The organism is Providencia sp. PROV033 (assembly GCF_028484855.1).
Lineage (GTDB): Bacteria > Pseudomonadota > Gammaproteobacteria > Enterobacterales > Enterobacteriaceae > Providencia > Providencia alcalifaciens.
The window spans coordinates 1-40,601 of the sequence record NZ_JAMPSW010000027.1; the positions used below are offsets into that span (position 1 = coordinate 1).

At 42.2% G+C, this 40,601-nt stretch carries 37 protein-coding genes; 12 read left to right on the forward strand and 25 right to left on the reverse strand.

Going from position 1 to position 40,601, the window contains the following annotated elements; all coding sequences use genetic code 11:
* Positions 1-55: 55 nt before the first annotated feature.
* Complete coding sequence (locus tag PSF16_RS06840) at positions 56-1,546, reverse strand: MFS transporter (RefSeq protein WP_154632929.1); 1,491 nt, start codon at positions 1,544-1,546, stop codon at positions 56-58.
* 94 nt (positions 1,547-1,640) lie between these two features.
* Between PSF16_RS06840 and PSF16_RS06845 the strand changes: the two genes are divergently transcribed.
* A complete protein-coding gene (locus PSF16_RS06845; RefSeq protein ID WP_006660634.1) occupies positions 1,641-2,183 on the forward strand; it encodes a TetR/AcrR family transcriptional regulator in 543 nt (180 codons plus the stop codon).
* A 45-nt stretch (positions 2,184-2,228) separates the two neighbouring features.
* On the opposite strand, the gene PSF16_RS06850 is transcribed toward PSF16_RS06845, so the two are convergent.
* Complete coding sequence (locus tag PSF16_RS06850) at positions 2,229-3,305, reverse strand: nitrilase-related carbon-nitrogen hydrolase (protein ID WP_272689013.1); 1,077 nt, start codon at positions 3,303-3,305, stop codon at positions 2,229-2,231.
* 558 nt (positions 3,306-3,863) lie between these two features.
* Between PSF16_RS06850 and PSF16_RS06855 the strand changes: the two genes are divergently transcribed.
* Positions 3,864-5,156: an MFS transporter gene (locus PSF16_RS06855; protein WP_006663261.1), complete on the forward strand. Its 1,293-nt coding sequence runs from the start codon at positions 3,864-3,866 to the stop codon at positions 5,154-5,156.
* A gap of 69 nt (positions 5,157-5,225) precedes the next feature.
* Here the strand turns inward: PSF16_RS06855 and PSF16_RS06860 are convergent, their stop codons facing one another.
* The 3 genes from PSF16_RS06860 to PSF16_RS06870 all read right to left on the reverse strand — a co-directional run bounded on the left by PSF16_RS06860 (position 5,226) and on the right by PSF16_RS06870 (position 8,217).
* Positions 5,226-5,870 (reverse strand): 3-keto-L-gulonate-6-phosphate decarboxylase UlaD, encoded by a 645-nt coding sequence (locus tag PSF16_RS06860; protein ID WP_006660637.1) that lies wholly within the window; start codon positions 5,868-5,870, stop codon positions 5,226-5,228.
* Between the two features lie 49 nt (positions 5,871-5,919).
* Positions 5,920-6,387 (reverse strand): PTS sugar transporter subunit IIA, encoded by a 468-nt coding sequence (locus tag PSF16_RS06865; protein WP_272689014.1) that lies wholly within the window; start codon positions 6,385-6,387, stop codon positions 5,920-5,922.
* Between the two features lie 66 nt (positions 6,388-6,453).
* Positions 6,454-8,217 (reverse strand): PTS ascorbate-specific subunit IIBC, encoded by a 1,764-nt coding sequence (locus PSF16_RS06870; RefSeq protein WP_272689015.1) that lies wholly within the window; start codon positions 8,215-8,217, stop codon positions 6,454-6,456.
* A gap of 416 nt (positions 8,218-8,633) precedes the next feature.
* Here PSF16_RS06870 and ulaR point away from each other — a divergent pair, with 416 nt between their 5' ends.
* Both ulaR and ulaG read left to right on the forward strand, forming a co-directional pair.
* Positions 8,634-9,389: an HTH-type transcriptional regulator UlaR gene (gene ulaR / locus PSF16_RS06875; protein ID WP_006660640.1), complete on the forward strand. Its 756-nt coding sequence runs from the start codon at positions 8,634-8,636 to the stop codon at positions 9,387-9,389.
* 115 nt (positions 9,390-9,504) lie between these two features.
* Positions 9,505-10,572 carry an L-ascorbate 6-phosphate lactonase gene (ulaG, locus tag PSF16_RS06880; RefSeq protein ID WP_006660641.1) on the forward strand — a complete coding sequence of 356 codons (1,068 nt, stop codon included), beginning with the start codon at positions 9,505-9,507 and terminating at the stop codon, positions 10,570-10,572.
* A 105-nt stretch (positions 10,573-10,677) separates the two neighbouring features.
* Here the strand turns inward: ulaG and PSF16_RS06885 are convergent, their stop codons facing one another.
* Positions 10,678-11,973, reverse strand: a complete 1,296-nt coding sequence (locus tag PSF16_RS06885) for an SLC13 family permease (RefSeq protein WP_036962464.1) — start codon at positions 11,971-11,973, stop codon at positions 10,678-10,680.
* Positions 11,974-12,172: 199 nt separating this feature from the next.
* On the opposite strand from PSF16_RS06885, the gene PSF16_RS06890 reads away from it, so the two are divergent.
* Positions 12,173-12,862, forward strand: coding sequence for a hypothetical protein (locus PSF16_RS06890; RefSeq protein ID WP_272689016.1), 690 nt, complete (start codon positions 12,173-12,175; stop codon positions 12,860-12,862).
* Between the two features lie 64 nt (positions 12,863-12,926).
* On the opposite strand, the gene glmS is transcribed toward PSF16_RS06890, so the two are convergent.
* From glmS to asnC, 15 genes are all read right to left on the reverse strand, one after another.
* A complete protein-coding gene (glmS, locus tag PSF16_RS06895) occupies positions 12,927-14,759 on the reverse strand; it encodes a glutamine--fructose-6-phosphate transaminase (isomerizing) (RefSeq protein ID WP_154635899.1) in 1,833 nt (610 codons plus the stop codon).
* Positions 14,760-15,020: 261 nt separating this feature from the next.
* Entirely contained in the window at positions 15,021-16,391 is a 1,371-nt protein-coding gene (gene glmU, locus PSF16_RS06900) for a bifunctional UDP-N-acetylglucosamine diphosphorylase/glucosamine-1-phosphate N-acetyltransferase GlmU (RefSeq protein WP_006660645.1), read from the reverse strand.
* Positions 16,392-16,514: 123 nt separating this feature from the next.
* Positions 16,515-16,940, reverse strand: coding sequence for a F0F1 ATP synthase subunit epsilon (locus PSF16_RS06905; RefSeq protein WP_006660646.1), 426 nt, complete (start codon positions 16,938-16,940; stop codon positions 16,515-16,517).
* 21 nt (positions 16,941-16,961) lie between these two features.
* Complete coding sequence (atpD, locus tag PSF16_RS06910; RefSeq protein WP_006660647.1) at positions 16,962-18,344, reverse strand: F0F1 ATP synthase subunit beta; 1,383 nt, start codon at positions 18,342-18,344, stop codon at positions 16,962-16,964.
* A 34-nt stretch (positions 18,345-18,378) separates the two neighbouring features.
* Positions 18,379-19,242: a F0F1 ATP synthase subunit gamma gene (gene atpG / locus PSF16_RS06915; protein WP_006660648.1), complete on the reverse strand. Its 864-nt coding sequence runs from the start codon at positions 19,240-19,242 to the stop codon at positions 18,379-18,381.
* 55 nt (positions 19,243-19,297) lie between these two features.
* Complete coding sequence (gene atpA / locus PSF16_RS06920; protein WP_006660649.1) at positions 19,298-20,839, reverse strand: F0F1 ATP synthase subunit alpha; 1,542 nt, start codon at positions 20,837-20,839, stop codon at positions 19,298-19,300.
* Positions 20,840-20,853: 14 nt separating this feature from the next.
* The gene (gene atpH, locus PSF16_RS06925) at positions 20,854-21,387 is read right to left on the reverse strand and encodes a F0F1 ATP synthase subunit delta (protein WP_006660650.1); all 534 of its coding nucleotides are present in this window, start codon (positions 21,385-21,387) and stop codon (positions 20,854-20,856) included.
* 12 nt (positions 21,388-21,399) lie between these two features.
* Entirely contained in the window at positions 21,400-21,870 is a 471-nt protein-coding gene (atpF, locus tag PSF16_RS06930; protein WP_006660651.1) for a F0F1 ATP synthase subunit B, read from the reverse strand.
* A gap of 58 nt (positions 21,871-21,928) precedes the next feature.
* Positions 21,929-22,168 carry a F0F1 ATP synthase subunit C gene (gene atpE / locus PSF16_RS06935; protein WP_004246596.1) on the reverse strand — a complete coding sequence of 80 codons (240 nt, stop codon included), beginning with the start codon at positions 22,166-22,168 and terminating at the stop codon, positions 21,929-21,931.
* Positions 22,169-22,214: 46 nt separating this feature from the next.
* Positions 22,215-23,033: a F0F1 ATP synthase subunit A gene (gene atpB, locus PSF16_RS06940; RefSeq protein WP_006660652.1), complete on the reverse strand. Its 819-nt coding sequence runs from the start codon at positions 23,031-23,033 to the stop codon at positions 22,215-22,217.
* A 33-nt stretch (positions 23,034-23,066) separates the two neighbouring features.
* A complete protein-coding gene (gene atpI, locus PSF16_RS06945; protein WP_272689017.1) occupies positions 23,067-23,441 on the reverse strand; it encodes a F0F1 ATP synthase subunit I in 375 nt (124 codons plus the stop codon).
* 589 nt (positions 23,442-24,030) lie between these two features.
* A complete protein-coding gene (gene rsmG, locus PSF16_RS06950) occupies positions 24,031-24,654 on the reverse strand; it encodes a 16S rRNA (guanine(527)-N(7))-methyltransferase RsmG (protein ID WP_006660654.1) in 624 nt (207 codons plus the stop codon).
* Between the two features lies 1 nt (position 24,655).
* Positions 24,656-26,545, reverse strand: a complete 1,890-nt coding sequence (gene mnmG, locus PSF16_RS06955) for a tRNA uridine-5-carboxymethylaminomethyl(34) synthesis enzyme MnmG (protein ID WP_006660655.1) — start codon at positions 26,543-26,545, stop codon at positions 24,656-24,658.
* 376 nt (positions 26,546-26,921) lie between these two features.
* A complete protein-coding gene (gene mioC, locus PSF16_RS06960; RefSeq protein WP_006663267.1) occupies positions 26,922-27,368 on the reverse strand; it encodes an FMN-binding protein MioC in 447 nt (148 codons plus the stop codon).
* A 92-nt stretch (positions 27,369-27,460) separates the two neighbouring features.
* A complete protein-coding gene (asnC, locus tag PSF16_RS06965) occupies positions 27,461-27,922 on the reverse strand; it encodes a transcriptional regulator AsnC (RefSeq protein ID WP_006660657.1) in 462 nt (153 codons plus the stop codon).
* Positions 27,923-28,083: 161 nt separating this feature from the next.
* Here asnC and asnA point away from each other — a divergent pair, with 161 nt between their 5' ends.
* A complete protein-coding gene (gene asnA / locus PSF16_RS06970) occupies positions 28,084-29,076 on the forward strand; it encodes an aspartate--ammonia ligase (RefSeq protein ID WP_272689018.1) in 993 nt (330 codons plus the stop codon).
* On the opposite strand, the gene viaA is transcribed toward asnA, so the two are convergent.
* The gene (gene viaA / locus PSF16_RS06975) at positions 29,077-30,534 is read right to left on the reverse strand and encodes an ATPase RavA stimulator ViaA (protein WP_006663269.1); all 1,458 of its coding nucleotides are present in this window, start codon (positions 30,532-30,534) and stop codon (positions 29,077-29,079) included.
* Between the two features lie 2 nt (positions 30,535-30,536).
* Complete coding sequence (gene ravA, locus PSF16_RS06980) at positions 30,537-32,054, reverse strand: ATPase RavA (RefSeq protein ID WP_006663270.1); 1,518 nt, start codon at positions 32,052-32,054, stop codon at positions 30,537-30,539.
* A gap of 391 nt (positions 32,055-32,445) precedes the next feature.
* On the opposite strand from ravA, the gene rbsD reads away from it, so the two are divergent.
* The 6 genes from rbsD to rbsR all read left to right on the forward strand — a co-directional run bounded on the left by rbsD (position 32,446) and on the right by rbsR (position 38,314).
* The gene (gene rbsD, locus PSF16_RS06985; RefSeq protein ID WP_006663271.1) at positions 32,446-32,865 is read left to right on the forward strand and encodes a D-ribose pyranase; all 420 of its coding nucleotides are present in this window, start codon (positions 32,446-32,448) and stop codon (positions 32,863-32,865) included.
* A gap of 7 nt (positions 32,866-32,872) precedes the next feature.
* Complete coding sequence (rbsA, locus tag PSF16_RS06990; protein WP_006660662.1) at positions 32,873-34,387, forward strand: ribose ABC transporter ATP-binding protein RbsA; 1,515 nt, start codon at positions 32,873-32,875, stop codon at positions 34,385-34,387.
* Positions 34,384-35,346 (forward strand): ribose ABC transporter permease, encoded by a 963-nt coding sequence (gene rbsC / locus PSF16_RS06995; RefSeq protein ID WP_006660663.1) that lies wholly within the window; start codon positions 34,384-34,386, stop codon positions 35,344-35,346. Before rbsA ends, rbsC begins: the two co-directional genes overlap by 4 nt.
* 39 nt (positions 35,347-35,385) lie before the next feature.
* Positions 35,386-36,276 (forward strand): ribose ABC transporter substrate-binding protein RbsB, encoded by an 891-nt coding sequence (gene rbsB / locus PSF16_RS07000; protein ID WP_006660664.1) that lies wholly within the window; start codon positions 35,386-35,388, stop codon positions 36,274-36,276.
* A 103-nt stretch (positions 36,277-36,379) separates the two neighbouring features.
* Positions 36,380-37,303 carry a ribokinase gene (gene rbsK / locus PSF16_RS07005; protein WP_006663273.1) on the forward strand — a complete coding sequence of 308 codons (924 nt, stop codon included), beginning with the start codon at positions 36,380-36,382 and terminating at the stop codon, positions 37,301-37,303.
* A 9-nt stretch (positions 37,304-37,312) separates the two neighbouring features.
* Positions 37,313-38,314, forward strand: a complete 1,002-nt coding sequence (gene rbsR / locus PSF16_RS07010) for a ribose operon transcriptional repressor RbsR (protein ID WP_432652914.1) — start codon at positions 37,313-37,315, stop codon at positions 38,312-38,314.
* Here the strand turns inward: rbsR and mdtD are convergent.
* On the reverse strand, positions 38,311-39,717 hold the full coding sequence (gene mdtD, locus PSF16_RS07015) for a multidrug transporter subunit MdtD (protein ID WP_006660667.1): 1,407 nt from the start codon (positions 39,715-39,717) through the stop codon (positions 38,311-38,313). The two genes, rbsR and mdtD, sit on opposite strands and share 4 nt — an antisense overlap.
* 44 nt (positions 39,718-39,761) lie before the next feature.
* Entirely contained in the window at positions 39,762-40,454 is a 693-nt protein-coding gene (locus PSF16_RS07020) for a FadR/GntR family transcriptional regulator (protein ID WP_006663275.1), read from the reverse strand.
* Between the last annotated feature and the right edge of the window lie 147 nt (positions 40,455-40,601).

Here is a 40,601-nt window from a genome sequence, read left to right on the forward strand (position 1 = left end):
TGAAAAGTGCGCTTTTATTCAGCGCACTTTGTTCTCAATTTTTAGACAGTATTATTTAGGCAATATGCTTTTGGCGAAAGAAAAACGGCAACACCACAATACTCACCACCAGCACGATTATCGTGGCAATCATGACAGACATAAATGCGCTATCAAATGCCATATTCGCCTGATTTACTAAGAGATTTGCACTATCTTGCGGTAACCCCTCTGCCACAATTAACGCTTCATCGAGGCTATCGTAAGCTTTATCCGCGACAGATAGACTTTCGGGTAATGTTAACTTCGACGTATAAATTGCGGTCATCAACCCCCCCATAAACGTGACGCCCAGTACACTACCTAACTCATAAGCGACTTCCTCAATGGAGGCGGCCATCCCTGCTTTTTCATCTGGCGCATTCAGCATAATAGTGGTGGAAGCCGTGGTAAAAATGGCACCGAGCCCAAAGCCAACGCAAAATAAAAATGACAGTAACACAATGCCTGTAGAGGATTTAAACACCCACGTTAACCCTGCAACACCAATTAGCGTACAAGTGAATCCCAAAATCATCATCAATTTGGCACCGACTTTATGCAAATACATACCCGCTAAAGGCGCAGCGAGTACCGATGCGATAGGGATCGGAATAATGTACAACGCAGCCTCAAATGGGGTATACCCAAGAACCAACTGCAAGCGCTGGCTCAACAGCAATTCAACCCCCACAATAATAACCACAGACAAAATTGCCATCATAATCCCTGCAAAAAATTGCGGGTCACTGAGCAACTTGAAATCCAGCATGGGTTTTTCGGCGGTTAACTGTCGACGGCTAAAAATGACCAAAAATACAATGCCTACCACAGCCGCTATCAGCAACGTAAACCAATCAATATTCGGTTTACCCAGCTCTTTTAAGGCATAAATTGAACCAATCAAGCCCACCAAAATAAATAAAGAGCCTAAATAATCAATAGGTTGATTAGAACTCTTACTACTTTTCGGAATTAAATAGAGTGCAAAAGGGATCACCAACAGAACCACCGGTACGTTGATCAAAAATACAGAGCCCCACCAAAAATGATTAAGCAATATACCACCAACTAGGGGTCCTATAGCCGCACCACCGGATGCCACAGCAGACCAAATACCAATCGCCAGCGCTCGCTCTTTAGGATCTAAAAATACTTGGCGAACAATTGCTAACGTCGCTGGCATACTAATCGCAGCACCGACCGCTAAAAAACCACGAGATAAAATTAAGCTGAATGCTGTTGGTGAAAATGCTGCACACAAAGAGGCAAGTGCAAATAGAGGCAATCCAAGTAGAAACATAAATTTATGCCCTACTTTATCACTTAACATTCCCGCAGCAGGTAAGAGACCTGCCACGACTAACGGATAAGCATTCATAATCCATAATTTTTCAGATGCTGTTGCACCTAAATCATGGGTTAACTTAGGTAACGCGGTATATAGTACGGTGACATCAATGACGATGAGAAATAACACACTCGATACTAATAGGAGGATAATCCAACGTTTATAATCTGTTATCATAAAATCTTCTCAACTTGTTTAATTGATCACCTTGATGGATGATCGTGTTACAATATAATTCCATACGTACGTATTGAAAAGAGGTTTTTTTTAAATGGGACGTCAACGAACGATTGATCGTGAGAAAGTGCTGGAAGCAGCAGAAGAGATTGTTATCAAACAAGGTGCTACTGCACTCACGATTGATGCAGTCGCCAAATCAATGGGGATTTCCAAAGGTGGAGTCCAATACTGCTTTGGTAATAAAGAAGCGTTAATTGATGCGATGTTTGAACGTTGGGGTCACTCTTATGATGAAATTTTTAACCAAAAAATCGCAGAGGATAATTCCCCTGAGGGTCGCGTAATTGCCCACATGAAAGCCACTGCCGATCACGATAAAACCAGTATAGCCAAAGGTGCTGCGTTAATGGCATCACTGCTTCAGACGCCTGAATATTTAGAAAGTACTCGTAAGTGGTATCGAGAACGTATTGCAAACTTAGATTTATCGACTGAAAGGGGTAAACGTGCCCGACTGTTATTTTTAGCCACTGAAGGCGCCTTCACGTTACGCTATTTTGGTTTAATGGATATCGATGACGAAGAATGGCAGGGGATTTTTACCGATATGATCAGCGAATTTAATAAGCCTTAATCGCAAGGCATATATTGCTATATGCCTCTACTTGATTGTTATTTCTTATTTTTTATCGTAAACACTCGGTACAAATACATTTCGTTCGATCATTTTTTCAATTTGCTTGTTCAAAATGGTTTCGCGATAGTGTTTATGATTACCCTGTGGCTCATTCAGATACGTATTTTTTGGGTAGATTGGATTTTCATAAATGAGCTGGGCGCATTCAGTTCGAATATCTTTCAGCCAGTTACTGACCGAAGCATTCGCGCGATGATAGCGCATCGCTTCAATGTCAATCACCCCGTAAACATAGGTTGACCCGTTAGTATCTTCTTGTTTACCAACAATTTTACCTTTATAGTCGACTATCAGTGAACGGCCGCCACCACAGTCAATAGGCGCTTGCGTGGTTGGAAACATATACATTGAGCCAATATTAGGCGCGACAACATAGAAGTTATTTTCCAATGCTCGGGCACGGTTGGATATCTCAAACAAATCATTTTCAGTAAATGGTGTCGGTAATGATGCTCGATACACCACTTCAGCTCCATTTAATGCCAGACCTCGACCATTTTCAGGAAAATTTCCTTCCATCGCCATCATGATCCCTAAACGACCAATTTCGGTATCAACAACAGGCCAAAAAGACTGTAATGAGCGTCCATATTTTTTAATCCACTCATCATACAGATCATGAGGAGATGCCGACCGCTCACAGGGCAGTAAAGAGGACATTTTATGGTGTTTCAGAATAATGTTACCTTTCGGGTCAATAATAAACCCGACGTTAAACATAATTCCCGGCCAATCAGGATCACGTGTTTTCGCCTGCGCCATGATGTAAACATTTTGAGATTTCGCTAACTCACCTAACCTATCGGTTTCTGGACCTGGGATATCAATAGCCCCATCTTTTAAGAATTCCGCAATAGGCAAATCCAGCGCTTCATCATTGAAGCCTTGTAAAGCTCCCTCAGGAAGAACGAGTAACCTCACGGGAAGATCTAATGAAGATAGCCACAGCGCACCATAGGATAGCTCTTCAAGATGGTCGATATTTTTCATAATATCGCTACGCGTTTTTATTCCCCACGTTGTTGGCACTAAACCCACTACACCATATGGCTTTATCATAATAATTCTCCGATTTTATTTTCGAGTTACCTGCATTTTGCATTGTTCAAAAATCAAACTCATCGAATATTATTCATGTGTTAATTTTATGTCAAATGTATATTAATTTTCATTTTATGGATATTTACGCTTAGTTTTATCACTATTCATAACTAATATGTCAATTGAAAATTTAAGCTATAAACATATTAATAACCTGCTATAAACCCTATTTATTACAAATATAACCTAACGTTATTTTTGTTTTATACAGTTGTAAATCAACTTATTACGTAATTTTAAATCTTTTTAATTTCTGCATAAAAGTAATATAGGAATACATTTTCATTTATAAAATAAAAGGAGAAATAAATATAAATCTTAAGATTTATTAATATTTAATACAAAAACAAAAAATGCATGAAATATCCGCTTACTGCATTTATTGTACATTTCATTAATATTTCTATTGTGATTTAACTTAAAAAAGTAAAGTGTATTGTCGGCTTTTCAGATTTAAAAAATATACGTACTTGCCATTAAAAAAATATCGATCGAATAACGATTAGAGAGTGATTTATGACAATACAAACATCTGAAATTACATCTGTATCCTCAAAACGCACGACCTTTAAAGTCATGCTGGTTTGCTGGCTAAGCATTTTATTTGAAGGTTATGACGTCGGGGTTATGGGTGCAGTTTTACCCACACTCTCTGAATATAAAGAGTGGAATTTAACCCCAATTGAATTAGGCGCCTTGAGCAGTTATACCCTCGTGGGAATGTTCTTTGGTGCTTTTATTATCGGAACGTTAAGCGAGTTATATGGTCGACGACGCATGCTATTAATCTGCGTTACGCTGTTTTCGTCCACCATGTTAGCCACCGCTTTAGCGCCAACACCTTGGTTTTTTGGATTAATGCGATTTATCGGTGGTATCGGTCTTGGGGGGGTTATTCCTGTCGCTGCCGCCCTCACAATAGAATATTCCCCAACCGAAAAAAGATCGTTCAATTATGCCATCATGTACTCGGGCTATTCACTCGGTATTTTATGTGCTGCACTCGTTGCTATCGCTATTCTTAGCCAATTTGGTTGGCGTGGCGTGATGATAGTCGGTGCTTTACCCTTGCTGTTAATCTGGCCGATGTCTCGCCTGTTACCTGAATCTATTGAATACCTCAACAATCGAGGGTTACACGATAAAGCGAAAAAATTGGCTGAAAAGCTTGAAGTTACCTATCACGAACCTGTGAAACACGAAAAACAAGCTTCCCGCAGTTTAAAAGAAGTGGTTGCGATTATCTTTTCCAAAGACTACCTACGAGCAACTTGCTGTTTCTGGGTTGCGCTGTTTTGTGGTGGTTTCATTGTTTACGGGCTCAATACTTGGCTACCCTCCATTATGCGTAAAGAAGGTTACGATCTGGGCTCCAGCTTAACCTTCTTAGTGGTGTTCAGTTTGTCTTCAGCACTAGGTGGGTTATTCCTCGGGAAAGTTGCCGATAAATGCGGCGCTAGAGGAACTGTTGCGTTCTTCTTTATGCTTGGCGCTATGGGTATTGGTTTGATGGTATTTAAACAAAATATCTATATGAACTATTTACTTGTCGGTCTTGCTGGGATTGGCTGCATTTCTGCACCACTCATCCTAACGGGCTATGTTGCGCATTTCTATCCATCAAGCGTACGGGCTTCTGCAACCGGTTGGACAATGAGTATTTCCCGTGTAGGTGCCATGTCTGGACCGATGTTTGGAGCGTATATTGCCAGCTTGGGTGTCGCAAGTAGTTGGAACTTTGCAGCATTCTCAGCCGTAACCGTCATTGGCGGTATTGCTGTCATGCTACTTCCTAGTAAGCGTCTATAGATAATAGATAAAAAATCCCCTCTACCATTGAGAGGGGATTTTTTCTTCAGTGTTATCTATTCAGGATTATCACCAAAAACGGTTAATTTGCTCACGCAATGCTTCAGCCGTCGCTTTTCCTTTTTCCCCGACCAACGCTCGACCGGCAATAAAGGCTTTCGCTTTGATGCCTTCAAAAAGGTGAATATCTTCTGGCACAATACCGCCTGTTATCGACAATTCGAGACCTAAATCAGAAAGTTGGCGCATTTTGGTAAGATCTTCAGGCCCCCAACCGACTCCGGCTAATTCAGCATCACGGGAACGGTGGTAAATCGCCTGTTTGATCCCTAAATCCACCCAGCGCTGCGCATCGTCTAATGTCCAATTACCATACAGCTCAATTTGAATTTCACGCTTAAATTCATCCGCCACTTTTTTACACGCAGTGATGGTGGCAATATGCGCGGCCGCAGAAACCGTGATCCAATCGGCTCCGGCTTCGAATGCCATTTTGGATAAAATAGCGCCACCATCTGTCGTTTTCATGTCACACACAATAATGTGGGATGGATGATTACGACGCAGCGTCGATACCGCGTTCATTCCTTCGGCAAAAGCTAAAATGGTACCAATTTCAATTACATCAACAAAAGACTCAACGTTATTAGCGACTACCAGCGCATCTTTCAGATTCGTTTGGTCTAATGCAATTTGAATTAAAGGTTTAGTCATTTGATTATCCTAGTGTTTAGATTAATTCGGAGATTTCATACATAGCGGCTTAAGCTAATGCAACATCAATCACCTGATAAACATCTTCAGCGCTGGTACAGCGGCGAATTTTATCGAGGTCAATCCCCGTTTCGCTCTCCTCATCATCCAACACTTGAGTCACTTCCATTAAACCTTCCATATGCTCATCAGAAGAGCTACCCGCTAAAGTGATCAAGACATCTACAGGTTCACTTTCCCCATCAAATACAATGGGTTCTTTAAGAGTGACTAAAGCAAAAGCTGTTTTTAAGACACCATTTTCAGGGCGAGCATGAGGCAAGGCTAAATTAGGAGCAATACAGATATAAGGACCTAACTCTTTGACGCTGCTAATAATTGCTTCATGGTAGTCCGGTAAAATCGCACCTGATGCAATGAGCATATCGGTGCCAATCTTAATCGCATCCTGCCAATTATCCGCCGAGGCGTGTAACTGAATGGAATTGTTCTCCATTAGAGATTGTTTAAAACCCATGGCATTGCTCTCCTATGGTCATGGACACTCATCACTGAATACCCATGACAAATTTAGTTATTGGATTTATTTCGATTCACTAAAGTTATTATGAATAATTGACAGTAATTCATCGCCGAATGAGTTCGGGTTTAACATGTTCTGAACGCCCAGAATGAATTTGCCTTCCCCTGCATCCATTTCGGATGAGAGATGCTTGGATGAAACAATGATATCGGTGTTCGCCAATTTTGATTTGTAATCCGAGGCCGCGCAGGAATCCATAACATGAGGAATGCCCTTACTTTCAAGATATTTGGCAATTTTCATTTTCATCATCATTGATGAACCCTGCCCATTACCACACACGGCGAGGATACTGACAGGTCTAGCACTGCTTGAAATAGGTTGCTGGGTTTGCTCGTTCTCAATATTCTGCGCTACCTGTGGCTCTACCGCCGCAGCCGCTTGAGCATCTTCTTCTGCACGCAATCTTTTCGATGCAAAGTACATATAAACAAATGACAGTCCAATCAACACAAAGAAAAAATATTTTGAGAAAGAGAGACCTTGCATCACAGGAGGGAAAACTAATGCCCAGTCAGCCATTCCCATCCAGCCGCTAAAATCTGTTCCTTGTTGGCTAAATAACGATATCGCCCATGCCGATCCAAAGACCTCAATAATCCCCATCACAAAACAGATTTTCATAACGGCTTTCCAGCCACCAAAATGGTTAGCAAACACCCCTATCGTGGCATTAGAGAAGAACATCGGAATAAAGCCTGGAATAATCATGATCGGAGAGCTTAATCCCAACATGATTAACACCGCAGTAAACTGACCTAATGCCCCCCACATGAAACCAAACACCATTGCATTTGGCGAGAATGCGTAAATTGCGGCGCAGTCAATGGCAAGGACAGCATTAGGAATAACACGCTCAGAAATTCCTTTAAATGCTTCAGACAGCTCGGCGACAAACATCCGCACCCCAGTCACGATGATCTGAATGGCGACTGCGAATTTCAAACCGGTTTCTAAAATATAGATACTCCAATGGGTTTTCCCTGCCATTTCTTGCAGGTTAGTTAATCCAAAGGAAAGGAGGATGATACCGAAGAAAACCGTCATAACAATGGCAGTGGCAGCAATGCTATCATGGAAAATATGCAGCCATTTCGGCAACTTAAGATTATCGACGCTATCATTTTTATCACCGAGCTTATGCGCTATTTTGGTAGCAATCCATGATGCGACTTGTTGCTGGTGACCAATTGAAAACCCAGCTCCACCAGTGACAGATTCCGTTGGCTTAAACATAATATTGGACGAAATGCCCCAATATAACGCCATCAGAATTGCAGAATAGATAATGGTTTCCCACATACTGGTTCCCAGCACAAAATAGAATACTGCAATCAATCCTGCTTGCTGGAACATGATATGCCCCGTCAGCATAATGGTGCGTATTCCCGTAATACGACGGAACAGAACCAACAGTATGTTAATACCCAATGCAATCAGCACCGTATAACCCACCCATGAATAGTTATCTCCCATGGTTTCCATGGTCGCCATCATTGAGGTATAAGGGTCAATAACTGAGCCGGTAAGGTGATGATACTCTGACATTTTGGCAATGACAGGTTTGAAACTGGAGACTAATGTGTCGGCACCCACTTGCACTAACATAAAGCCGACGATGGTTTTAATGGTTCCTTTTAGGATGGTCGTACCATCTCTCTTTAGAAGCCAGTAGCCAATCAACGTGACTAATCCCAGTAATAACGGGGCTTTTGTCATCACTTGGCTGTAAAAAATATAGAATGAGTCGTACAGAAAATCCATATTTTTACCCCTAAATCAAATTTAGTGTGAATTATTATCTTATTTAAAAGTACATTACCCTGATCACAGACAAGCATTCTCACGCTATAATCAAACAGTTTATCAATTCAATCACTCAAATACATTTTGCAATCATAAGTAATCATTAAGTGCTCATTTATGATTGTTTAAAGTGATACTTTTTGACCAGCAAAAAACCCTACATTTGCTGTGTTGATCACAACAAATATAGTAAAAATTATATTTTACAGTTAGTTATATGTTTTATTTAACATGGGTAATTTTTGAAATTAGTAAGTTGACAATTTTCATTGTGATCATATAGAATCAAATCTAATCATTTTGAATCAAAAGTTGTCATACTGACTATCACCACTCACGACGAAAAATGATTATACAGAAATAAGGCGCGACACATGAATGAGACACAAAGACATCATGAAATTTTGTCTTTATTGAAAGAAAATCAAATCATTAACGTATCTTTCATTACAGAGCATTTTAATATCTCGCCTGCAACCGCCCGTCGAGATATCGCCAAACTGGATGAGCAAGGTAAGCTCAAAAAAATACGTAATGGTGCGGAGCGCATTGAAGAGAAAAAACGCAAATGGTCACCACTGAATATCAACAGTACCGATCATTACGAAGAGAAATCACAGATTGCGGTAAAAGCAGCGGAGCTTTGCCAACCCGGAGATAGCGTTGTTATCAACTGTGGTTCCACCGCATTTTTGCTAGGACAGCAGCTTTGTGGAAAAGGCGTGCAAATTGTGACCAACTATTTCCCGCTAGCCAGCTACTTGATTGAAGAAGAACACGAGGACGTGATTCTGATTGGCGGGCAATATAACCGAACACAAGGTATTTTTCTTAACCCAGCCCTCAGCACATTGATGGGCTATGCCGGAAACTGGATGTTTACCTCAGGGAAAGGGTTAACGGAAGCAGGGCTGTATAAAACAGATATGCTGACTGCCGTTGCTGAGCAACAGATGCTTGATCGCATAGATAAACTGGTTGTCGTTGTGGATAGTTCAAAAGTGGGAAGTCAAACTGGCATGCTTTTTTGCCCCACAAATAAAATTGACTATCTGATCACAGGTAAAAGCGCCGACCCGAAAATTCTCCAAGCCATCAAAGCCCAAGGCACGCAAGTCATCCTTGTATAATTAGACTAACAATCTAATTCAACGAATTAACAAATTTATTCTGTATTTCGCCTTATTTTCATTAATAAGGCGCTAATCCCCTACATTTGAAATTCTGGATAGGAAAGGTGTTGCTATGAGTAAAGTAAATGAAATTACCCGTGAATCTTGGATTTTAAGCACATTCCCTGAATGGGGAACATGGTTGAATGAAGAGATTGAAAAAACCGTTGTAGAGCCAAACACCTTCTCTATGTGGTGGCTAGGCTGTACAGGTATTTGGTTGAAAAGCGCAGGCAACACCAATATTTCCATCGATTTTTGGTGTGGAACTGGCAAAAAGACACAGAAAAATCCGCTGATGAACCAGCAACATCAAATGATGCGAATGGGGGGTGTTGAAGCATTACAGCCTAACCTACGTACCTCAATCTTCCCTCTTGATCCCTTTGCAATTAAAGATGTTGATGCCATTTTGGCATCCCATGATCATGCCGATCATATTGATGTTAACGTCGCTGCGGCGGTACTGCAAAACTGTGGCGATCATGTGAAATTTATCGGCCCACAAGCCTGTGTCAATCTGTGGACTGGCTGGGGTGTACCAGAAGATCGCTGTATTGTGGCAAAAGTCGGTGATGTGATTGAAGTGGGCGACATGAAAATTCGCGTACTGGATTCATTCGACCGAACAGCGCTAGTGACCTTACCAAAAGGTGTTTCGTCCTATGACAAAGCAATTTTAGATGGTATGGATGACCGTGCAGTGAACTATTTAATTGAAACCACAGGCGGTTCGCTCTATCACTCTGGTGACTCTCACTATTCCAACTATTACGCCGCACATGGTAACCGCTACAATATCGATGTTGCACTGCTTTCTTTCGGTGAAAACCCGCGTGGTGTCACTGATAAAATGACCTCATCCGATATTTTACGTGCCGCAGAGTCTTTAGATTGCACCACCGTCATTCCATTCCACCACGATATTTGGGCAAACTTCCAAAATGATCCACGTGAAATTGAAGTGCTGTGGAATATGAAAAAAGAGCGCTTACAATATAAATTTGCACCATTCTTCTGGCAAGTCGGAGGAAAATATACCTACCCTACGGATAAGGGGCGTATGCATTATCAGCATTTCAGAGGCTTCCAAGATATCTTTAAAAACGAACCTGAATTGCCGTATAAAGCCTTCTTGTAAGGTTGATATCGATTAAAAAAACAAAATCCGGTAAGGCGCATTCCTTACCGGATTTTTATTATCTTAATAAAACCGCTAACTTTATGTTAATCACAAAAATAGTGATTAAGGGATCACGCCCAGCAATTTAAACCAAAAATAATCCAGCGGCACCAAGAGGAAAAAGGTCAAAATAAACAAGATAAGGCACAATCTAATCCCATCCATTAACGGGACTTTTCCCATCCCCATCGCTACGACGATCGGAGACGCTTGGTAAGGCAACAATGGTGTTGAATAACCAATCACTTGAACCATAAGAACCGCAATCAGTGGGAAACCGGTAGCATTAGAGAGTGACTCTGCTAATGGGGTATAAAGCGCAGGAACACCATTGGCTGTCACTACAAAATTTAAACCGCTGGTCAGACCCACCAAACTACCAAAATCTATAAATGGGTTATTTGGATCAAGTGGTAGCATCTTCTGTAAGTAAGTACCAACCACCATGCCTACATTGGAATAACTCACTAATGTGGCAAGGCTCAAAATCCCTGCTACATAAATACAAGTGCGGATATTCACGGCTTTCACAAACTCGTCATTGGTGACAAACCCGACTTTCGGCAGTAAACAAAAACACGCGGCCACCAGCCCAACCCACGCAGGAGAAATACCATGAGCGGTATCCGTGATCCAAAATAACAACGTTATCGCTAATACGATGCCGAGCTTTTTCTCATCACGGCTCATCGGCGGTAAGGTTTTCTGCTCAGCTACTGGCTGCAATTTAGCGGGAAATAGGAAATAAATGCACAGAACAACCAACGAACCTTTGATAAGCCCTAAGATCGGCATATGCAGGAACAGATAATTTAAATAGGAAAGTTTAAGGTGATACGTGGTTTCTATTGCCCCCGCCATCACTAAATTAGGCACGTTGGCAGGCAATATTGTTGCCGACAGTTGGAAAGTACCAAAACCCACAGCCAGCGCTAATCCAATGCGTCCTCGGCTACCACTTTGTAACCCAACTTTGTCCGCAATCGCCATGACAATTGGCATTAATAATGCGATTCGCCCCATATTCGACGGCATAATAAATGCCAGTCCATAAGCGAGGATTACCACACCAATAATCAGCTTTAGCCATGAACTCGTGAAACGCCCTGAAATATGTTGAGCGATACGCTCCGCCAGCCCCACTTTATTGATGGCAAACCCGAGAATGAATCCACTCAGTACCAACCAAAATGCTTCTGAGGTAAACCCAGAAAAAATGACATTGGTCGGTGCTAAATGTAAACATGCCGCTGCGGCTAAAAACAGTAATGCAACCAGATATTCTGGTAACTTCCCTGTCGCCCAAAACCCTATTGTGATTGCGATGACAACCGCACTCAACCATTCTATGTCTGCCATCCACGTCGCCTTTATCTTGGTTTTATTATTTTCAATTATTGCTCGAAACTGCATCAAGAAAATTAAGTATACGTGAAATTAATACTCTATAGATGTATATATAACAAACTAAATACCATCGGTTTGTTATAGTTTATAAAGGTGATTTTATATACATTTAACTTTATTTTTTAACACTATAATAAATAAAGTAAACAATATGATTATACCGATTCCTTACTCAAAATATGTAGACCACCTCATCACCCAAAATAAAATAATCCCCAATGAATTAACTAAATCACAGCTCCATATCTTGGCTGTTAACAATATTCAATCTCAATTAATAAAGAGCAAATCTATTGAAATGATTGATAAATTTTCAGCTCAGATCCAATGCGGTAATATTTCGGTTAAAAATCTAAGAAAAATTGGCGAGGGTAGCTACGGAAATGCATATCGTTTTGAAAATTACGTTATAAAAGTGCCAAAAAAACCAGACCAGTTCGCACCAGAGTACGCTACCTGCAAAAGAACTTCGCGTATATTAAATGAAATCAATGGTCATCATTTTTCCAGAACCTCCACCTTACCCGATACAGGCCAACGTATTTTAATCACTAAATTTGTCGATGGTGAAGATGCCCAACCATTAGAAGCCTTTGATTTTATAAAATCTCACCAACGTATCCTTCATGATTTTTATGTACAGGGAAATGTGAAGAAAGATAAACAGGGTAAATTATATTTAATCGATGCTGATCAAGTCACTCTATCTTATCAAGGTCGACGAAATTCAATAGCAAGTGAAGAGTTTTATGAAGATTTTGAATGTTTTCGTGGAGAGGAGCTGGTGGTTCCCAAAAGAATGAAATCGCCGGAAAAATACAGTTTAGACAGAATATCTTGATGGTAATAAAAAGCCAGTATAACTAAGTCCGTCATACTGGCTGTATTTTTAAAGCAGTGGATGATTACTCAACCGTCACCGATTTAGCGAGGTTACGCGGTTGGTCTACGTCAGTCCCTTTGATTAAGGCGACATGATAAGACAGGAGTTGTAGAGGAACAGTATAGAAAATTGGTGCAATTAACTCTTCAACATGAGGTAGAGAAACAATTTTCATATTTTCGCTCGCTTCAAAACCTGCATCTTGGTCAGCAAACACATACAGTAAACCGCCACGCGCACGCACTTCTTCAATGTTAGATTTCAGCTTTTCTAGCAATTCGTTATTTGGTGCAACGATGATGACTGGCATATCCGCATCAATGAGTGCCAATGGACCATGTTTCAATTCGCCCGCAGCGTAAGCTTCTGCGTGAATGTAAGAGATCTCTTTCAGCTTCAGTGCGCCTTCAACGGCAATAGGGAACTGGTCACCACGACCTAAAAACAGTGCATGGCTCTTATCAGAGAAATCTTCAGCTAATGCTTCAATCACTTTATCCTGAGATAACATGCTTTCAATGCGCGCTGGCAATGCATGCAGAGCCGTCGCGATACGCTCTTCTAACTCTGGTTTTGCCCCTTTGAGGCGGCCCATGTAAGCCACCAGCATTAACAATACGGTTAGCTGAGTTGTGAATGCTTTCGTCGACGCAACACCAATTTCCGCACCGGCTTTGGTCATCAGGGAAAATTCAGATTCGCGAACTAATGAAGACGCACCCACGTTACAAATTGCCAGCGATGTTAAGTAACCTAGCTCTTTCGATAAACGTAGAGCCGCTAATGTATCCGCCGTTTCCCCTGATTGGGAAATGGTGATCATTAAGCTACCTTTACGGTGAGCGGGTTTACGGTAACGGTACTCTGACGCAATTTCAACATCACATGGAATACCAGCGAGTGATTCAAACCAGTAACGCGCAACCATACCTGCGTTATAGGAGGTTCCGCACGCTACGATTTGGATATGATCAACTTGAGATAGAATTTCGCTGGCTTTCGAACCTAATTCGCTCAGGTCGATGCCATTATTTTGGCTAAAACGCCCTTCAAGAGTGTTCTTAATTGCCATCGGCTGTTCATAAATCTCTTTTTGCATGTAATGACGGTAAGCGCCTTTATCACCTGCATCGTATTGAACATTCGATTCAATCTGTTCACGCTCAACTGGTGCGCCTTGCTTATCAAAAATACGCACAGTGCGGCGAGTCACTTCAGCAATATCCCCTTCTTCAAGGTAGATAAAGCGACGGGTGACAGGCAATAACGCCAATTGGTCGGAAGCTAAGAAGTTTTCGCCAACACCAAGGCCGATAACCAGTGGGCTACCAGAACGCGCAGCAACGAGTAAATCAGGATTACGGCTATCCATAATCACAGTGCCATAAGCGCCACGTAATTGTGGGATCACTCGCTGAACCACTTCCAGTAATGTACCGCCTTGCTGCTGTTCATGATGAACAAGGTGCGCAATAACTTCGGTGTCAGTATCTGAACTGAAGATATAACCGAGTTTTTTCAGCGCTTCTTTCAGTTCTAAATAGTTTTCGATAATTCCGTTGTGAACAACGGCGATATAACCTGAGGTATGAGGGTGAGCATTACGCTCACTTGGAATACCATGAGTCGCCCAACGAGTATGCGCGATACCCGTTCCACCAGAAACAGGATTTTTTTCTGCTTCTTCCGCCAGCATTTGTACTTTACCGACTTCACGTAAGCGTTGCAGATGACCTTCATGATCAACCACCGCCATACCCGCAGAGTCATAACCACGGTATTCTAAACGGCGAAGACCTTCTAACAGAATTTCCGCGATATCACGTTGTGCGACAGCACCAACAATTCCACACATATTAAGTTATTCCTAAATAAAGGGGTTATTCCCCTCTTATTGTCGCAACCTGATTATTGTTCAGCTTTCGCTGTTCCCCAGCCTTGTAGAAACGGGGAATTTTATTGTTTTATTTGTTTGCTACTTTTGTAGCGATTTTTATATTAAAAAAACTGACCGACATTGCTTAGACTGCTAATTCTTAGATAACTAATTCGTTCATAGCTAATCATAGGAGAGACTTGAATATCTCTCCTCAATATTTACTTATGTTTTATTTACTTATTTTTTCTTTACTGGGCGCTGCCAGTTTTTAATGTGCGTCTGTTTCACGCGGCTCACCACCAGCTCACCTTCGTTAATATCACGAGTGACTGTAGTACCCGCTCCAATTGTAGCGCCATTAGCCACACTGACTGGGGCAACCAACTGAGTGTCTGATCCAACAAACACATCATCACCAATAACCGTTTTAAACTTATTCACACCATCATAGTTACAGGTAATCGTACCCGCACCGATATTCACGTTACTACCAATTTGTGCGTCACCTAGGTAACTTAAATGCCCTGCTTTAGAGCCTAAGCCCAGAGACGCATTTTTCATTTCAACAAAGTTACCCACATGGGATTTCGCTGCTAATTTAGCACCTGGGCGTAAGCGAGCGAAAGGACCAACGGTACATTCCGTGGATAATTCAGAATTTTCAATCACAGAGTATGGGCTGATAATTGAGTTATCGCCAATCACACAGTTTTTAAGGACACAGCCAGTTTGGATCTGAACGTTATTACCCAGTGTTACGTTACCTTCGATGATCACGTTGGTGTCGATCACCACATCACGCCCATGAGTTAAGGTTCCGCGAATATCAAAACGGGCAGGGTCAATCAGCATCACGCCCGCTAACAGTAATTTTTCAGCTTGTTCTTTCTGGTAGATGCGCTCTAATGCAGCTAATTGCAGACGGTTATTCACCCCTTCCATTTCACTGAGATGGCTCGGATGCACAGTCGCAATTTTGTTACCTTCTTTATGAGCAAGCGCAATAATATCGGTAATGTAATACTCACCTTGGGCATTATTATTGTTCAGTTGGCTTAACCAGCGCTTAAAGTCTTTCCCGCTTGCCACCATAATACCCGTGTTGATTTCTTGGATTTTACGCTGCTCTTCGTTGGCATCTTTTTGCTCAATGATACCAACCACTTCACCATTTTCACGAATAATACGGCCATAACCCGCAGGGTTATCGAGAATAACAGTGAGTAAACCAATACCGCCTTCCGGCTTAGCTTCAACGAGTCGCTGTAATGTGTCTTTAGCGATCAGCGGTACATCGCCATACAGCATAACAATGTCTTCATCATCTTGGAAATGCGGTGCAGCTTGCTGCATAGCATGACCCGTACCCAATTGTTCTGCTTGTAGAACCCAATTGAGGTTTTGTTCACCCAGTTTTTCTTTCAGTAAATCACCGCCATGTCCGTATACCAGATGAATATCCGACGCACCGATTGATTTCGCAGTATCAATCACATGCTGAACCATTGGTTTACCTGCCAGCAAATGCAGAACTTTAGGTAAGTCTGAATACATCCGTGTGCCTTTACCGGCAGCTAAAATCACGACACTTTTTCTTTGCACAGTCATATTTTCCTGAAACTCCAACTTTGGGGTGAAAGTAAACCTATTTCCTGCATAAATTACTACATATTTCGCACAAATAAAAAAGCCAGTTAGTCAAACTAACTGGCTTTTTCTATATTGCTATCATTACATAAGCTTTTTAGTTAACTCGATAACTCGAAGTTTCGCTATTGCTTTTGCAAGTTCTGCTGATGCCTGAGCATAATCAACATCGCCGTGTGCTTTGCGGACATGTTCTTCCGCTTTGCGTTTAGCTTCCACTGCACGAGCTTCGTCTAAATCTTTACCACGGATCGCTGTATCAGCGAGTACGATAACGCCAGTTGGTTGAACTTCTAAAATACCGCCGGAGAGGTAAATTAGTTCTTCTTCACCAAACTGCTTCGTAATGCGCACCATGCCCGGTTTTATGGCAGTCAGCAGCGGGGTATGCTGCGGATAAATCCCCAACTCACCTTCACTACCTGTCACCTGAATTTTTTGTACTAAGCCTTCAAACATCTGTTTTTCCGCGCTTACTACTTTCAGGTAGTATGTCATTGCAGCTACCATATCAACCTCTCGTCAGATGGATTAAAGCTTTTTCGCTTTTTCCACAGCTTCTTCAATGGTACCAACCATGTAGAACGCTTGTTCTGGCAGGTGGTCGTAATCACCGTTCAGGATGCCGCTGAAGCCACGGATAGTGTCTTTCAGAGAAACGAACTTACCTGGTGAACCAGTAAAGACTTCTGCAACGAAGAATGGTTGAGACAGGAAGCGCTGGATCTTACGAGCACGAGCAACAACCAGTTTGTCTTCTTCAGACAGTTCGTCCATACCTAGGATTGCAATGATGTCTTTCAGTTCTTGGTAACGTTGCAGAATAGACTGAACGCCACGCGCAACATCATAGTGCTCTTGACCAACGACCAGTGGGTCTAATTGACGGCTAGTAGAATCCAGAGGGTCAACCGCAGGGTAGATACCCAGAGACGCGATTTGACGGCTCAGAACTACCGTTGCATCTAAGTGAGCAAAGGTTGTTGCTGGTGATGGGTCAGTCAAGTCATCCGCAGGAACGTAAACCGCTTGAACGGAAGTGATAGAACCAGTTTGAGTTGAGGTAATACGTTCTTGAAGAACACCCATCTCTTCCGCCAGCGTTGGTTGGTAACCTACCGCTGATGGCATACGACCTAACAGTGCTGATACTTCAGTACCTGCCAGTGTATAACGATAAATGTTGTCAACGAACAGCAGTACGTCACGACCTTCGTCACGGAATTTTTCAGCCATAGTCAGACCAGTCAGCGCAACACGCAGACGGTTTCCTGGTGGCTCGTTCATCTGGCCATAAACCAGTGATACTTTATCCAGAACGTTTGAGTCTGTCATTTCATGATAGAAGTCGTTACCTTCACGGGTACGCTCACCAACACCAGCGAACACTGAGTAACCTGAGTGCTCAATCGCGATGTTACGGATCAGTTCCATCATGTTTACGGTTTTACCAACACCCGCACCACCGAACAGACCTACTTTACCACCTTTCGCGAATGGACAGATTAAGTCCATTACTTTGATACCGGTTTCCAGCAGTTCAGTTGAGTTAGCTAATTCTTCGTAGCTTGGTGCAGCACGGTGAATAGACCAGCGCTCTTCTTCGCCGATATCACCTTTCATGTCGATTGGTTCACCCAGAACGTTCATGATACGTCCCAGAGTTGCTTTACCGACTGGTACTTCGATTGGGTGCTCTAAGTTTACAACTTCTAAACCACGGCTCAGACCATCTGATGTACCCATTGCGATACAACGGACAACACCACCACCTAACTGTTGTTGAACTTCCAACACCAGTTTTTCTTTACCGTTAATAACCTCAAGAGCATCGTACACTTTTGGTACGTTATCTTGAGGGAACTCGACGTCCACAACGGCGCCGATTACCTGGATAATCTTTCCAGTAGCCATCTTGAATCCTCTACGTAATTCGTAAACCTAGCTGTTAAACCGCGGCAGCACCAGAAACGATCTCGGTCAGTTCCTGAGTAATGCTGGCCTGACGAGCTTTGTTGTAAACCAACTGCAACTCTTTGATCAGGTTTCCACCGTTATCTGTAGCGGCTTTCATCGCTACCATTCGAGCGGCCTGCTCACTAGCTAGGTTTTCAACGACGCCCTGATAAACCTGCGACTCGATATAACGACGCAGCAGGGTATCCAGCAACGCCTTAGGATCGGGTTCATATAAATAATCCCAAGATTTCTTCTTCAGCGTTTCGTCATCGCTTGCAGGCAATGGCAGTAACTGAAGAATCGTTGGCTCTTGAGACATTGTATTGACGAACTTGTTGTTCACCACATACAGTTTATCTAAACGCCCTTCATCATAGGCTTGTAGCATAGAGTTAACTGGGCCAATCAAGTCAGAAAGGGTTGGGTTATCACCCATTCCGGTTACTTGCGAAACGACATTGCCGCCTACAGAACCGAAGAATGCTACCGCTTTAGAACCGATTAAAGCCAAATCAACCTGAACGTTTTTCTCAGACCACGTTTTCATGTCTGCCAGCAGTTTTTTGAACAGGTTAACGTTCAAACCACCACACAGACCACGGTCTGTTGAAACAACCAAATACCCGACGCGCTTAACTTCACGCTCTTCGAGATATGGATGTTTATATTCCAGATTACCTAATGCAAGGTGACCAATCACACTGCGCATGGTTTCTGCATAAGGACGGCTGGCCGCCATGCGTTCCTGCGTTTTACGCATTTTGGACGCCGCGACCATTTCCATCGCTTTAGTGATTTTCTGCGTGTTTTGCACGCTTCCAATCTTGGAACGTATCTCTTTTGCGCCGGCCATTTCTGCTTCTCCTTATTAACCAGACGGCCCATAAAAATTCACGGGCCGAATAGTATTACCAGGACTGGGTGGCTTTGAATGACTCGAGCAGTTTATTCAACTTAGCTTCGATATCATCGTTATATTTGCCCGCCAGACCAATTTCGTTCATAAGGTCAGCATGCTCGCGCTGTGCAAATGAAACTAATGCAGCTTCGAATGCACCAATTTTTGCTAACTCAACATCGTCCAGATATCCACGCTCTGCAGCGAACAGAGACAGTGCCTGCTCTGCTACTGACATTGGTGCATACTGTTTCTGTTTCAGCAGTTCAGTTACTTTCTGACCATGGCTCAACTGTTTACGAGTTGCGTCATCGAGGTCGGAAGCAAACTGAGCAAACGCTGCCAGTTCACGGTATTGAGCCAGTGCTGTACGGATACCACCAGACAGTTTCTTAATGATTTTAGTCTGAGCAGCACCACCAACACGAGATACTGAAATACCTGGGTTAACCGCTGGACGAATACCAGAGTTAAACAGGTTAGATTCCAGGAAGATCTGACCATCTGTAATCGAAATTACGTTTGTTGGTACGAATGCAGAAACGTCACCCGCTTGAGTTTCAATGATTGGCAGAGCAGTCAATGAACCTGTTTTACCTTTCACTTCACCTTTCGTGAATGCTTCTACGTAATCAGCGTTAACGCGAGCAGCACGCTCAAGTAAACGTGAGTGCAGATAGAAAACATCACCAGGGTATGCTTCACGTCCAGGTGGACGACGCAGTAACAGTGAAATTTGACGGTATGCGACAGCCTGTTTAGACAGGTCATCATAAACGATCAGCGCATCTTCACCGCGGTCACGGAAATATTCACCCATCGCGCAGCCAGAGTATGGTGCTAAGTATTGCAGTGCAGCTGATTCAGATGCAGTTGCAACAACAACAATGGTATTTTCCAGAGCGCCGTGCTCTTCCAGTTTACGTACTACGTTAGAAATAGTTGATGCTTTCTGTCCGATAGCAACGTAAACACATTTGATGCCAGAATCACGTTGGTTGATGATTGCATCGATCGCCAGAGCTGTTTTACCAGTTTGACGGTCACCGATGACAAGCTCACGCTGACCACGGCCGATTGGAATCATCGCATCGACTGATTTATAACCAGTCTGTACTGGTTGATCAACTGATTGACGGTCGATAACACCCGGAGCAATAACTTCTACAGGAGAGAAGCCATCGTGCTCAACAGGACCTTTACCATCAATTGGTTGACCCAGAGTATTCACTACACGTCCTAACAGGCCACGGCCTACTGGAACTTCAAGAATACGACCAGTACATTTAACTTTCATGCCTTCTGCTAAATCAGCATAAGGACCCATCACAACAGCACCAACAGAGTCACGCTCTAAGTTCAGTGCGATTGCGTAACGGTTGCCAGGCAGTGCGATCATTTCACCCTGCATGACTTCGGCTAAACCGTGAATACGAATGATACCGTCGTTAACGGAAACAATCGTACCTTCATTGTGAGCTTCACTCACAACATCGAACTGAGCAATACGCTGTTTGATCAGTTCGCTGATTTCGGTGGAATTCAGTTGCATATGCTCCAGTCCCCTTAAGACTGCAAGACGTCAGTTAAACGCTCTAAGCGACCGCGGACACTTCCGTCAATGACGAGGTCTCCAGCACGAATGATCACTCCAGCAATAACAGACTTATCAATTTTGCAATTCAGCTTAACTTTGCGTGACAGACGTTTTTCCATCGCTGCAGAAATTTTAGCTGACTGCTGTTCACTCAGTTCGTTCGCAGAAAGAACATCAACTTCAACAGTTGATTCCAGCGTATCGCGCAATTGAATAAATTGAGCTAATACTTCTGGCATCGTTGTTAAACGACCGTTTTCCGCCATAACACGAATCAGATTTTGAACATGCTCGTCAATTTCATCTCCACAAACAGAGATAAACGTTTTAGCTAATGTTTCTGGTGCAATAGAACCAGAAAGCAGCTCACCAACCTGTGCATTGCGCGTCACCTCAGAGGTGAAGGCCAGCATTTCTTGCCATTTAGCAACAGCTTGGTTTTCCACAGCAAAGTCAAAAGCTGCTTTGGCGTAGGGGCGAGCTACAGTAGCGATTTCAGACATGCCCCTCCCTCCTTACAGTTCAGCGACTAGTTTATCAACGATGTCGCTGTTAGCAGCTTCATCCACGGAACGTTCGATGATCTTCTCGGCACCTGCGATAGCAAGCATCGCAACCTGTTTACGTAACTCTTCACGTGCACGTTTACGCTCAGCATCAATTTCAGCTTGCGCTTGTGCTACGATTTTTGCACGTTCTGCTTCTGCTTCCGCTTTAGCTTCATCAATCATTTGAGTGCGTTGTTTATTCGCTTGCTCGATGATGACTTGTGCTTCAGCTTTCGCTTTTTTCAGTCGGTCGGTTGCGTCGGTTTGCGCCAGTTCCAGGTTCTTTTTAGCACGTTCTGCGGAAGATAAACCGTCAGCAATTTCTTTTTGACGTTTTTCTATGGCCGCCATAATTGGTGGCCATACATACTTCATACAGAACAAAACAAACAGGACAAACGCGATAGCCTGGCCGAGGATTGTTGCATTTAGATTCACAGACAATACCTCTTATTTATTAGTTAGTTAATGTTCTTAATATGTGCCGTAACGTTAATTAGGCAACAGCGAACATTACATATAAGCCCAGACCAACAGCAATCATCGGAATAGCATCGACCAGACCCATTACGATAAAGAACTGTGTACGCAGCAGAGGAATTAAATCTGGCTGACGAGCAGCGCCTTCTAAAAATTTACCACCTAGGATGCCGATACCGATCGCAGCACCGATCGCCGCTAAACCCATCATAATAGCGGCAGCCATGTACAGCAGATCCATACTCAGGTTTTCCATGACAGTCTCCAGTTTGTTTCAGTTAATACAATTATTGATAATAAAATTAGTGCTCTTCAGATGCCATCGACAGATAGACAACAGTCAGAACCATAAAAATAAAGGCTTGTAGCGTAATAATCAGTATGTGGAAGATAGCCCAAGGCAGGCTTAACAACCACTGTGACCACCACGGAAGCAGAGCCGCGATAAGAATAAAGATCAATTCACCTGCATACATGTTACCAAACAGTCGCAGACCGAGTGATACAGGTTTTGACAGCAGGCTAACCCCTTCAAGAATCAAGTTTACAGGGATAAATACCGGATGGTTGAAAGGCTGCATAGTGAGCTCTTTCGTGAATCCGCCAATTCCTTTCATCTTGATGCTGTAAAAGATTATTAGGATAAACACACCAATTGCCATCGACATCGTGATACTTACATCTGCGGTTGGAACAATACGCAGAGCAGGTAAACCTAAATAGTGCTCACCGATGTATGGGATGAAATCAATTGGAAGTAGATCCAGAAGGTTCATTAAAAATACCCAGACGAACACTGTTAATGCCAGAGGGGCAATAACTTTGCTCTTCCCGTGATACATATCACGGACTGAGTTATCAACGAAACCAATGATCAGTTCTATTGCAGTCTGTAACTTACCGGGTACGCCACTAGTCGCATTGGCTGCAACTTTTCTAAATAGCCACAGGAATAAAGCCCCGAGAACTACTGAGAAAAAAAGCGAGTCAATGTTTAACGCCCAAAACGTTGGACTAGCGTGGGGATCGACCAACTCAAAGGTACGTAGATCCAGCTGAAGGTTTCTCAGATGGTGACCTATGTACTCATTTGTAGTCATCACTTCTCCTGATGCAGACATGATGCCTCTTACCCTTTTGTAGTTTAAAAATACTTACCGTTTTACAACGGCTGGTGCAACAATCTGAACAATCAGCACCGCTAAATAGGTCAAACCCAGTGGTGTTAGTGACGCTTTAAACACACCAAAAGCAACAACTAAGACAGTAATTGTTGTAACAACCTTTAACCCTGCTCCTAATGCAAAGAACCAGGCTATGCGGATAGGTTCATCCTCTTCTTTTGCTTTTTGAAAGCGTGATAGCAGCATAAATACGATATTTGGTAAGCAGCATGCTAACCCACCAGCAAGAGCAGAGGCCCCCCATTCTATACTATTTGCACAGAAAGCCCCACTGAGGATTACAAAAGTTATTAACTGAATAGACAGTTGCTTAGTCGCATTACTGCCATAAAGGGAAACAAACATAACTTGTGTACTCCCAGCTCTCTCAGCCTAAGAAACGCTAAGGGTTGTATAAAACTGCCTTTGCTTAAATGTGTCAAGAGACAAAAACGTGCAAATTATACGGGCAGGCGAAATGAATTCAATCAGTAAGTAGCGAAAAGGTGAATAAATATTTAATTTTTTCGAGATAGCGCAGAATTAAGACAGGTGAGATTAATAATTTATTAACGATTAGTCGCCTAAAAATAACTTTATGTGATTAAGATCACAACAAATAGTAATCTCTTGATTAATAACCACACTCTTTATCTGGTTAGGAACCTATTTTTAAGCCATAAATCAAATAATTAAACTTGTTATTTTTTACACAAAAAATAGCAAATGATAATTTGAATATTTCATTATTAATGCTAAAACGATTTAGTAAAAATATTAGATTGGGAATATTATTACCCTTAACGTGATTATTTTTGATATATATTGGTTAATATCATGTAAATAATAAGTGAAATTAAAATAATTTTATTTTAATTAAATATAAAAATAGCCGTAACATTGTAAATGTACGGCTACCGCTCTAAAAGATAAAATAATTTTGCTCACAATTAAGTTATTTTTTTAATAGCTTAACCAAGTGCCGTTGCTCATCCAATTCAGGAATTTTTAGCTCTGTGATTGACTCAATTTCAAAACCCTCAGGGAGCTGCGCTAACTCTTCATCACGAACCACGCCTTTTAAGGCATAAAAGCGCCCTTCTTTCGCGGGAAGATGATGACACCAGCTCAACATGTCATTAAGTGAAGCAAAAGCTCGGCTGATAACCCCATCAAATCCCTCATTGGCAGGATACTCTTCCACTCTAAATTGCACAGGTTCAATATTCGTCAGACCGAGTTCATGTTGAACCTGCTTAAGAAAGCGTACACGCTTCCCTAAGCTATCAAGCAATACAAAGTGAGCATCTGGACGGACAATGGCCAAAGGAACGCCAGGAAGCCCTGGACCGGTTCCTACGTCGATAAATTTGTTACCCTTGAGATGTCCGTTCACCACGATGCTGTCCATGATGTGGCGAACTAACATTTGTTCAGGCTCACGTACCGACGTCAAATTGTAGGCTTTGTTCCATTTGTGCAGTAAGCCAACATAATCAACTAATTGCTGTTTTTGCTTATCCGTCAGTTGGATATCGGCTTTTGCCAATAGCTTTGTCAGTTTGCTGAGTAAATCCATATTATGCACTCCGACGTAGCATGCCTTGCTTCTTCAGCCAAACAAGCAGAATCGAAATTGCTGCTGGTGTGATCCCTGAAATACGTGAAGCCTGACCGATAGAAGTTGGTTTGTGGTCATTCAGCTTCGCCATAACTTCGTTCGAGAGACCTTTGACTTGTTTGTAATCTAAATCCACAGGAAGCAACGTGTTTTCATTACGTAATTGACGCTCGATCTCTTCTTGTTGACGTGCAATATAGCCTTCATATTTCACTTGAATTTCAACTTGATCTGCGGCTTGAGGATCTTCAACGCCTGGAGCAAACAAATTCAACGAAGTCAGCATTTGATACGTCATTTCAGGACGGCGTAGTAAATCTTCACCATTCGCTTCTTTGGATAATGGCACGGTCAAAATTTGGTCAATTTCTTCATGGTTATCTGATTTAGGGTGAACCCAAATGTCTTTTAAGCGTTGACGTTCTTTTTCGATCAATTCGACTTTTCGGTTGAAGTGTTCCCAACGAACATCGTCAACTAAGCCTAATTCACGACCTTTTTCAGTTAAACGTAAGTCCGCATTATCTTCACGTAACATCAAACGGTATTCCGCACGCGAAGTGAACATGCGGTACGGTTCTTTGGTTCCTAATGTGCACAGATCGTCAACCAGTACGCCCACATAGGCTTGGTCACGACGTGGGAACCAACCATCTAAGCCAAACGCGTGTTGTGCAGCATTCAGACCTGCTAATAAGCCTTGTGCTGCGGCTTCTTCATAACCTGTTGTTCCGTTAATTTGACCAGCAAAGAACAAGCCTTCAATAAATTTGCTTTCCAGCGTTTGTTTCAGATCTCGTGGGTCAAAGAAATCGTACTCAATAGCGTAGCCAGGTCGAACGATCCTTGCATTTTCCATCCCTTTCATAGAATGGACAATTTGCATTTGTACATCAAATGGCAGGCTGGTGGAGATCCCATTAGGGTAAATTTCGTTACTTGTTAAACCTTCTGGTTCTAAAAAGATTTGGTGAGCGTTTTTATCTGCAAAGCGCATCACTTTGTCTTCAATTGAAGGGCAGTAACGAGGACCTATCCCTTCGATGATCCCTGCATACATAGGGCTGCGATCTAAGTTATTACGGATCACATCATGGGTTTGTTCATTGGTATAGGTGATGTAACAAGGCACTTGCTGTGGATGCTGCTCTTGTGAACCTAAAAATGAGAATACAGGCATTGGGTCGTCACCTAGCTGTTGTGCCAGTTGACTGAAATCGATCGTTCTTGCATCAATACGTGGTGGAGTCCCGGTTTTTAAGCGATTTACACGTAATGGTAATTCTCTTAAGCGTTGAGATAACGTAATGGCTGGAGGATCTCCTGCACGACCACCACTGTAGTTTTCTAAACCAATGTGAATTTTTCCATCAAGGAAAGTACCCACAGTTAATACCACAGCTTTGGCTTTAAATTTTAAGCCCATGCGAGTAACAGCTCCGGTTACTCGGTTGTTTTCAACAATCAGATCTTCAACAGGTTGTTGGAAGATCATCAAGTTTGGTTGATTTTCTAATGCCGTTCTAACCGCTTGGCGATATAGCACGCGGTCTGCTTGTGCTCGAGTTGCACGAACAGCAGGACCTTTGCTTGCATTGAGCGTTCTAAATTGAATACCCGCTTTATCTGTTGCGGTTGCCATTAAACCACCAAGGGCATCAATTTCTCTTACCAGATGTCCCTTACCGATCCCACCGATGGCTGGGTTGCAAGACATCTGGCCCAATGTATCAATATTGTGAGTCAGTAATAGGGTTTGACGCCCCATACGTGCAGCTGCCATTGCTGCCTCAGTACCGGCATGACCACCACCAATTACGATGACGTCAAATTGCTCTGGATAAAACATGTGTGAACCTTAACGTTAGAAAATGCGGATTCTGCATTCGAGGAGTGAATTCTACTCAAGTTTGTTGGGGAGACCAAGCCCTGACCTCCCGCCTATATAATATAAAGATCTTTTTTATTTAAAGATCTCTTTATTAGATCTTTTATTAGGATCGACCATTTCTGTGGATAAGTGATTTTTCACTTTAAAGATCATCAAAGTGTAAAGGATCATATACTGTGAATGATCCGTGATCCTATTGCGTATAAGCTGGGATCTAAATAGGGACTTATGCACAGGCCTTGAACGACCTAAAACTTATAATCTGGATAACTACCGGTTAATACCATGATCTTACCGTAGTTATCCACAGTTGATTGCTGCTAATTTGAACAAATTAGAGTTCGTTTGCCCAAATTTTAACCCATTCTCCTGCAGGATCTTCAGGAATTTCGTGTTGCTGAACATCAATTTCAAAGCAATCACCGATCCTTTTCGCGCCATTTTCTTGTAATAAAGTATCTAGCGTGTGGATCGCACCACAAAAGGTATCGTATTCCGAGCTACCAATACCTACGGCACCATACTTGATCTTACTGAGATCAGGTGATTGAGACTGGATAGCTTCAGCAAGAGGTTGAATATTTTCGGGAAGATCCCCTGCGCCATGTGTAGAGCTAACCACCAGCCATAACCCTTCAAGCGGTAAGTCATCTAATTCAGGACCGTGCTGTATATCCGTTTCATAGCCGAGTTCTTCTAAAATCTCTGCCATATGCTCTGAGACATATTCGGCACTGCCCATGGTACTACCGCTAATTAAGGTTACTTTTGTTGCGCTCATGGTTATTCTCTTTCACATTAACAGGGCGCTATTGTACGCTGTGAATGAGCTGGGATCTACCTGTGGATAATGTGGTTATATCATTTTTTTTTCTAAGGGCTGATCGTACGCATGATCGGGTTTTGTAAGGAGATCAGCGTTTCTGTGGACTGTATTTCATCTATGGTCTGGATTTTGTTGATAAGTACGTCTTGTAGAGAATCTATCGATCGGCACATGACTTTAATAAAGATACTGTATTGACCTGTTGTGTAGTAAACCTCAACCACTTCTTCTAAAGCATCCAATTTTTTAAGGGCTGTATGGTAGTCTTTAGCACTTTTTAAAATGATCCCGATAAAACAGCAGACATCAAAGCCGAGTTGTTTTGCACTGATATCAATACGTGTGCCTTTTATGATCCCCGCTTGCTTCATTTTTTCCACTCGCACATGAATGGTCCCTGGGCTTACTGAGAATTTTTTGGCTAATTCAGCATAAGGTGTACGCGCATTGACCATTAATTCGTGAAGTATGTCACGATCGAGATTATCGATTTGATAATTTTCAGGCATTATTTAGTCTCCATTTTGATGATTATTCATTTTTATACCCATTTTTTTAATCAAAATAAACAGTAAAGGCTTTTTTTAATGATGGATATTGAATTTATACCTCATTTTGTTGCTTAATCTACACATCGGCTAATTACAGCAAACAAATTATGGGTAATATTATGGACAAGTCATTCATCGAACATCAGCAACAAATCAGTTTTGTTAAATCTTATTTCTCACGTTTACTTGAAAAAGAGCTTGGTCTCATTGAAGTTCAAGGTCCTATCCTGAGCCGCTTAGGCGATGGTACTCAAGATAACTTATCAGGCTGTGAAAAAGCCGTTCAGGTAAAAGTGAAATCCATTCCTGGTGCAACGTTTGAAGTAGTGCATTCTTTGGCTAAATGGAAACGCAAAACCTTAGGTCGTTTTGGTTTCAGCGAAGGTCAAGGTCTGTATACACATATGAAAGCGTTACGTCCGGACGAGGATCGCTTAACCCCAATCCACTCCGTCTATGTTGACCAGTGGGATTGGGAAAAAGTGATGGCAGATGAGGAGCGTACACTTACTTATCTGAAGCAGACAGTGGGTAAAATCTATAAGGCAATAAAAGAAACAGAAGCTGCCGTAAGTAAAGAATTTGGTTTGGCACCGTTCCTGCCAGACCAAATTCACTTTATCCACAGTGAAGAGCTGCTAAAACGTTACCCAGACTTAGACGCGAAAGGTCGCGAGCGTGCAATTGCTAAAGAATTTGGGGCAGTATTTTTAATCGGTATAGGTGGAAAACTGTCTAGCGGCGAATCCCATGATGTTCGTGCTCCAGACTACGATGATTGGACCACAGAAAACGAAGATGGTTTTAAAGGCTTAAACGGTGACATCATTGTCTGGAACCCTGTACTACAAGATGCGTTTGAAATCTCTTCAATGGGGATCCGCGTAAGCCCAGAGTGCTTAACTCGCCAGCTGGCATTAACTGGTGATGAAAAACGTATGGAGCTGGAATGGCATCAAGCATTAGTGAAAGGTGAAATGCCACAATCTATCGGGGGTGGTATTGGTCAATCCCGTTTAGTGATGTTGCTGCTACAACGCAAACATATTGGTCAAGTTCAGTGTGGTGTTTGGTCACCTGAAATGACTGAAACCGTTGAAGATATGCTGTAATTATCGATTAAAACGGCGCAGTAATCGGTTTTTTAGCCCTGTATCAAAACGCCAGATATGATCGAATATCTTCATGATACCGGGCTTCCCATAATTTGAGACAGATACCGCATGGAAGCGGTATTTACCAACTTTTTGAAGGGATTTTATTTTTTGGATCAGCTCATCAGGTAAACGTTGAGCCACAAAATCCGAAATCACAACCGCATCCGCATCACTCCACTGTTTTGATTCTAATTTTACGGTTGTTTCGCGTAAACATGCCGCTAAGTCAGTACCTCCACGAAATGTTTGGTGTAAGAAGCGCATACACTGTTCTAAACCATCTGCCGAGAGAAGATCATAATGGACTATTTCAGTGGAAAACAGCATGACATGGCAGGCTCGATTATCCGCCAGCGCAATTTTCATTAAAGCCAGACAAAAAGCTTTTGCACAGCGCTCGTTAATGCCTCCCATGGAGCCTGAAGTATCGATACAAACAACAAACGGTCCCCGAGGCTGTTCTTCATGCTGATGATGGGTTACTGGGCGCAAAACCTTGCGTTCCTGCCAACTTTCCCCTTGCAATCGATAGGTAATGAGCTGTTTCTCTAGTAGCTTTCGGTAAAATTCAAATTCGATATCTTCTAGCCCTAACATTGCGAGTTCAGCGGGTAATAACCGCAAAATATCATCACTTTGGTTTAAACCATTCACTTGTTCAGGTACTGTTTCTGGGACTTTTTCCATTACCGTCATCGGTTCAAGGATGACGTTATCATCCAGAAGAGATTTTGCAGATTGGCTGCGTCCTAACAGCTGGGCTATTTTCTCCAGTTCAGGTTGCTGACGTAAAAAATCACTGTAGCGGGCAATCAACTGGTCATTATAAGAAGCAGGGTTACTAAACCCTTTACTAAGATCCCATAAACGTCCTGAAGAGCGTTCATTTTCACCTAAAATATCCTCAAGGTTGCCACTGAGAGCTAAGCGTCGTTGTAGTTCCGCTAACAATTGCTCTTTTTCTTGTTCTAGGAGCTCTTTATGTAAAGTTGTTACTTGTAAAATCAAACTGATGCGCCAGCGTTGAACAATCAAAGATTGCCGTGCACTCCGATTTTCTATTTTCCCTTTTTGTAGTTGTAATGCTTCACGGTAAAACGGCGAATCCAGCTGCTCTAATCTGGCGATGACACTGGGTAATTGAGAGAAAAAAGTATCCGTGGGTATCCCTAATGATTTTTGGTATAGCCCAAATTCTTCAGATAATTGCTGGGGAACTAAAGCATCTTGTAGTTTTTGCTTAAGATCTTTTTTCCAACTGGAGAGATCTTTTAAGAGCGCTTTTTTTAATCGCGGGTGCTTTTCAAAAAAAACGGCCAGCTGTGGGGTAGCAAGAAGAGAAATAATAATCTCCTCAATGAGCTGGCTTTCATTCACGGAAAGCAGTAACTCTAACGACGCTAGGCTCATCATAATTAGTTAGCCACTTTGCCCAGTATTTGCTGACGGAGCTGTGTTAATTTATCGGTAAGCTTCATGAAACTCTCTTCGACACCTGCCAGCCAATGTGCTTCGATAAATAGATTGGGTTGTTGTTTTTCAAATTGATATTTTGCCCCTTGAATCTCATTTTGAATGGTATCCAGTTTATCTAACCACTCTTTATTATTTGTGGCGGGTGTCGCAGCGACGTTTTTATTTTGCAAATATAAGGTTGATGCTTGATGACTGACATCTAATAGCTGGATTTGGTTTAAATTATTCACTTCAGCTGCCAGTTCTTGGGCGAAACCAATACCATTAAGATGGGCAGATAACGTAGTTCCTTTATTTAAGAAATTCACCAACGCCTTTTTCTCAGTTGTGATAAATGTCACTTTCATATTATGCAGCTGCAATGGGCGATGTAAAAAGAGGGTCACACGTCCTTCGCTAATATTTTCAGGTAATACATAAGAGGCTTTGCGTGCAAACATCGCATTATTTTTTAAAACCTTAAACGCATCTTGATTATTTTGATCTTGCGTGGATGACATCCATTGTTGGTAAACTTGCTCAATTTCTCGCGTAAATTTACGTTGTTGCCAGCCATCCTCTTGAACGAGAGATTTGATCAACTGGGGCAGTAAATTCATAGACTGCATATCGTGCCATAAACAATCTTTGAGCAGCACAATATCCAAAGGTGAAACTGAATCCCGACCGTTAAAGAAAGCACTTGCCTGTAATAAATAAACGGCCTTCTTCCAGCGTCTATCAGAGACATATAAATTCTTTTCTGTTGCATCAATCTGTTGGCGTAACTGATAAATCAGTTCAAAACAATGATCGGGCAGCGAAATTTTGGGAATTTCTTTTTGCCATTCCCGGTACTCTTCTTCACTGATTTTTAGGTGATCAGGAACCAAATTCTCTTCTTGTGGATATTTGCCCGTTAATAAAGCACGGAAGTTTTGTTTTTCTTGAACTTTATCCAGCCAAATTCGCAGTAACATCCTATCAAAAAGTGCTTCAAGGCTATTATCAGCATCCGGCAGTTCATTAGATGCCGTCACTAATAAGCGCATCGGGATATTTTTTTCTACGTCCCCATTACGGAATTTACGCTCATTAATGGCGGTCAATAAGGTATTTAAAATCGCTGGACCCGCTTTCCAGATCTCATCCAGAAAGACAACTTCCGCATCCGGTAGATACCCTTTGGTTAACCGTTCATAGCGACCTTCATCTTTTAAGGCTTGAATGGATAGTGGTCCAAATATCTCTTCAGGAGTAGAAAAGCGAGTCATTAAATATTCGAAGGCATTAGCTTGGCGAAATGCATATTTCATACGACGGGCAATTAAGCTTTTCGCTATTCCCGGTGGTCCCAATAAAAATACGCTTTCTCCGCTGAGAGTCGCGAGTAAACACAAACGAATAGCTTGCTGACGTTCATACAAGCCACCTTCAAGGTAGTTGCTCAATTGGGCTATCCGTTCAGCTAATTGCATAAGGGGTTCCTTTTCTCTAAATAACTCGTCTAAGGGTTAGAGGGAGATGGTTATTGACCAAGCTATTGCTAGGTTATCCGTCCTTTTATTCATTGTGCAATCAGTTTCGTGATTTTTCTTTGATATTATTTGGCATAAAGCACACCTAATATCCGTGTGTTGGCGGATTGAATATTTACTGAGCAGGAACGATTCAGCGATAACTTATTCAATAAGTTAGCTTTTTATGCGTAAAAATAGGCAAACGAAACGTTTCGATAGTGATCACAAAACCAAGATAAGAATATTGAGTTGTGACTGTTCTTTACTATTATTGTATGAGCGAAACGTTTCGCTTGCGATGTATCGAAACCCCATAGTAGAAAAAACAGACTAAAAACGGTGGTAAAGAATGAAAAAAGGTATGCTGCTTAACGCTAATATTGCTGCCGTGATTGCGAAATTGGGTCATACCGACCATATCACGCTTGGCGATGCTGGCTTGCCAATTCCTACTGGCACAGAACGTATTGATTTAGCAGTGACACAAGGACTACCGGATTTCATGTCTGTTTTGCGGGTCGTTACCCAAGAAATGCAAGTAGAAAAAGCAATACTTGCCCAAGAAATCAGCAAAATAAATCCACAAATGGAAAAAGCTATTTTAGCCCATCTTCGTGAATTAGAAGCAGCACAGGGAAATCACATTGAAGTCATTTATTGCAGCCATGAGCATTTCAAACAACGAACTCATGATAGTAAAGCCGTGATCAGAACAGGGGAATGTTCACCTTACGCAAATATCATTCTTTGTTCCGGTGTGACTTTCTGAGGTGACTATGCAACCTTTATTAGAACTAATCGGCATTGATAAAGCTTTCCCCGGAGTAAAAGCACTCTCTGGAGCCGCTCTAAAAGTCTACCCAGGTAGAGTGATGGCGCTAGTGGGAGAAAATGGTGCCGGTAAATCCACCATGATGAAAGTGCTCACGGGGATTTACAATAAAGATGCGGGAGCGATCCGTTACCTTGGTAAAGACGTGGCATTTAATGGTCCAAAGAGTTCCCAAGAAGCGGGGATCGGGATCATTCACCAAGAGCTAAACTTAATTCCAGAATTAACCATTGCTGAAAATATCTTTTTAGGTCGCGAGTTTGTAAACAAGTTTGGCAAAATTGACTGGAACAAAATGTTTAGTGAGTCAGATAAACTCCTCCAGCGACTCAATCTTAATTACGATAGTCACCAAACCATTGCTGAATTATCCATTGGTGAACAGCAAATGGTCGAAATTGCTAAAGTTCTCAGTTTCCAATCTCAAGTCATCATTATGGATGAGCCGACAGATGCACTGACTGATACCGAAACCGCCTCACTCTTTCGCGTGATTGAAGATTTAAAATCCCAAGGCTGCGGGATTGTGTATATCTCTCACCGTTTAAAAGAAATTTTCGAAATTTGCGACGATGTGACCGTTTTTCGTGACGGTCAGTTTATTGGTGAAAAGCCCGTCAGTGAATTAGAAGAAGAAAAACTGATTGAGATGATGGTCGGACGTAAGCTGGAAGACCAATATCCGCGAGTCGATGTGCCTGTTGGTGATATTCGTCTTCAAGTTGAAAATGTTTCTGGTCCCGGTGTAACCAATGCTAGTTTCACACTAAGAAGCGGTGAAATTTTAGGTGTTTCAGGTTTGATGGGCGCAGGACGTACAGAGTTGATGAAAATCATCTACGGAGCAGCACCGAAAAAATCCGGCAATATCCAGCTAGAAGGCAAAAACGTCACCTTAAAAACCCCACAAGATGGTTTGAATAACGGCATCGTTTATATTTCCGAAGACCGTAAGCGCGATGGTTTAGTACTGGGGATGTCAGTAAAAGAAAATATGTCCTTAACTGCATTAGGTTACTTCAGCCACTTTGGCGGTACATTAAAGCATGGTGAAGAGCAAATGACCGTAGGGGATTTTATCCGCTTATTTAATATTAAAACCCCATCCATGGATCAGATAATTGGCAATTTATCTGGTGGTAACCAGCAAAAAGTGGCAATTGCCCGTGGATTAATGACCCGCCCAAAAGTTCTGATTCTTGATGAACCAACCCGCGGTGTTGATGTTGGGGCAAAAAAAGAGATCTACCAATTAATTAACCAATTCAAAAAAGAAGGGCTGAGTATCATCCTCGTTTCTTCAGAAATGCCTGAAGTCATTGGGATGAGCGATCGCATTTTGGTTATGCATGAAGGGCATATCAGCGGCGAATTCTCCGCCAAAGAAGCAACGCAGGAAGCCTTAATGGCGGCCGCAGTCGGTAAAAATTACGGCTCAGTTCAGGAGTTAACAGCATGAGTTCAACAACCGCACCATCAAAACGCTACTTCAGCAAAGCATGGCTAATGGAGCAAAAATCCTTAATCGCCCTATTAGTTTTAATTGCGATTGTTTCAACCTTAAGCCCCAACTTTTTTACAGTAAACAACTTGTTTAACATCCTTCAACAGACTTCTGTGAACGCTATCATGGCTGTGGGAATGACATTGGTTATTCTGACTTCAGGTATTGATTTATCAGTCGGCTCACTACTGGCGCTAACCGGTGCTGTTGCGGCATCTATGGTCGGTGCTGATGTTAATGCATTTGTTGCAGTGGCAGGCGCTTTAGCGCTCGGAGCAGCAATTGGGGCATGCACAGGTGTGATTGTTGCTAAAGGTAAAGTACAGGCATTTATTGCAACATTAGTGATGATGTTATTACTGCGCGGTGTGACCCGTGTTTATACCGATGGTAGCCCAATTAATACTGGATTTAGTGATAACGCTGACTTGTTCGGTTGGTTTGGTATTGGTCGCCCATTAGGTATTCCTACCCCTGTATGGTTAATGGTTATCGTCTTTGCTGCAGCGTGGTACATGCTGCACCACACTCGCTTAGGTCGTTATATCTATGCGTTAGGTGGAAATGAATCAGCAACCCGCTTGTCGGGGATTAATGTCGATAAAATTAAAATTATCGTTTACGCCTTATGTGGCTTATTAGCTGCTCTGGCGAGTGTCATCGAAGTTGCACGTTTATCATCAGCTCAGCCAATGGCAGGTAATGGCTATGAATTAGATGCGATTGCCGCGGTTGTCCTCGGTGGTACAAGTCTTGCTGGTGGTAAGGGGCGTATAGTTGGTACGCTGATTGGTGCCTTGATTCTCGGTTTCCTAAATAACGGATTGAACTTATTAGGTATTTCTTCAAATTACCAAATGATTGTTAAAGCCGTTGTGATTTTATTAGCAGTGCTCGTTGATAACAAAAAATAGTGATTATGACCCCTACCCGATAACGACAGGAATTTTCTTATGAAACTGAATAAATTAGCGACTTTATTTACCGCATTTGCACTAACAGCAACCGTCAGTGTGAATGCGATGGCAAAAGAGAGCATCGCGCTGGTTATTTCAACCCTGAACAACCCATTCTTTGTGACCATGAAAGATGCAGCACAAAAAGAAGCGGACAAACTGGGTTATGAACTGATTGTTTTGGATTCTCAAGATAACCCAGCGAAAGAGTTAGCGAACGTACAAGATTTAACGGTGCGCGGCACCAAATTAATGCTGATCAACCCAACTGATTCTGATGCGGTGGGCAACTCAATTCTGATGGCAAACAAAGCAAAAATTCCTGTTATCACCTTAGACCGTGCAGCTAATAAAGGTGAAGTGGTGAGCCATGTTGCTTCCGATAACCGCATGGGCGGAAAAATGGCGGCAGACTTTATCGCCAAGAAAACGGGTAATGACGCTAAAGTGATCCAATTAGAAGGTATTTCTGGAACTTCTGCGGCTCGTGAGCGTGGTGAAGGTTTCAATGCGGGTGCGAAAGAGCATAAATTCAACGTATTAGCGAGCCAGCCTGCGGATTTCGACAGAACTAAAGGCTTGAACGTTATGCAAAACTTACTGACAGCACATCCTGCTGTTCAGGCTGTTTTTGCGCAAAATGATGAAATGGCACTCGGTGCATTAAGAGCGCTGCAAACTGCGGGTCGTGATGATGTGCTAGTGGTTGGATTTGATGGCACAAATGACGGTATTAAGGCAGTTCAAGGCGGAAAATTAGGTGCGACAATTGCTCAGCGCCCAGATCAAATTGGTATTGTTGGGGTACAGATCGCAGATAAAGTATTAAAAGGCGAAAAAGTAGAAGCAACAGTTCCCGTTGAATTAGAACTCGTGGTAAAACAATAATTCCATATAAAGTAACAATCCTTGATAAAACAAGAAGATTGAAGAACCGCCGTGAACTATAGCGGCGGTTTATTTAATTGCGTAGCAAAAGGAAATAAATGTTATGGCAGCAGCTAAACTGGTTGTTTTAGGCAGTATCAACGTTGACCACATTCTGAATGTGCAACAGTTTCCCCAGCCAGGTGAAACTGTAAGAGGCGATCGCTACCAAGTTGCCTTCGGCGGCAAAGGGGCTAACCAAGCTGTGGCGGCAGGACGTAGTGGTGCTGATATAACATTTATTGCTTGTGTTGGTGATGATGATGTTGGCATTAGCATCAAAAAACAGTTACAAAAAGATACCATCAAGATTGACTGCATTGACTCTGTTGTAGGTGAAACAACAGGGGTCGCTCTGATTTATGTTAATGGTCAAGGTGAAAACATCATTGGGATTAATGCGGGGGCAAACGGACACCTTTCTACTGAACGATTAGCGGCTTATCAACAAAAAATCATTGATGCAGATGCCTTATTAATGCAACTAGAATCTCCGATTGAAACGGTACAAATGGCAGCTGAAATTGCTCGCCAACATCAAACTAAAGTGATCTTAAACCCTGCGCCTGCACAAGCGTTGCCTGATTCGCTGTTGTCGCTGGTGGATGTTATTACACCAAATGAAACTGAAGCTGAGCATTTAACGGGGATTGCTGTTAATGATGACGATGGTGCGCAAAAAGCAGCACTAGCGCTTCATCAAAAAGGTATTCATAAAGTGATGATTACATTGGGTGCTAGAGGCGTTTGGTATAGCGAATCAGGTAAGCAAGGTAAAATAATACCGGGCTTTAAAGTGAAAGCAGTAGACACCATTGCAGCAGGTGATACATTCAATGGGGCGTATGTAACTGCGCTACTTGAAGGCCAATCCGATGAAGATGCTATCATCTTTGCTCACGCAGCTGCGGCTATTGCAGTTACGCGCCCGGGGGCACAACCTTCTGTTCCATGGCGTAATGAAATTGACCAGTTTCTTCTTCAATAGGATTAATTTGTGGCAACAATGAAAGATGTTGCTCGCCTTGCGGGCGTATCAACATCCACCGTCTCCCATGTTATCAACCAAAATCGCTATGTCAGTGAAAGTGTGACCTCACGGGTAAAAAGTGCAATTGAACAACTCAATTATGCACCTTCAGCCTTAGCGAGAAGTTTGAAAATGAATCGCACAAATACAATCGGTATGTTACTCACTGCGAGTAATAACCCTTTTTATGCTGAGGTGGTGCGTGGAGTCGAGCGTAGTTGCTACGAACTGGGTTACAGTTTGATCCTATGCAACACGGAAGGGGATCTGAAACGCATGGATCATAGCTTAGAAACTTTGCTGCAAAAGCGCGTTGATGGGCTACTTATTATGTGTACTGAAGTGCAGGGACCATCCAAAACTGTTTTTTCCCGTTATCCATCGGTTCCAACAGTGATGATGGACTGGTCTCCATTTGAATCTGCTGGCGATATTATCCAAGATAACTCGTTCCTTGGTGGTGAAATTGCAACACGTTATTTAATTGATGCTGGTTTTACGCGAATCGCTTGTATTGCCGGTCCTCAAGATAAATCCCCAGCGCAGGCGCGTTATCAAGGCTTCCTTCATGCCATGAAAGCAGCATCGCTGAATATCTACGATGAATACATTATCTTCAGTGATTTTGAGTTTTCGGGTGGATTTGACTCGATGAATAAACTCTTGGTACTACCGAATCCCCCAGATGCTATTTTTGCGGGGAATGATGCGATGGCGGTCGGTGCTTACCAAGCGATTTACCAAAAAGGCATGAAAGTGCCTGACGACATTTCCATTATTGGTTATGACGATATTGCACTCTCTTCTTATATGATCCCGCCACTCACCACGGTTCATCAGCCGAAAGATGAACTTGGTCAGCAAGCGGTTAACCAACTTATTTATCGAATGGATAATCCAGATGCTGAACCATCTGTTTTAGTCTTAACGCCAAAACTAGTGGAACGTCAATCAGTGAGGAAACGCTAATTCTGCGTTTTCTCGGATTTTTTGTCTTTAATTAAATTATCACCATCGGTTTTACTGAGTAATAGAAACACAAAGGCAGAAAGTAACGTGATAGCTCCGATCGTAATAAATGTGTAATGGAAGTTATCCACAACATTGCTATTTGGCTGATTATCAAAAAAGCTCAAAATGGTAGCACTCACCGCGATCCCAAAACTAATAGACAGTTGCTGAGTCACGGCTAACATACTGTTGCCGGCGCTAGCGTTATTATCTGTTAAGTCCGCTAAGCAAATGGTATTCATGGCAGTGAACTGTGTGGACATCACCATTCCTAAAATAAACAGTGGGATAATGAGCAAGTAAATCGACATATCGGGGCTTTGCAGTGAAAATTGTGAAATCATCAACCCGATAATTACCGTGACAGTAAACAGCGTATTTCGATACCCAAATCGAGTTAAGATTCTGGTGACTGCAGATTTAGCTGTAATTGACCCAATCGCCAGCGGAGCCATCATCATTCCTGCCACAACGGCTTCATAACCAAATCCTACTTGCAGCATCAATGGCATTAAGAATGGAATACTTCCAGTACCTAATCGAGTGGCGATGTTACCGCTAATACCAATGGAGAAGGTTCTCGTCTTAAATAAGTTGAGCGGAATAATCGCATGCTTAATGCGCCTTGCGTGAAGTATATAAAGAAGAAGGCAAAGAAAACCGCCCAGAACTATCGCTAAAGGTATATAGCTAGATAATGATTTATCGCCAAACAGATCCAGACTGACTGAGAGCATGACCAAGCCAAACCCGAATAGGATAAACCCGAGGGTATCGAACTTACGTTTCGGCATTTTAAAATCAGGCATATGCTTTAATGCATAAATAATACCGAGTACACCAATAGGGATATTAATAATAAATATCCAATGCCATGTGGCATAGGTGACAAGAATCCCGCCTAACAAAGGTCCTAATATAGGACCGACTAATCCAGGAATAGTCACAAAGTTTAAAATTGGCAAGAGTTCACTACGGGGGTAAGCACGGATCAATGCGAGTCTTGCTACAGGCATCATCATCGCACCGCCAATTCCTTGAATCACTCGTGAAGCCACTAACACTGTGAGTGAAGGAGAAAGTGCACAGAGTAGTGAACCTAGAGAAAAGAGAGAGACGGCAATAATAAAGATACGTCGAGTGCCAAATCTGTCTGCGAACCAACCACTCACTGGGATTAATAACGCCACGGTTAAGGTATAACTCACAACGGCAGATTGCATCGCTAATGGGGAATGATGCAAACTTTTGGCAATATCAGGTAGTGCCGTATTCAATATAGTGGCATCCAACGCTTGCATAAAGAAAGCCATCGCGGCAATCCACGGCAAACCCGACATATTTTTAGCAGTCTTAAACATCCGTTACCTATTGATAATTTGGTGAGCGAATTCGTTCTATTAGCTTATTTTTGCATTGTCGTTAATAAGGTATAGCAGAGATCGCAAGCTTCACGACTCTTACCATTAATAATAGCATCGGCAAGTTGTTGGTGAAGTTCTACTTCTATTGCATCATTTTCCGTTATTGCATCAAAGTAAAGTTGATATACCGATCTAAAGAGATTGGCGAACGAAATTAAAAATGGATTACAGCACGCACGATAGATAGTTAGATGAAAACGAAAATCGACTTTTATCCAATGAGACCTATCAAACTCCTTATCGAGGAGAGTCATCTCATTAGACAGTAATTGCAGGGTCTGTTTTTGTTCTTCTGTGGCGTTTAGTGCTGCGAGATAACAAGCTTGGGGTTCAATGGCGAGACGAACAACTTGAAAGTGTTTAATCACCACGGATTTTTCTTCACTGTTAATCCACCAATTTAGCAAGTCTTGATCGAGGAAGTTCCAATTAGAAGCGGGCATCACTCGAGTACCAATTCGGGGGCGTGCTAAAACCATACCTTTCGCGGCTAATATTTTAATGGCTTCTCTGATGGCTGTTCGGCTGGCATTAAACTGTTTTGATAACTCTAATTCGCTGGGAAGAATAGTATCAGATAAATAGGATTCTTTTAAAATGAGCTGCCCAAGACTCCGAGCAATAATAAAAGAGAGGTTTTTTTGTGAGGCATTTTGTTGTTTGCTCAATTCCATGATTTATCCCATGCAGATACTAATCACTGATATGTTACGTGAGTAAATCAATTATTGCTGCTGAAATAGTCAAAAAACAGTAGTAATTTACGGTATTAAGTCATATTTGGCTAAAAAAAACGCGAACGAAATAAATATGTAAAAAAA

What these genes read in the sequence shown, in the direction of transcription:
- atpE (WP_004246596.1), bottom strand. Translation starts at nt 22,168, where the DNA reads ATGGAAAACCTGAGTATGGATCTGCTGTACATGGCTGCCGCTATTATG.
- mnmG (WP_006660655.1), bottom strand. Translation starts at nt 26,545, where the DNA reads ATGTTTTATCCAGAGCAATTTGACGTCATCGTAATTGGTGGTGGTCAT.
- PSF16_RS06840 (WP_154632929.1), bottom strand. Translation starts at nt 1,546, where the DNA reads ATGATAACAGATTATAAACGTTGGATTATCCTCCTATTAGTATCGAGT.
- PSF16_RS07020 (WP_006663275.1), bottom strand. Translation starts at nt 40,454, where the DNA reads ATGGAATTGAGCAAACAACAAAATGCCTCACAAAAAAACCTCTCTTTT.
- PSF16_RS06865 (WP_272689014.1), bottom strand. Translation starts at nt 6,387, where the DNA reads ATGGGTTTTAAACAATCTCTAATGGAGAACAATTCCATTCAGTTACAC.
- PSF16_RS06905 (WP_006660646.1), bottom strand. Translation starts at nt 16,940, where the DNA reads ATGGTAGCTGCAATGACATACTACCTGAAAGTAGTAAGCGCGGAAAAA.
- ulaG (WP_006660641.1), top strand. Translation starts at nt 9,505, where the DNA reads ATGAGTAAAGTAAATGAAATTACCCGTGAATCTTGGATTTTAAGCACA.
- atpB (WP_006660652.1), bottom strand. Translation starts at nt 23,033, where the DNA reads ATGTCTGCATCAGGAGAAGTGATGACTACAAATGAGTACATAGGTCAC.
- ravA (WP_006663270.1), bottom strand. Translation starts at nt 32,054, where the DNA reads ATGCAATTAGCTGAACGGATAGCCCAATTGAGCAACTACCTTGAAGGT.
- rbsB (WP_006660664.1), top strand. Translation starts at nt 35,386, where the DNA reads ATGAAACTGAATAAATTAGCGACTTTATTTACCGCATTTGCACTAACA.
- atpH (WP_006660650.1), bottom strand. Translation starts at nt 21,387, where the DNA reads ATGTCTGAAATCGCTACTGTAGCTCGCCCCTACGCCAAAGCAGCTTTT.
- atpI (WP_272689017.1), bottom strand. Translation starts at nt 23,441, where the DNA reads ATGTTTGTTTCCCTTTATGGCAGTAATGCGACTAAGCAACTGTCTATT.
- rbsK (WP_006663273.1), top strand. Translation starts at nt 36,380, where the DNA reads ATGGCAGCAGCTAAACTGGTTGTTTTAGGCAGTATCAACGTTGACCAC.
- ulaR (WP_006660640.1), top strand. Translation starts at nt 8,634, where the DNA reads ATGAATGAGACACAAAGACATCATGAAATTTTGTCTTTATTGAAAGAA.
- asnA (WP_272689018.1), top strand. Translation starts at nt 28,084, where the DNA reads ATGGACAAGTCATTCATCGAACATCAGCAACAAATCAGTTTTGTTAAA.
- mioC (WP_006663267.1), bottom strand. Translation starts at nt 27,368, where the DNA reads ATGAGCGCAACAAAAGTAACCTTAATTAGCGGTAGTACCATGGGCAGT.
- glmS (WP_154635899.1), bottom strand. Translation starts at nt 14,759, where the DNA reads ATGTGTGGAATTGTTGGTGCTGTCGCACAACGTGATATCGCGGAAATT.
- PSF16_RS06860 (WP_006660637.1), bottom strand. Translation starts at nt 5,870, where the DNA reads ATGACTAAACCTTTAATTCAAATTGCATTAGACCAAACGAATCTGAAA.
- PSF16_RS06845 (WP_006660634.1), top strand. Translation starts at nt 1,641, where the DNA reads ATGGGACGTCAACGAACGATTGATCGTGAGAAAGTGCTGGAAGCAGCA.
- viaA (WP_006663269.1), bottom strand. Translation starts at nt 30,534, where the DNA reads ATGATGAGCCTAGCGTCGTTAGAGTTACTGCTTTCCGTGAATGAAAGC.
- PSF16_RS06890 (WP_272689016.1), top strand. Translation starts at nt 12,173, where the DNA reads ATGATTATACCGATTCCTTACTCAAAATATGTAGACCACCTCATCACC.
- rsmG (WP_006660654.1), bottom strand. Translation starts at nt 24,654, where the DNA reads ATGGATTTACTCAGCAAACTGACAAAGCTATTGGCAAAAGCCGATATC.
- rbsC (WP_006660663.1), top strand. Translation starts at nt 34,384, where the DNA reads ATGAGTTCAACAACCGCACCATCAAAACGCTACTTCAGCAAAGCATGG.
- glmU (WP_006660645.1), bottom strand. Translation starts at nt 16,391, where the DNA reads ATGACTGTGCAAAGAAAAAGTGTCGTGATTTTAGCTGCCGGTAAAGGC.
- atpD (WP_006660647.1), bottom strand. Translation starts at nt 18,344, where the DNA reads ATGGCTACTGGAAAGATTATCCAGGTAATCGGCGCCGTTGTGGACGTC.
- rbsD (WP_006663271.1), top strand. Translation starts at nt 32,446, where the DNA reads ATGAAAAAAGGTATGCTGCTTAACGCTAATATTGCTGCCGTGATTGCG.
- PSF16_RS06855 (WP_006663261.1), top strand. Translation starts at nt 3,864, where the DNA reads ATGACAATACAAACATCTGAAATTACATCTGTATCCTCAAAACGCACG.
- mdtD (WP_006660667.1), bottom strand. Translation starts at nt 39,717, where the DNA reads ATGTTTAAGACTGCTAAAAATATGTCGGGTTTGCCGTGGATTGCCGCG.
- PSF16_RS06885 (WP_036962464.1), bottom strand. Translation starts at nt 11,973, where the DNA reads ATGGCAGACATAGAATGGTTGAGTGCGGTTGTCATCGCAATCACAATA.
- PSF16_RS06870 (WP_272689015.1), bottom strand. Translation starts at nt 8,217, where the DNA reads ATGGATTTTCTGTACGACTCATTCTATATTTTTTACAGCCAAGTGATG.
- atpG (WP_006660648.1), bottom strand. Translation starts at nt 19,242, where the DNA reads ATGGCCGGCGCAAAAGAGATACGTTCCAAGATTGGAAGCGTGCAAAAC.
- asnC (WP_006660657.1), bottom strand. Translation starts at nt 27,922, where the DNA reads ATGCCTGAAAATTATCAAATCGATAATCTCGATCGTGACATACTTCAC.
- rbsA (WP_006660662.1), top strand. Translation starts at nt 32,873, where the DNA reads ATGCAACCTTTATTAGAACTAATCGGCATTGATAAAGCTTTCCCCGGA.
- PSF16_RS06850 (WP_272689013.1), bottom strand. Translation starts at nt 3,305, where the DNA reads ATGATAAAGCCATATGGTGTAGTGGGTTTAGTGCCAACAACGTGGGGA.
- atpA (WP_006660649.1), bottom strand. Translation starts at nt 20,839, where the DNA reads ATGCAACTGAATTCCACCGAAATCAGCGAACTGATCAAACAGCGTATT.